A 57671-nucleotide genomic window follows, 5' to 3' on the forward strand; every position below is an offset into this window, starting at 1 on the left:
TCTAACTCCATTTTGTTCTATAATAAAGATAAGTTTCAAGCGGCAGGTTTGGATCCGGAGAAGCCGCCGACAACGTACGTCGAGATTCGCGAGGCGGCCAAAAAGTTGACTAACAGCAACGATAAAGGATTTTCCCTTGTGATTTACGGCTGGTTTATCGAGCAGCTGTTGGCTAATCAGGGCGCAGATATGGTAGACCACGGCAACGGTCGCGATGCGATGGCTACCAAGTCGCTGCTGGATTCCAAGCAAACCCTGGACATTTTCAAATGGCTCGATGATATGAACAAGGACGGTTCCATCGGCAACTACGGCCGTAAGTTCGACGATGTTCGAGCAGCGTTCAGAGCAGGGAAAGTGGCGATGTTCCTGGACTCTACAGCAGGCACGCCGGGGAACGTGAAGGACGTTCCATTCCAAGTTGGGACGGCGTTCATGCCAAGCCCGGACGGTAATAACAATGGCGTAATCGTCGGCGGCGCTTCGCTATGGATGATGAACAGCGTGGCGGAGGAGGAAAAGGAAGGCGCCTGGGATTTCATGAAGTTTATGACGCAGCCGGAGACGCAAGCGGAATGGGCCGCCGGCACCGGTTACTTCCCGATCACAAAAGCCGCCTACGACCAACAAGTGCTGAAAGATACGTATGCCAAGTATCCGCAGTTTACTACGGCCGTTAACCAGCTGCAGCAAACGAAATTATCTTCTGCAACCAAAGGTGCCCTGATCTCGGTATTCCCGGAGGCGAGGCTGGAAGTAGCGACAGCGATCGAACGCGTCTATAAAGGTGAGGACCCGCAAAAAGTCGTAGAGGAGCTGAATAAGAAAGTAACGGGCTTGATTGAGGAAAACAACAAGGTATCGCAAAAATAATAAAATGTGCTGAGACAGACATCGTCTCAGCACATTTTTAAAACAGAGGTGTCAGGAATGCTTATTATTGCGCATCGGGGCGCTTCCGGATATGCTCCGGAAAATACGATTGCTGCCTTTGAGCTGGCGATAGAACAAAAGGCAGACGGCATGGAGCTGGATGTTCATCTCACGAAGGACGGTGAGGTGGTCATTTGTCATGACGATGATGTCAATAGGACAACGAACGGTCAAGGCCTGATCAAGGATATGACGCTTGAGGAGCTGCGGCGTTTGGATGCGGGCTCATGGTATGGCGAAGCGTTCAAAGGGACAACGGTTCCGACGCTGCAGGAATTTATGGCGCTTGCGGCCGACACCCCAATGCTCATCAACCTGGAGATCAAAAATCTGCCCTATTACCACAAAGGGATTGAGCAAAAGCTGATTCGTTCCGTTCATGAGCACGACATGCTCGACCGGGTCATTATTTCCTCGTTTGATCATTACGCGCTTGCGGAAACGGCACGTCTTGAGCCAGCGATGAAGCTCGGGGTGCTGTTCTCCACCAGAGTGATCGAGCCTTGGGATTATGTGCGCAAGCTGCCGTTTGCCTCATACAGCCTGCATCCGCATTATTCGTTTGTGGACGCGGAATATATTCGTCAATGTCACGCTCATGGCTACAAAGTGTACCCCTATACCGTTAACGAGGCGGAATGGGCAGGGCCTTTAGCCCAAGCGGGGCTGGACGGAGTGATCACTAATTATCCGGATCTTTTCCGGTGAGAGCGGGTAATTCGATATGTCGTATGTGTTTCTTGGGAAACTGGGCTTTTCCCTCTTGCTTGGGCTGTTGATCGGCATCGATCGGCAGCTCAAGCATAAGCCGCTCGGCATGAAAACGAGCATGGTGATCTCCGTCGCCAGCTGCCTGATCACGATTGTCTCCATCGAATCGGTGCATCAGTATTCCGTTACGGGGCATACGAATATGGATCCCCTGCGGCTGGCTGCGCAAATTGTCAGCGGCGTCGGCTTCATCGGTGCAGGTGTCATTCTTCGGAGAAACAACGATGTGATTTCGGGTCTCACGACAGCCGCCATGGTATGGGCGGCGTCAGCTTTGGGGATTGCAGCAGGGGCCGGGTTTTATATGGAGGCGGTTACAGCCGTGATTCTCATTATTATGGCCATCAATCTGTTCCCCTTGTTTATTAAGCTGTTTGGTCCTCAAAGGCTGAAGGAAAGGGACATATCCGTCAACATTATCGTGGAGAATAACAATGAAATGACGGCGTTAATTGATGAACTCCAGTGTGAGCAGATGCGGGTGAAGCATATTAAGGTGAAGGATCTCGACGAAGAAAAGCAGCAGATCCAAATGATCTTGTCCGCACCTAACAAACAGCGTACCACCTCGATTTATTACCGCATTAAGCAGTTAAGGCATGTTGTGGCGGTCGAAGTGGAAAATGTCAGTTCGTAGCTTGAATAGTAGGCGGTACCCGTATAGTGCCGGATCATAGCCAGACCTTCCGGCGGCGAGTCAATAAATAGTACAGCTAGTTCTTTGTGAAGCGTCGGTCTGCTTAGCTCGGCGCTTTTTTGGCATGCTGCAAAGAAAACGAAAACCATCGCTTAACCTGGTACATTTGGTCGAACGAATCTCTTAAGTTTGCCATATCTTATTACTATCTCACAAGAAAGGGTGGTAGATTTGGCAAACAGGGATGTAAGGCTTACTTTGTTCTCAGGCCTTAATTTTACAGGACGTCGCCTCATCTTTAGACGCGGAGGGATTGCGGTCCGAAATCTGGGCGTGTTTCGTTTCAACAATATACTCTCCAGCTTCCGGCTCAGAAACATTGTCAGTCGGAATGAAGTTACACTGGTATTGTTTTCAGGTACGAACTTTCGAGGAGCCTTCCGCGTTTTTCGGGGGAGTCAGGATGTCGCGGATTTGCGGCGGTTTAATTTTAACAATGTTACCTCTTCTTTTATATTGGTAGGCCGTCGTCTTACGAGCACCCAAATTAGAGAAATTCAACGTACAGGCCATCCTCCCGGAGATATTATAACGTTCTAACGGTCAGACCGTATTCCTATGAATCGGCAATAGACTTGAACCTTAGCTGTGGAATCTGTTCCGCAGGCTAAGGTTTTTTCTTTTTCAGCAAACGCTCAGGAAATGCTCAACGATTCTTCAGTTGCCCCTCAGATGCAATTCAGGTAAGGGGTCTATACTTCAACTTGTAAGAGAAAATAAAAAGAAAAAGGTGGAAAAAGGCTATGAAAATGATCGGTAAAAAAATAATTGCAGGTACGATGATCGCATCCTTTGTTCTTGGAGTCGGCTACGTTGGGACGGTACATAATCTGGCTTTCGCGAATGAGTCGACCAGCACGACGACGCAGAAATCGGACCTCGGATCCGGATGGGCAGACAAGGGACGCGGCAAAATGAATCATGGTGAGCGCGGCGGCTTCCGCGGCGGCAACAATGCCGTACAAGAGACGGCAGCCATACTGGGCGTAGAGCAGAGCGTAATAACAGATGCGCTGAAGGAAGGGAAAACCTTGCTGCAAATCGCACAGGAAAAAGGCCTGAGTGAAGAGGACTACCTGCAAAAGCTGGTTGAAGCTCAAACGGCAGCCATCGACGCTAAAGTGACCGCCGGAACGCTGACTCAGGAGCAGGCGGATCAAATGAAGTCCGGCTTATCCGACCGTTTGAAGCAGCAAATTGAAAACAAGGGCTTTGGTCATCCGGGTGAAGGCCGCGGTAAAATGCCATTTGGTGCTATGGGCAATCCGGAGGCATTGACACAGATTCTTGGAGTGACTCAAGAGGAGCTGGCAGCAGAAATGCAGGCCGGAAAGTCTCTGGCAGAAATTGCAGAAGCAAAAGGGATCTCAAAAGATCAGTTGGTCAGTAAAATAAAAGATAGCATGACCGAGCAGTTAAACCAATTTGTTGATCAAAAGGGAGGCTGGCATGGAAAAGCAAAGTCCGCTTCCGATGCGGCTGCTTCGAGTGCTGAAGCCGTGAACTGATTCATACGAATCGTGCGGTCCGTTTCCGACGGATCGCACGATTTTTTTGCCCTATGGCATTCAGCGAATTTTCAGCATTCCTTCAATTAACTTTCAGCTTGCGTTCAGATTGGATTCAGCAATCGATACTAGACTGATGTGGTAGGAAGCCGATGGAGAGGGGAAAGAGGAATGGAGTTACGCCGCAGCAAAAAATGGATTATTGTGGTTTTAGCCGCGCTGTTATGCGGCGCGGGCACTTACTATTATGTACATAAGTCGGCAGCGAAGCCTGCAGCGTCTGCGGCAACGCAGCAAACAACGATGAAAGTAACCAAAGGCAATATTACTTCCACGGTATCAGGCACTACCCAGTTCAAGGCTCAGGATATGCAGAATATTGTTGTGCCGGTGGACGGGGTGATCAAAACGATGAATTTGAACCAAAATCGGGCCGTAAAGAAGGGGGATGTGCTTGTAGAGTTGTCCGTCCCTTCAACGGAAACCAATTTGAAGGAAGCGCAGGTTTCTCTGCAGCAGATGGAAAAGGAGCTGGTCAAGCTTCAGGAAGAGCAGAATCACATGAGTTTTTCCGCACCGATCGGCGGAAAGCTGACATTCGTCTCCAACCTTGATGTGGGAAGCCAAATCAATAAGCTGGGCAAAGTGGCGACGATTTCCGATCCGTCCCAATTGAAGGTCAAGCTGCCGTTCTATTTGCAGGATGCCGTTCAGCTAAAGAAGGGCGATGCGGTGGAATTGACGGTGGACGGCTTTATGCTGACGAAAATGGGAACGGTGGAAACGGTCAGCAGGGATATCAGGGCCGATGCGAACGGGAATAAGCTGGTAGACGTTGAAGTGGTCGTAAACAATGACGGGACGCTCTCTGATGGAACGATGGTCAAGGGAAGCATGGCTTCGTCCGATCCAAAAAAGGAAGCTGCGACGCAGGGTGCACTTGAGTACATACATACCGCAGCGGTTTATGCCGGGACGAGCGGAAATATCCAAAAGCTGAACTTTAAAAATGGCGAGACGGTAAACCGGGGAGATGTGATCGGGATGATCTATAACGACTCGCTTCAGGATGAAATGATTAGTAAGGAAGCGGCTATCGAAAGCCAAAAGATCAAGGTGTTCGATGCGGAGCAGAAGGTGAAGCAGCTGACCATTACAGCACCGTTCGACGGCGTATTCTCATCCGATTTCGCCAACAGTCAGACCAATGTGCTGAACAGCTACCCCGTAGGCGCGCAAATCGAGGCTAACACCACACTCGGAGCGGTGGCCAGCTTAAGCGCCATGCAGCTGCCCATTGCGGTCGATGAGCTCGATTTGACCAGCATTCAGGTCGGCCAGAAGGCGCAGGTGAAGGTCGACGCTTTGTCCGGACGGACATTTGAAGGTGAAGTGACCTCCGTATCCAATGTGGGCACGACCAGCAACGGCGTTACCACTTATGTGGTTGTGGTTTCGGTGCAGAACACTGAGCAGAACGATTTGAAGTATGCCATGACCGCAACAGCCGAGATTTATATCCAGGACAAGAAGGATGTTCTGATCATGCCGATCGAGGCCGTACAGACCCAAAGAGGGAAGACCTACGTTTCGCTCCAAAAAGCCGATGGAACGGTCGAAGAGCAGCATGAAATCCAGACCGGCATTCGCAGCGCAACGCATATTGAAATTGTAAGCGGTCTGAACGAAGGAGATACGGTTGTGATGCCGACAAGGAGGGCGACGACCAATCAGCAGCAATTCCCAGGCGGCGGATTCCCGGGCGGTGGCGGCGGAATTTCCGGCGGCGGAAACAGGTTCCAGGGCGGCGGCGGCACGGGAGGAGGAGCTTCCGGCGGCGGGGTACGAAACTAATGGTTTGCTTGGGCGGAAGGAGTCGTTTCTATTGAATATTATCGAATTGAATCAGATTACCAAAAGCTATACCCGCGGAGCAGAGCAGCTTCAAATTTTAAAAGGGATCTCTCTGAATATTGCTCAAGGTGATTTTGTAGCCATTATCGGACCCAGCGGATCGGGGAAATCGACATTGATGAATACGATCGGGCTTCTCGATTCACCCACGTCGGGGTCCTATACCTTGGATGGGGTAGCGACGGAGCATCTGTCGGATAACGGGCTAGCCGAGCTGAGAAATCGCAAGATCGGGTTTATTTTCCAGCAGTTCAATTTGCTTCCCCGGCTGACGGCCCTTGAAAATGTAGAGCTGCCGATGATCTATGCAGGTATCGGGGGCAAAGCGCGGAAGGAAAGAGCCCAGATGATGCTGGAGGCGCTCGGGATGGGGCAGCGCGGTCACCATAAGCCCAGCGAGCTGTCGGGAGGACAGCAGCAGCGGGTAGCCATTGCCCGGGCCCTGGCGATCTCTCCTTCATTGATCCTGGCCGACGAGCCTACGGGAGCGCTGGACTCGAAAACGGGCATTGAGGTGCTGGAGCTGATCACGAAGCTTAACGAGGAAGGCAACACCATCGTTCTCATCACCCATGACAATCATATCGCCGATAATGCCAAACGGGTGGTCACCCTCCGGGACGGGGAAATCATCAAGGATGTACGGAATGCTCCGTTACCTGCAGCATCACAGGAGGCGGCGGGATGAAGCTTTGGGAATTGGTACGCATGGCGATGGCAACGGTGCGGGCTAATCCGCTCCGGACCATCCTGACCATGCTCGGGGTCATTATTGGAGTCGCCTCTGTTCTCACGCTGGTCTCGATCGGCCGGGGATCGTCCGAAGCGATCGCCAAGCAGTATGAAAGTCTGGGGACGAATCTGCTCGTGGTCAATCTGATGGGCAATGGGCGGGCTACCCAGCTGAACTATCAAGAGATTATGCAGATGGAGAGCCTGCCCGGATTTAAGGCGATCGCTCCGACCATGACGAAAAACAGCTCGAATGTCAAATATGACCGGGATACGCAAACCTATAATGTGATCGGTACGAATGACCGGTATTTGGATATGCAAAAGGGAGAAGTTGCGAGCGGACGATTCCTCGCTCAGGCCGACAGCGACTTTCGGAATCATGTGGCTGTGATCGGCAGCGAGGTCGCTTCGAAATTTTTTGGCACCGGCGATCCGCTCGGAGAGAGGCTGAATATTGACGGCTTCGTGTATACCATCATCGGAACCCTGAAAAGCAAAGGCTCCAATACGAGCGGAACCTCATTGGACAGCTCCATATTTGTGCCGCTGAATACACTGAGCAGAGATTTCAAGCTCGGCAATATCCGGACGACGTACGTCGAAGCAACCACGAGCGACAATGTGGCCAGAGTTCAGTCCATTGTAGAACGGTATCTGCAAAATAAATTTAATAGTACAACGGGCTACAACATTTTTAACTCATCCCAGCTGATCAGCGCCAGGCAGTCGGCTTCCGATACGATGACTAGTCAGCTAGTAAGCGTTGCGGCCATCTCTCTATTGGTTGGCGGGATTGGCATTATGAATATTATGCTGGTCACGGTCAGCGAACGAACGAGGGAAATCGGCATCCGTAAATCGATTGGGGCGAAGCGGCGGAACATTTTGCTGCAGTTTCTGGTTGAGGCTGTCATCATCAGTGGAATGGGCGGATTGATCGGCTTCCTATTAGGGGTTGTGCTTTCCTTGGTTTGGCCGTATATCAATCCGAATCAAGCCACGAGTCTTTCCCTGGATATCGGATTGTATGCATTTTTGTTCTCCGTGCTGGTGGGGGTTGTATTCGGACTTTATCCTGCGAACAAGGCTTCCAAGCTCAAACCGATCGATGCGCTTCGTACAGATTAACATTTATACTACCCGGGGAGGTTGTTGGAATTGAAACGTAAATTACCGTCATTTTCATGGAAGCATACAAGCATGGCCCTTTTATTATCAGGCTCTCTAACCCTCATGTCGCCGTTGGCTCCGGTATCTCATGCCGCATCGGAAGGGGTATATATTGCGGGTCAATCCTACTTCACGCTGGATCAGGCCGCTCTTTCCTCTTCGAACCTGCAGTTTTCGGTTGTACTTCACAATCGGGACAGCCGGGCCATCGATTTCAATGAATACGGGGTTCGCGTAACGGATGATGCCGGACGCAGTTACACCGCCCGCCTAAGCGAAAAGAAGAGCGCCGTCGTTCTTCCGGGACAGGACCAGCGTTTTCGTTTTTATTCGGATATCGTTACGGGTACGAGCGCTGCGCAGCTTAAGGTGGAGGTCTTCCGTTGGGACAGCAGTGAAGCTGATTTTATGAAGCATTTGGGGATGCTGTCCGTAGCCTCGGTGATCCGGGAGAACCAGGCGGCCGTTCCGGAGGAAATCATGAACCTGCATACCGTGGACAGCTCCTTGGAAAACGACGCCTCGATTTCCTATCGCTTGGGACAGAGTGTTCGCGTTGTGGAGGACGGCAAATGGTATTTGTACACACAGTTGTCCATGAAAAATATGGGCTCCGGCAGTGTGAAGCTGCCTTCGGCGCTTCAAGTACGGCTTAAAGGGGCTGACGGGCTGAAATACGCAGCTTCGATCGCCGATGGAAAGGATCTGACTTTTCTTCCGAACCAATCGGGGGTCATTACACTAAAAACGGCCATTTCAAAGGATTTGTCAGAGCAGGGTCTTCGTCTCGAATTTTATTACATGAACCAAAGCGAGGAAGTTTCGCTTAGTACCATGACTATCGGTTCCTCTCTACGAATGGCCCGGTTGGGCGATACGCTGGAATATGTCAGGCAGCTGGAGGGGGAGCATTTGACCGTCAAAGCGGAGAAATCGACCTATTCCAATCAGCCGGACGGTATCCATTTTCAAACGGTAGTTACTTTAAGCAACGAAGGGGATTCGGCTGCTGCCCTGCCTTCATTACTGGCTGCTTATCAGTTTGGGGGATCTGGAGCTTCCATTACGTCTACCGACAATACGTCCCGTATTTCTTATCTGTCTCCCAAAGAAACCGCGTCCTTTTATTTTAATGCGGTTCTGCCCGGGGGCATGGATCCGGAGGCCGTGCAGTTAGTGCTGTGGGAGAAGACAAAAGCAACCGGTTCATCCGCCAATACGAGTACGGCAAGCTCTTCGTCGGGCGGCACATCGAGCGCTCCGTCGAACAATACGTCCGGCAATACGTCGAGCAATACATCAAATAACACCTCCAACAGCTCATCAGGCACGTCAGCGTCCAATGAAGCGGCAAGCGCCTCATCCCAAGCCGCATCCGCTTCGACATCGCAAGTTCCGGTTGCGGTCTACCTATTGAATGGAGCCAGTCAGGCAAGAAGCTTAAGCTCATCGGCTTCAGCCTACAAGCTGGGAGAGCCATTGGCTCTTAGCGATAACGGCGTTGTAGATAAAAATCTGGAGATTTCTTTGGTTGAGCTTCACGTTCATGAAAACGATGATTTTGGTTACAAGACTGCGATCGGCAAATACAAAATTACGAACAAGGGTACGAGCTCCATTGCGCTTCCGAAGCTTCAGAACGAGCTGATCGACAGACAAGGAAAATCGTACACTGGCAGCAGACAAAGCTCGGTTCCGGAGCTTATCATGCCGGGCACTTCCTATGTGATCAGCTATTCCTATCTGCTGCCCAACACGGTGGAGGATAAGACGTTTGCTTTACATGTGTACGATGATCAATCCGTTTCGCAAGGGAAGGTTTCACTTGGCGCCTATCGGGTCGGAATTCAGGAAGAATCGGACACGGATACGATTTCTTTCTATCCGTTCCGGGTTCAGTTCCAAAATTACACACTGGGCTGGAGCTACAGCAGCGGGTCTTATACGTATACTTTGAATCTCACCATGGCTATCGAGCATCCGGATCCGGTCATTGTGGACCCGAATTTCTCCAAAATGCAGTTTGATTTGGTCGATGGGCTGGATCGGGTCGTAGGCACGCAGACCATGACCTTTACGGGAGCCAATAAGCTTATTAACGGCAAGCAGAAAATTACATTCTCCGGCTTAAAGGATGAGCAGGGCTCAAACGGCGTTCGAGTCAAAATCTATGAAGTCATCGAGACGGCCAATGGAACGGCCAAGCGATTGGTGAAGGAATTGAAATATTAGCACGCCGAATAATCCATTATAGAATGGGGACCTTGCCTTAGCTAGAAACAACAGGGCTCCATTATTTTCAACAACAGCCGGCTTCATCCGATGCTTGAACGAAACCAGGACGATATGGACTGGAACGATCCGTATAATCTGATCCTTTGGAAAGAGTCTTATCTGTATGCTGATTAACGGTCAGAGCGGGTTTGCTTATGACGTAAGAGAGCCACACGAAATCAACGTGTGGCTTTTTTGCAATCTCGCAGTACTTTTTAACACATATTACTTTGAAGTGGCCGTATGGAATAGGAAGTCGGCCTTACCGTATACCCAATGGGCTTGGATCCTTTGGGGATTGTTTATTACGGTGATGACTTTGATGACCACAGCAATAAAATTTGGAAGCACTATTTGGTACTTCCGGCCATCCCAAGGAGCGATCTTAGCAGGATTAGGCAACCGCGTATCGCGGGTGATATACTCAGATTATAATGACTGAGCCCAAAGGAGCTGGAGGAACGGTGGCGCAGACGGAAACGATGATCCAAGCAAACGGCTTGGTCAAGAGATACGGCGATTTTACAGCGGTGAAGGGCGTGAATTTCGAAGTTTATAAAGGCGAGGTGTTCGGGCTGCTGGGCCCCAACGGCGCAGGCAAGACGACGACGATGGAGATGATTGAAGGGCTCCGCCGTCCGGATGACGGCCATGCCATCGTTGCAGGCTATGATACCCGAACGGATTTGAAGAAAGTCAAAGAGGTGATCGGCGTTCAGCTGCAGTCCACCTCTTTGTTTGATTTGCTCGAGGTGCATGAGATTGTAAAAATGTACGCGAGCTTTTACCCCGAATCTGTACCGATCGATCCGCTGCTGGAGGATATGATCCTTCAGGAGAAACGAAACGACCGCGTTAAACATTTGTCCGGAGGACAAAAGCAAAGGCTGGCGATTGCCCTGGCGTTAGTGAACGATCCTCAGGTGGTGTTTTTGGACGAACCGACAACCGGGCTGGATCCGCAAGCGCGCCGGACCCTGTGGGACATTGTGCTCCGGCTCAAGGAGCGGGGGAAGACCATTGTCCTGTCCACGCATTATATGGAAGAGGCGCATGTGCTCTGCGATCGCATCTGCCTGATGGACAGCGGTCAGGTCATTGCGCTTGATACGCCAAGGAACCTGGTGCGAAGCCTGCAGTCGGACAGTGCCGTCGAGTTCCGGCTGGAAGGCTCGGAGGAATGGGACCGGGAGAGCCTGGATCAAGTCCTTGAGGGATTAGGCAAGGTCAGCGAAGTGAAGCAGGCGGATTACCGCAATGAGCTGTTCGTGCTGTATACGGACGATTTGCAGGCTTCGTTGGTCGAATTGATCGGATTGGCTTCCCGGGAGAAATGGAGGGTGCAGGATTTGCAAACGCGTACGGCTACCTTGGAGGATGTCTTCATTCACATGACGGGAAGGAGCTTGAGAGAGCAGTGAAGGCCTATATTCAATTAACGCTGGCCCAGCTTAGGCTGTTCGGGCGCAACCGTCAGGTGTTGTTTTGGACGTTGTTTTTCCCGGTCTTTTTCATGGTCATGCTGGGCTCATTCCTAGGTAAAGATACGCCGGTCACCGTGTCGGGAGCGGTCATCGACTTGGATCGAACCGCAGCATCGCAGGCATTAATCTCGTCCTTAGAGGAAAATCCGGTCCTGCAGCTCAAGGCCGCCCAGGACTTGGACGCGGAAGTGGAGGTGCTTAAGCGCGGGGATCATCAGCTGGTGATCGTCATCCCCCAAGGCTTTGCCAAGGAATTGGAGGCGAGGTCGAGAAAGGCTGCGGGAGCGCCTAACGCGGACAGCCAAGCTTCCGCCGCCCTGAAGGTATATTATGACGAAACGAACGCCGCCGCATCGCAGATCGGGCTGCAGCTGCTTATGCCTATCGTCGACGGCATCGACAAGAAGCTGTCGGGCTACGCGCCGGCCATTAAGATCGAGCCTGAGGGCGTTCAGTCACTGAAGCTCCGCTATATTGACTTTCTCGTGCCGGGCATTCTGGCGATGATGATCATGTCCAACAATTTGAACGGCGTAGCCGCACAAATCTCGTCTTGGAGAGAGCGGGGGATTTTGCGCCGTATGCAGAGTACGACACTGCACGCTTCCACCTTTATCGCGGCACAAATAACGGCAAGGCTGACATTGAACGGGCTTCAAGCTATCATTGTTCTGCTTGTGGGCTACTTGTTCTTTGGAACGCAGGTGAACGGATCTTGGCTGACCCTGCTGTTCTTCATCATCCTCGGCACGCTTGCGTTCATGGCGACGGGCTTTATCGTGGCCGGTCTGGCCAAGACGCCGGAAAGCGCAGGGCCGATTGCCGGCTTCCTTTCGTTTCCGATGCTGTTTGTGGGCGGGGTCTTTTTTCCGATCAAAAATATGCCCGAGTTTCTTCAGCCGCTGGTGAAGCTCATCCCGATCAGCCATCTGACCACCGCATTGCGGCAGGTGATGAATGTAGGCGCAACGATGGGAACGCTGTGGGTGGAGGCGGTATTTCTGGGCGTATGGCTGGTTCTTGCGTTTATCCTCGCCAGCCTGACTTTCAAATGGGAATGATACGAATACATCTTTTTGGCCAAAATGGGAAATACTAAATTCGTAAAGACGCATAGAATATAGGGGAGCATTTTTAACAGTACGTTGATGTTCCCTTAATCTTGTCTTCATGCAGGCAGGGTAACATGAAAGCAAGAACTCAAAAGCGAAGGGACGATGGTTTAGGATGATCCTGTATCAAATGGCCAAAAGACTGGAAGAGAGAAACCGGCTGCAGCAGACGATCGACAATCTGGCGGAAGGCGATGCCGCGGAGCTGATGACGCAAAAGGAGCAGGTCGAAGCCCAGCTGATGTCGCAAGCCAGCGTATGGTCGGAAGACGGGCAAGATGAATTCAGACTGACCGCGTTAATTCCGGAGACGGAATGGATGCAGTCCAACTCCTATATGCAATAACCGACAAAATGGACCTTAACGGTTCCATTTTTTTTGTTTTGTGGGTAGAATGGAGTCTACAAAAGATGTTATGTCCATTTATGGGTCGCTGCAAAACATTTGTGCGTCTTAGGGGTAGGAGAATCATGCATACCAACACGTCGGCTTTAGAAGCAAAAGAGGATTTTATACAAGGGATCAAAGATTGTATTCCTACGCTGCTGGGATATTTAAGCATTGGATTTGCGGCAGGGATCATTGGCAAGACGGCGGGCTTGAGCACAGCCGAAATCGCATTGATGTCTTTGCTGCTTTACGCCGGTTCGGCTCAATTCATTCTGGCGGGGATGGTCGCCGCGGGCCATTCGGCGGCAGCCATTATTTTTACCGTTTTCTTTGTCAATCTTCGCCATTTTTTGCTTAGTGCAGCCATATCGCCTTATTTTCGCCACCTTACTCCGTTTAAAAATATGCTGATCGGCTCTCTGCTCACCGATGAAACCTTTGGAGTGGCGATAGGGCAAACGGCCCATCGCAAGGCCCTCAGCGAAAAGTGGATGCACGGTCTTAATTTGGCGGCTTACAGCAACTGGATTGCAGCCAATGTCGCCGGAGCGATCCTGGGTCAATGGGTTGCGAAGCCGGAGCAGCTCGGGTTGGATTTTGCCCTGCCCGCTATGTTTATAGGTCTTCTGGTGTTGCAAATCGTAAGCCGCGGCACCATGGCGGTAGACATCTTCGTCGCGGTGTTTGCCGTTATTGCGGTGGTCGGCATCGGTTGGGTATGGTCGGGAAGTATCGCGATTATCTTGGCTACGGTGGCCGGAGCTACCTTGGGGATGGTGGTCGAACGATGGAAGTAAGATGGACTATTTTATGGATCATTATCGGCGCTTCGCTGGTCACGTTCATTCCCCGGGTCATTCCTCTCATGCTGTTAAGCCGCATCTCCTTGCCGGAATGGGCCTTGCAATGGTTAAGGCATGTCCCGATCGCCGTTATGGCCGCTTTGGTCGGACAAGAGCTTTTCGTGTCGGACGGAAAGCTTGTGCTGCTGAAGAATGTCGATTTGCTTGCCGGCCTGCTCACGTTTATCGTTGCCGTAAAGACCCGCAGTCTGCTATGGACGGTCATTGCGGGAAGCGCTTGTGCCATGGTGCTGCGCATGGTATTTCATTAATCAAGAACTCGCGGTCCGAGGCGGCCGATTCTTTTGTGTTCCCCCCGGTTTCCGTGTAAAATAGGGTACAAATCAAGCAAGGCCAATCGGAAGCAAAGAAGGTTTAAACCCAATGAAAAGCATCGTATTATCTACACTGAATGCCAAATACATTCATACCTCCCTGGCTCTGAGGTACTTGAAGTCCTACAGTCAGAAGGATTTTCCCGGCATCCAAATTGCCGAATATACCATTAAGGATCCGGCGATGAATATCGTATCGGATTTGTACCAGCGAAAGCCGGATGTGGTGGGATTCTCCTGTTATATATGGAATATCGAAGAAACGATCGTCGTGATCGGCATGCTCAAAAAGATAATGCCCGATTTAGTCGTGGTGCTCGGCGGACCGGAAGTGTCTTACGATACGGACTATTGGATGAACCGTCTTCCCGAGGTGGATTTCATCGTGATGGGCGAAGGGGAAGAGACGTTTCATCACCTGCTGTCGGAGCTGCAAAGCGACCGTGCCTTCTACAGCGTGTTCGGAGTCGCTTACCGCAAAGATAACCGTGTTATGATCAACCCGCCTCGTCCGAAGCTGGCGCTGGATGATATTCCGTCGCCGCACCGTTTTGCCGAGGACGTGTCGAGTCTGGCCAACCGGGTCGTTTATTTTGAAACAAGCCGGGGCTGTCCGTTCAGCTGTCAATTCTGTCTTTCTTCTATAGAAGTGGGCGTCAGATATTTTGATATGGAGCGGACAAAAAGCGATCTGCTGTATTTGATCGATTCCGGCGCCAAGCTGATCAAGTTCGTGGATCGAACCTTCAACATCAAGCGCGATTATGCCATGGAGATTTTTGAGTTTCTCATTCAGAATCACCGCGGCTGCGTGTTCCAGTTCGAAATTACCGCGGATATCATGCGTCCGGAGGTGCTGGATTACTTGGCAGAGCAGGCGCCCCCGGGGATTTTCCGGTTTGAGATCGGCGTACAGTCGACCAATGATTTGACCAACACGCTGGTGAAACGGCGGCAAAACTTTGCCAAGCTGACACGCACGGTGACGAAGGTCAAAGAGAGCGGCAAGATTGATCAGCATCTCGATTTGATCGCCGGACTGCCCGAGGAGGATTACAGCTCCTTCCGCCGTACGTTCAACGATGTGTTCGAGCTGGGCCCCGAAGAGCTGCAGCTCGGCTTCCTGAAAATGCTGCGCGGTACCGGGATGCGTCAGGATGCGGAGAAATACGGCTACGTTTATATGGATCATGCCCCTTATGAAATTCTAGGCAATAATATTCTTCCGTTCAGCGATTTGGTCAGAATCAAGAGGGTGGAGGATGTGCTCGAAAAATATTGGAACGCCCATCGGATGGACCATACCGTTACGTATTTGATCAAGCATGAGTTTCCGTCGGCGTTTGATTTCTTCCAAGAGTTCGGGGATTACTGGGAGGAGCGGGGCTGGCAGAAGATCGGCCACCAGCTGGAGGATTTGTTTACGCGGCTGAGCGCTTTCTTAAAGCATCGCGGGACGGCCGAGCTTGAGGTGATCGAGGGCTTCATGAAGCTCGATTATTTCCTGGGCCATAAGTACAGGCCCCGCAAGATTTGGTGGGACTTTACGCTGGATAAGCCACGGCAATCGGAATATTTGCGGCTGCTCGCAGAACGTCCGCATGCGGTATCGGACGCTTTCGCTGCGCTTTCGATCGGAGAGAAAGAATTGCATAAGCATACGATGATCGAGGTGCTTCCGTTCCGGCTTGACCATTACCTGGCAACAGGCGAGCTTGACCGTTCGGCAGAACAGCTGCTGATTGTCCATTATCCGCCGGATGCGGCCGCCCGCGCGCAGTATTTCACCATGAACGTAGAGAAGCTTGCTGTACATTGATTTATAGTAAAAACAGCACCACCTCTTAAGGCTTAGACAATAGCCTTGGAGGTGGTGCTGTTTTTTACGGCAAGTAGCTGCGGAGTACGGTCATGCTGCCGGTAAGCGAGTAGCTGCCGAGATTGGCCGGAAGCAGATAGCATTCGCCCGGCTTCACGGGCAGCTCACCTTCTGTCCAGCGGATGGAGCCGGATCCGTCGCAGATAATATGGATAATAAAGCTTTCCGGTGAAGTCTGCAGGCTCCAAATGCCTTCGACCTGGCCTTTTTCCGTTACGAAGAAAGGAGATCGCGCTAACGTCAACCATTCATTACAGGTGGAAATATCGGTCTTCATATAAGTAGCGCCAGAGCCTTCAAAGGCGATGACGTTCAGGGAATCTTCAATGTGCAGCTCTCTGGGCTTCCCGTCCAAGCCTAGTCGGTCGTAATCGTACAGTCGGTATGTGCTGTCGGAATTTTGCTGAATTTCCGCGACCAGAACGCCCGATCCCAATGCATGCACCGTACCGGCTGGAATATAGAAGGAGTCGCCGGCCTCAACCATAATTTCATTCAGGCATTCCAGGATGCGGTTTTCATCGATGGCGGCCGCAAGCTGCTCACGGTTTACGCCTTCCTTGAGTCCATAAATAATTTTGGCGCCGGGCTTGGCATCAAGAATATACCACATCTCGGTCTTTCCGAGCTCGCCTTGCGGAAGACGATCGTAATGATCGTTCGGGTGCACCTGAACGGAAAGATCGTCCTGGCAATCCAGCAGCTTGATCAGCAGCGGAAAGCGTCCGTTTTTCTCGGAAAAGCCTTTGCCGCCGAATAGAACCTTACCGTACTGCTCCCGGATTTGATCCAGTCCCATTCCGGCCAGCTCTCCGTTCACCACGGTCGTTGTTCCATTCGGGTGATCTCCGATCATCCAGCCTTCTCCGATGTGTCCCTCCGGGAGGTCAAGTCCGAACTGCTCGAGAGCACGTCCACCCCATACTCTCTCTTTAAATTCAGGTTTGCATTGCAGCGGATAAGGTTTCATCGTCTACGCTCCTAATTTTCTATTCAACTAAAATTATATCAATCCGGCTTTCCATTGGCTATAGGCCAGGGTAGAGGAAAAAGGATCTAGCGAAAGAGCCGGGAGCGCAATAAAATCAGTCATTTGGGGGACTCCATCAGCGTTTCTCGATTGCAATCAAATAAGGAGGACGGTTGATTTGATTCATGAAACGATATTGCAGCACTTGAAACTGCCCTTGAGGCAGCCCGCAGGCCCACTGCTCTACGGCATCCGCTTCTTCGCCGCCCCCGGAATGGCCGGTGTACAGGACTGCGGTGATAATGCCGCCGCGGCGGAGCAGCTTGGCTGACGCTTCCAAGGCGGCAACGGTTGAAACGGGCTTTGTTATCGTGTCGTGATCCGCTCCGGGCAGATAGCCCAGGTTGAACATAACCGCCGAGACAAGCCCATGCTGATCCTGTGGAATGACGTGCAGCAGCTCGGCGTGGCTGCAATGGTGCAGCTTCACAGTCGTACCCGGCAGCTCCTTGGCTAAACGCTCTGCCGTATGCTCCAACGCCTGCCGCTGGATATCGAAGGCATGCACCGTACCTTCTTGTCCGACCAGACGGGCAAGAAAGGCGGTATCGACTCCATTGCCTGCCGTGGCGTCAATGACGGTTTCCCCGGATTTTACGCGTTCTTCAATTAATTTGTGGGTAAAGCTAAGTATGGAAATAAACCCCACGAAGGTCCATCCTCCCCATCCTATTCTTATATATAAAGATAGAAGGCAGACATCCGAATGCCCGCCTTCGTTATTGTTGAACCTGTTTATTTTTGAATCTGAACCGGCTCGCTCAGGGTTGGCGGAGCCCATAAGCCGCTTTCCATCCTTTTCTCGGAAACGGCGGGAGACTGGGTCTTTTCTGCCGGGTCGGCGCTTATCGTTGGCGGTTCAATGGGCTCCGGCAGCATAGGGGCAGCCGGTTTTCCATCCGATTTGGCCTGACCGGATCCCACCGTAGGCGGATCCACCATCTGCGTCCCCGGCTCCTTCGACGGAGCGGAGGTTTTTCCGCTCTCCTGCAGCACGGAGGAAGCAGGAAGCTCAGGGGCTGCAGGCACTTTAGGCGCTTTGGGTGCCGCAGGAGCAGACCTCGGCGCTTTGGGCGCAGGCTCTGTCCGGTTGCTGCCGCTTCCCGCAGCAGAATCTACAATTTTTGAAGAATCCGTCTCTGCTTTCGAAATATTCGGCTCCGCCTGCGGAGTGCCCGTTTCCGCAGCGGGCGTCGTGGGTATGATTTCGGTCGAAGATGTTCCGGCCGGCGTCGGAGGTGCAGGCGGCTCGTTCGCACAGCCGGCCGCGAGCAGCATCACAGCGCCTAACGTGGAGTATAGGAATCCCTTTGTGCCCCGCAGCATATGCGAACCACTCCTTTCCATGACCTCTTACCTATTATAACGTAATCTAGGCATGAACTGTTGCAGTTTTCAGGCTTTCCAGCCATTTTTTGCCCTGCCAGGTGTTGCGGCGCCTAAGCTCCTCGTCAAAAGCATTGAGAACCTCCCATTTTTTGAGGCTCCACATCGGACCGATGAGCAGATCGCGCGGCGCATCGCCGGTCAGGCGGTGAACAATCATCTCCGGCGGCAGCATTTCAAGCGTATCGACAACCAAGCTCACATACTCCTCTTTTTCCAAAAATTTCAGGAGTCCGGCTTCATACTGCTTGACCATCGGTGTTTTGCGCATCAGGTGAAGCAGGTGGATTTTGATGCCCTGCACATCCATGTCGGCCACCGCGCGCCCTGTTTCCAGCATCATCTCATGCGTTTCCTGAGGGAGGCCGTAAATAATGTGCGCACAAACGCGGATGCCCCTTGCCCGAAGTTTGGAAACCGCATCAAGGTAGCACTGCGTATCGTGAGCGCGGTTAATCAGCTTCGATGTCGATTCATGGACCGTTTGCAATCCCATCTCGACCCATAAGTAAGTGCGTTCGTTCAGCTCCGCCAAATAATCGATCACATCATCAGGCAAGCAATCCGGACGGGTGGCGATAGACAAGCCGACAACGCCGGGCTGCTGCAGGATCGCTTCATAATATTCTCTCAGCTCCTCCACGGGAGCATACGTGTTGGTATAGGCTTGAAAATAACCGATATACTGCGCCTCCGGCCATTTTTGATGCTGGAGATCGCGGATTTTGCCGAATTGGGTCACCAGATCATCGCGGCGGCTGCCGGCAAAATCTCCCGATCCCCGTGCGCTGCAGAAGGTGCAGCCGCCTGTAGCGATCGTACCGTCGCGGTTCGGACAAGTGAAGCCGGCGTCGAGCATGACTTTAAATACCTTGGTTCCGAATTGCTCCCGCATCTCATAGTTCCATGTATGAAAACGTTTATCTCCCCATATCAGGGGCCCGGTCGTTGAAGATAGATGCATGAGGTGTACTTCCTTTCCAGTAAAGCTTATCTTTATATTCTATCAAAACTGGGCACAAAAGCGAACCGTTTCATTTTGTTTCCTTTACAAAACACTCCTGACCTGCCGCAGGATAAAAAAAGTCCGTCCGACCCATGCTATATTTGCAAGGCGTCAAAACAATTCAGCTTCAGAAGGGAGAACTCCTAAACCATGAACAAGCTTGTGAAAACAGTTCTTGCTCTCACGTTGACTGCTTCCTTGGGATTTGGCGGCCAAGCTTTTGCTGAGACGGCCGCGACCGGAACGGGAACATCCTCCACTTACGGAACGGGTGCAGCCACAGCGCCCGGCGGGATGACGACGACAGGAACAAGCACGACGACCCCGGGAACCACAGGGCTGCCGGCAACGGGACAGACCGGTACCACAGGTGCCCCCGCTACGACCGGCACAGGCACTTATACGAATCCTATCACCGGAACAACCGGCACTACAGGTACCACGGGCAGGGTCGGTGCAGGCACTTATAACAATCCCGTTACCGGAACCCGTACGTATAATTACAACGATAATATGCTGGACAGAATGAACACCTACACGAATGCCAATGACCGTACGGGCTACGGCTATGGAGGCAATTACCATACGGCTTCCTACCGGACTGCTGCGACAACGACAGGAAGAGGAACGAACTGGGGCTGGTTAGGTTTATTAGGTCTTTTAGGCTTGGCCGGGATGCGCGGACGCAACCGCGAAGAAGGCAGGGAGTAGAGGCCGATCGTCATCGGTGGGGTCTTATAAAACAGTTTCAAGACCGGTCCAGATTGCTTTAGTGCTGGCTAACCGGTCTTTTCATTCCCTTCGTTTCAGAGTATAATCGTTCAAAGACATTGAGGCAGGCTTGCGGCAAGCTGCCGAAACGAAAATGCAAGCAGTTGGAGGACGGTAAACAATGCGTTTAAGAGGACGAAAGGGAATCAGGGAAGCGATCGAGGCACAGCCGGAGCTGGTAGTGCTCGAACCGGAGCCGTTTAAAGGGAAGTGGGCTGAAGTGTTCGGCAATGACCGGCCGATCCATGTGGAGCTTGGAATGGGCAAGGGCCGATTTATCAGCCAGCTCAGCGCCTTAAATCCGCACATCAACTACATAGGTGTCGATATGTACGACGAGTTGATTCGCCGTGGAACCGAGAAGGCGCGGGAATCACGTGAAGAGCATGGAGGGGACCTATCCAACCTCCGGCTTGTACGGATGAACATAGAATATATCGAAAACATGTTTGAAGCTGGCGAGATTGAACGCATTTATTTGAATTTTAGCGATCCATGGCCCAAAAAAAAGCATGCCCGCCGCCGGCTAACCCATGCGAATTTTGTAAATAAATATAGCATCCTGTTAAATGAACGGGGAGAAATTCATTTTAAAACCGATTCCCGGTCTCTATTCGAGTTTTCGTTGAATTCGTTCGCCGATTTGGGGCTTCGGATGCGCAATATCTCGCTTGATCTGCATGCGGAGGGTCCGCGTACGGACCTTGTTATGACAGAGTACGAAACCAAATTTTACGAAAAGGGCATGCCCATTCACCGGCTTGAGGTCGTCATAGGGGAAAAGGCTCTTTCCGAGCACCTTAAACAGCTTGAAGCTGATCAGAACGGCTAGAGATCGTCTGTTTACGCAAACAACCTGACGGGGAAGTCCCGTCAGGTTGTTTTTTTCGTTCGTTGTGCGATACGGGTAAGCTTACCCCTGCAAAATCTTCATGATCGCACGAGAACAATCCGCCGGATGATAGGCATCCGTTCTGCGCGACATGCCTTGGCGGCGCTTCTCAAGCTCTGGGTAATGCTCGATCAGCAGCCGGAACCAGTGGGCCACCGTTTCCGACGATGTGATGGGCTCTCCGAACCCATGCTCCGTAAAATATTGCAGATTCTCTTCTTCTTGCCCCGGAATCGGCTTATAGAACAGCATCGGAATCCCCTTGGCCAGTCCCTCCGTACAAGTCATTCCTCCGGGCTTGGTAATCAGCAGATCGGAAACGTCCATCCATTTATCGATTTCTTTAGTAAAGCCCAGCAGCTTAATATGGGGATGCCGGAACCGCTCGTCTTTTTTTAACTCGGCGAGAGCTCTCTCATTATTTCCAAGACAGACGATAAGCTGAAGCCGGTCCCGCCAACGGATCAAATCCGTTAAGAAATGTTCATTTTTGACAAGACCCCAGCCCCCGCCCATGATGAGTACGGTCGGCAGCGGCTTCAGTTCGAAGTGAGACCGAAGCTCCTCTCGGTTATGCTGTTCCCAAAAGTTCGGATGGATCGGAATCCCCGTGACCTGAACGCGATCGGAAGGTATGCCGCGGCTAAGAAGCTTCTGTTTGACATCAGGGGTAGATACCAAATAGGTGCTTACTTCTTTGCTGACCCAGGTTCCGTGCGCATCATAATCGGTGATCACGGTACACAGCGGAACATTCAGCCCGGACCGCTTCAGCCTGGAAATTACCGCATTGGGAAACGGATGAGTGCATACGATCGTATCCGGCTGCAGCCGGGCAATCACCTCGGCTGCCTGCGCGTAAAAAATGCGGTGAAGTGCCAGCTGGGAGAGACGGTTCAACGATTTTTTATATTGTGACCGGTAGACGAGCCCGTAAAGCTTTGGCTGATTCGATACGGTTTTGCGGTAGGCGCTCAAAATCAATGGAGCTAATGTCGGATGCAAGAACGTGCCAAGCTCAAGTACATGCGTTCGGATGTCGGGCGAGAGCATGCGCAGACTGTCGGAAAGCGCGTAGGCCGCTTGCGTGTGGCCCGCTCCGAAGCCTTCGGATAATAATAAGACCCTCTTCTTACGCATAGCGCTTCACCATACCCTTGTGCCTGTTGGATGTATAACGAATTAACATTACTGCTTTTACCCTAAAAAAGCAACGGTTGTCAGGGCTGTCATCGTTCCGATCAACGAGCCGGCCAGTACGTCGGACGGGTAATGCTGTCCCAAATAGATACGCGACATGCCGACCAATGAAGCCACAGGGAGCAAAATCGCGGCGATCCAAGGGGTGATGAGCATCAGGGGCACGGTCACCGAGAAAATGGCTGTCGTATGTCCGGAAGGAAATGAATGGTCTTTAAGCGGTTTTTTGCATGTATTGGTGCCTTCAAGTACAAGATAAGGACGCAGCCGCGGATACATCTTTTTTATGATGGCCACAGGCACATGACTGAGGCCTAACGCGATGCAGCTCACCATTCCGGCCGATTTCCATACTCCCTCGGCAAACAAAGCGACGCAAAGTGCAGTGGCGATCGATGCCGTAGCGCCTCCCAGGTGGGTGATGGCGTTAAAAAAGAAATCCAGCGCTTGATGCTGAATCCGTTGATTGACAAAGCAGAACATCCGGTTCTCATGATGCTGCAGCCATGCGACAAATCGGTTCATAACAGGCTATACCTCCCTGCAGTGGGATAAGCTTTTGTTTCGTTCTATTTGTATTGTAAGACAGAATTGTTAATGGAGTATCAACAGCATATTAAAGAAGATGATTTTGAGCGGGGTCATGATTCCTACATTATATTTGGCGATGGTGCACCAAGGTTCCTTTGCCATAAATTATGAACGATGTGTGAAGCTTTGTCCAACTTGCAGGGGGATTCGTTTATGGATCGCAAGCCGGCGGTGTTTCACAAAAATTTCAGGGGGGTAATAGGAGAATAGTTTGGAAGCGGCAACTTTTTGGCAGACAGGTTCGTCAGTAGAATCGTCAGCGGAAAAATGTGAATTGACGGATGAAAGGTGCCTGCCGGGAGAAAGCTCGGAGTTTGTCAGGCGGTGTTCTAACCAATCCTCGCATCGCCTCCAGCATGGAGAAAAGAAAGTTTTTCCAGACGGCGCTTATAAAATAATTGAAAAACGATGAAAATAAGACGTAAAAAGATGGATAGCAAAGAGTCTGACCGATACTGCTGATGTTTTTCCCAAAAATGATAAAGAACTGACTTAATCAAGCGATGTGAAGCTTTTGACAAATGACAGTAAAGAGAGGAAAATCATATTCGGTTACCCTCGCAATCGGAGAGGCCTTATCGAATCTGTTTTTAAACTGCTAAAGAGAAAAAGAAATAGGGGTACATACAAAAAAAGGGGGATGTATCATGCTGGACAGTATTTTGTTAGGCCTTCAGTTTACGCTAATTATCGTCGGGGCCTATCAACTGGGGCTGACGTTTTTTGGCTGGTATCGCCGTAAAAACAAGGCCCAGCACGCGCCGCAAAAAACATTTGCCGTCTTGGTGGCGGCTCACAATGAGGAGCAGGTCGTCGGAGCGTTGATTGAAAACCTGAAAAATCTCGATTATCCAAAAGAGCTGTACGATGTTTTCGTGATCGCTGACAACTGCACGGACAAAACGGCGCAAATCGCCCGCGATATGGGCGTATACGCCTGCGAACGCCATAATCCGAACCTGAGAGGTAAAGGCTTCGCGATTGAATGGATGCTCAAGGAGCTGTGGAAGATGCCCCGCCAATATGACGCCGTCGTCATGTTCGATGCGGATAACCTGGCAAGCTCCGATTATTTAAAACACATGAATAACGATTTATGTGAAGGCGCAAAAGTCATTCAGGCTTATTTGGATACCAAAAATCCTAACGATTCCTGGATTACAGCTTCTTATGCCATATCTTATTTCTTCAGCAACAGATTTTGGCAGCTGCCGCGTACCAATCTGAAGCTGGCAAACTTCCTTGGCGGTACAGGCATGTGCTTTGAAACCGGATTGCTCAAGCAGATCGGCTGGGGGGCGACAAGTCTTGTCGAGGACCTGGAATTCTCCATGCGCTGCGTCAAATTAGGCGTGAAACCGACGTTTAATCCGGATGCGAAAGTGTATGATGAAAAGCCTCTTACGTTTAGAGCGTCGGCAAGGCAAAGGCTTCGCTGGATGCAGGGTCATTTTGATGTTTGCCGCCGTTATTTCTTCGTGCTGCTGTGGCAGGGGATTAAAGAACGCAGCTGGACGAAGATTGATGCCGCGGTCTATTCGGCGAATGTATATAACTTTTTTCTCGGTTCGCTTGTCACGATGGCGGTCTGGTTCGACAATATAGCGCTGGGCGGCTCGCATCTGACCAAGCTGTATGAAATATCTCCTACGCTGTTTAACGTGGTGACGATCTCGATTTACGTCCTGCTGCCGATCTCCATGATCATGGATAAGGCTCCTTTGAAAACCTACAAGTATTTGATTTTGTATCCTGTCTTCATGTTTTCCTGGTGGCCGATTACGATTTATGCCTTCTTCACTCAAAACAACAAGCAGTGGAGCCATACGGAGCATACCCGCGTGATTCGTCTTGAAGACATGCATAGTAAACAGGCTAGTTAAAATTGTCATACTGACCAAAATATCCGTTGACTTCAATGAACGGACTGTGGTATAGTATTTGAGTGCGAAAGAAGAAGCGCCCGCTTCTCACCTGTCCGACGTAGGTTGGCTGGTTATGAATGATAGTGACCTAACTTGAATATCTGATGACCAATCGGATAGATCAATCACTTGAAACAACTGCGTGGGCGTTCTTAACGCCCGCGTATTTTTTTTTAATAACCCTTTGGAGGTGGCAGGTTATCAGTACAGAGCACATGATTAATGATGAAATTCGAGCAAGAGAAGTTCGTTTGATTGGTGCAGATGGAGAGCAGCTGGGCATCAAGCCGATTCGCGAGGCGCTGCAGATTGCGGTAGATCAGAATCTGGACTTGGTCAATGTAGCTCCGACGGCGAAGCCGCCGGTCTGCCGGATCATGGATTACGGGAAGTATCGCTATGAGATGCAGAAGAAAGAGAAGGAAGCCCGTAAGAACCAGAAGATCGTTGAGCTGAAGGAAATTCGCCTGAGCGCTACGATTGACGAGCACGACTTTCAAACGAAGCTTCGCAACGTTTCGAAATTTCTCAACGACGGCGATAAAGTGAAGTTGTCGGTTCGTTTCCGCGGCCGGGAGATCGCACATGCCGAAATCGGACAGCGCGTTCTGGAGCGGATGGCCTCCGAGGTGGAGGAGCTGTGCGTTGTGGAACGCAAGCCGAAGCTGGAAGGCCGGAGCATGATCATGATCTTGTCGCCAAAGCAACAGCAATAATTTTACTCTTTAAGGAGGAACACCCCATGCCAAAAATGAAAACACACAGCAGCCTGAAAGGCCGTTTCAAAATTACAGGTACAGGTAAAGTAAAACGCTACAAAGCCTATAAGAACCACCTGCTGTCCGGCAAATCAGCCCGTCAGAAACGCGTTCTTGGTACAAACCCGGTTATGGCTCCTGGCGACGTAAGACGCCTGAAGCAGCAGCTTGCTAACATCAAGTAATTTCGTGAATATACTTAACAATCCTTGGAGGTAGATCATCATGGCAAGAGTGAAAGGCGGATTTGTCCGCGCTCGTCGTCGCAAGAAAATTTTGAAGCTTGCTAAAGGTTACTTCGGTTCGAAACATAGATTATTTAAAACAGCTAAAGAGCAGGTTATGAAATCCCTGCTGTACGCATACCGTGACCGCCGTCAGAAAAAACGCGATTTCCGCAAATTGTGGATCGTGCGTATTAATGCGGCTGCCCGTCAAAACGGTTTGTCCTACAGCAAGCTGATGCATGGTCTGAAGCTGGCTGGCGTAGAAGTCAACCGCAAAATGCTGGCTGATCTCGCCGTTAACGACATCAACGCGTTTAACTCCTTGGCTGAAGCGGCAAAGCAGAAAGTCAACGCGTAAATCATTGGAATGAAGTTCAAAGCGCCTGCTGTAAAAGATGCGTTACCGCGTATCTTGTGCAGCAGGCGCTTTTTGGCAAAGTAGCATGGTGGCCGTGCCGGCTTTGGGTTGCTTTTATCACAGCTGTAAAGCAATGATTAGCTGAAAACCGCCCCTCATAGCGCATGCCACCGGGGTAGAGCGGCGCCTGTTTTTCCGCTTGACTAAAGATAAGGTTCGGCATATAATAAACAAAAGTACAACAGAGTATCGGCTATGAAGAGGACGAAGTTATAAGGGCTCTTATGTTCAGAGAGCGGCGGAGATGCTGAGACCAATGCCATTAATCCCTTATGTACGAGCTCACCTCGGAGCTGTTTTCCTGAAAGCGCGGCGCCTTTAAAGCATCGTGGTTACTAGGGGGAATCGGAGTGGCACACGTTACCGTGCCGAGGGTAAGCGACGCGCCTGCTAGCGGCGTGCATTACCTGCTAAGGTTATTTGTCGTGAGGCATTTAACAAATCTGGGTGGTACCACGGAAGATCAACCCCTTTCGTCCCGTCAGACGCAACCGTTGCGTTTGGGGCGAGAGGGGTTTTTTAGTTGTTATCGGACTTTTTGAGAGGAGGGCTACACACATGATCGTTCAAACCAAACAAAAGTCGAAGGAGCAGCTGCATGAAGAGCTGCTGAAGCCGGATGTGATTACAGGATCGGAAATGCTGCTGCGCAGCTTGCTGCTGGAGGATGTGGATTGCGTCTTCGGTTATCCAGGCGGAGCGGTCTTATATATTTACGATGCCATGCACGGCAACCCGGATTTCAACCATTTGCTGACAAGGCACGAACAAGGAGCCATTCATGCGGCGGACGGTTACGCCCGTTCAACCGGTAAGGTCGGCGTATGTATCGCCACTTCCGGACCGGGAGCGACGAACCTTGTTACCGGTATTGCTACAGCTTATATGGATTCGGTGCCTCTGGTGGTCATCACGGGTAACGTAGCGACGACGGTGATCGGTACGGACGCGTTCCAAGAGGCGGATATTACCGGCATTACGATGCCGATTACCAAGCACAGCTACTTGGTGCGGGATGTAAAGGATCTGCCTCGCATTATTAAAGAAGCGTTCCATATTGCGTCGACCGGACGCAAAGGACCGGTGCTGATCGACATTCCGAAGGACGTATCGAACGCCGCGGCGCCGTTCTACTATCCGGAGAAGGTGGACATCCGCGGTTATCACCCGACGGTACAGCCGCATAAGCTTCAAGTGGATCGTATGCTGGAGGCGATTGCAGAAAGCGAACGTCCGGTTATTCTCGCAGGAGGCGGTGTCGTCTATGCGGATGCATCCAAAGAGCTGATCGAGTTCGTGGAGAAAACCCGTATTCCTGTTACCACCACTTTGCTTGGCTTGGGAGGTTTTCCAAGCGCGCATGAGCTGTGGCTCGGGATGCCGGGGATGCACGGAACGTACGCAGCCAACCATGCACTGCAAAATTGCGATCTGCTGATCGGTATTGGCGCACGTTTTGACGACCGCGTAACGATGAAGGTAAACGGCTTTGCTCCCAAAGCGAAGAAAATCGTCCACATTGATGTGGATCCAGCGGAAATCGGCAAAATCGTTGAAACGGCGATTCCGGTGGTCGGAGACGTAAAAAAGGTGCTGCAGCTGGCTAACCTTAAAGCGAAGCCGTCCCAATCGCAGGAATGGATCGCTTGGAATCAGGAAAACAAGAAAAACTTCCCGCTGAGGTATCAGGATTCGGATACGGAGCTGAAGCCGCAGTATGTCATCGAGATGATCAATGAAACGACCAAGGGTGAAGCGATCATTACAACGGACGTAGGCCAGCACCAAATGTGGACGGCGCAGTACTACAAGTTCAACCATCCGCGTTCATGGATTACCTCCGGGGGTCTTGGCACCATGGGCTTCGGCTTCCCATCTGCGATTGGTGCGCAGGTAGCTCATCCGGATCGGCTGGTCGTATCGATCAACGGCGACGGCGGCATGCAGATGTGCTCGCAGGAGCTGGCGATTTGCGCCATTAACAAGATCCCCGTCAAGATTGTCGTGATTAACAATCAGGTGCTGGGCATGGTTCGCCAGTGGCAGGAGATTATTTACGATAATCGCTACAGCCACATCGATCTTGCCGGCAGCCCGGATTTTGTGAAATTGGCCGAAGCTTACGGCGTGAAGGGCTTGAGAGCAGCCAATAAAGAAGACGCCCGCCGCGTATGGCAGGAAGCGCTGGATACCCCGGGCCCGGTGCTCGTCGAATTCGTCGTTCCTAAAGGGGAGAACGTACTCCCGATGGTAACGCAAGGCTCGACGATAGACCAAATGATAATGGGGGATTAATCAATGACTCGCAAACACACCATATCCGTTCTAGTGAACAACCAGCCCGGTGTGCTGCAGCGCGTATCCGGCCTGTTCGGCCGCCGGGGCTTCAATATCGATAGCATTACCGTCGGCGAATCCGAGGAAAACGGCTTGTCCCGGATGGTCATCGTTACCACAGGCGATGACCATACCTTGGAGCAAGTATCGAAGCAGCTCTACAAGCTGGTCGATGTCATCAAAGTGGTCGACTTGAGCTCGAATCCGATGGTGGCGCGCGAGCTCGCGCTGATCAAGGTCAATGCGGAGCCGGGCACCCGTCCCGAGATTCTCGGCGTGGTGGAGACATTCCGCGCGGCGGTTGTTGACATCGGCCCGAACACACTGGTCGTGCAGGTGGTCGGCGATTCGGAAAAAATCGACGCCATGACCGAGCTGCTCAAGCCTTACGGCATTAAGGAACTGTCCCGCACGGGCGTAACAGCGATGATTCGCGGTATGGCAAAATAAGCGTTTGTAGATATACTGGAAATCGTAGTACAATGTTCTGTGAGCGGGGGCTCAAGCGGATGACGAAAGGCCCAGGAGGCAGGCATGATCCGTTTGAGCACCCGCTCACGGGGTTCATATCAAAGGAGGAGCTATTATACCATGGCAGTAACTATGTATTATGAAAAAGATGCTGATTTGAACGTATTGAAGGGTAAGACCATCGCCATCATCGGGTACGGCAGCCAAGGCCACGCTCAAGCGCAAAATCTGCGTGATAGCGGTCTTAAAGTGATTATCGGTCTTCGTCAAGGTCGTTCCTTCGACCAAGCGAAAAACGATGGTTTCGAAGTATACTCCGTTGCTGAAGCGACAAAGCTTGCCGATGTAGTGCAAATCCTGATGCCGGATGAAACTCAAGCAAGCGTATACCACAATGAAATCGAGCCGAACCTGAAGCACGGTGCAACGATCCTGTTCTCCCACGGCTTTAACGTTCACTTCGGTCAAATCAATCCATCTGCGGACAAAGACGTTCTTCTTGTCGCGCCAAAATCCCCGGGTCACATGGTACGTCGTGTATTCGTGGAAGGCTTTGGTGTGCCTGGTCTGATCGCAGTTCATCAAAATGCCACTGGTCAAGCTCAAGCGATCGGTTTGGCTTATGCCAAAGGTATCGGCTGCACCCGTGCAGGGGTTATTGAAACCTCTTTCCGTGAAGAAACCGAAACCGACCTGTTCGGTGAGCAGGCCGTTCTTTGCGGCGGCGCATCCGCGCTGGTAAAAGCCGGATTTGAAACGCTGGTAGAGGCTGGATATGCTCCGGAAATGGCTTATTTCGAGTGCTTGCACGAATTGAAGCTGATCGTCGATTTGATGTATGAAGGCGGTCTTGCAGGAATGAGACATTCCATCTCCAACACGGCAGAGTACGGCGACTATGTAACCGGTCCTCGCATCATCACAGACGAAACGAAGCAAGAAATGAAGCGTGTTCTTTCCGATATCCAACAAGGCAAGTTTGCTCGCGACTTTATTCTCGAGAACCAATCCGGTCGCGCGTTCCTCACGGCTACTCGCCGTATGGAATCCGAGCATCCGCTGGAGCAAGTCGGTACCCAGCTGCGTGAACTGATGCACTGGATCAAGAAGTAATCGAACTGACAATGAACGATTAGCGGTATAAGGTCGGCTTGGGAACAGCGTGGGGAACGGACGGCAGAGCAGGTTCGTTCCCGGACGTTTCCCGGGCCGTACCTTTTTCTGCTTTAATAAAGTAATTAAATTTCGATAAAGCGCAGGTGAGACGGCATGAGAAAAATTTATATTTTCGACACGACGCTGCGCGACGGCGAGCAATCGCCGGGCGTGAATCTGAACATGCAAGAAAAGGTGGAAATCGCCCTTCAGCTGGAGAAGCTGGGCGTAGACCGGATCGAAGCCGGGTTTCCGGCGGCCTCCCCGGGCGATTTGGCCGGCGTGAACGCCGTAGCCAGAGCCGTGAAGAATGCGAGCATCGTAGGGCTTTCGCGTTCCCGTATGCAGGATATCGATGCGGCGCGCGAAGCGCTAAAGGATGCGCAGGATCCGTGCCTGCATTTGTTCCTTGCCAGCTCCCCGATTCACCGGCAGCATAAGCTGAAGATGGAGAAGCACCAGGTACTGGAGACGGCGGAAGCAGCCATCCGGTATGCTAAAAAATATTTCGATAAAATCGAGTTTTCCCCTGAGGATGCAGGCCGTACGGAGCTGGACTTCCTGTGCGAAGTGACGGAGATGGCCATACGGGCAGGGGCGACCGTTGTGAATATTCCGGATACCGTAGGGTATATGACGCCTTACGAATTCGGAAATATTTTCAAGACGCTGAAGGAAAACGTGCCGGGTATCGAAAAAATTCAGCTCAGTGCGCACTGTCACGATGATTTGGGCATGGCAACGGCCAATGCGCTCGCGGCGATCCTGAATGGTGCCGACCAAATCGAAGGAACGATTAACGGGATCGGCGAACGTGCAGGTAACACGGCGATCGAGGAAGTGGCCATGGCTCTGGAAACGCGTCAGGAGTTCTACCAGGCGAAGACATCGCTTACACTGTCCGAGATCGCCCGTACGAGCCGATTAGTGAGCAAGCTGACAGGCATGGTCGTACCGGGCAATAAAGCCATTGTCGGCGCTAACGCCTTTGCGCATGAATCAGGCATTCACCAGGACGGCATGCTTAAGGAAAAGACGACTTACGAAATCATGTCTCCGGAGACGATCGGTCTGAAGGAAAGCAAGCTGACGCTCGGCAAGCTGTCCGGACGTCACGCGTTCCGTGAAAAGCTGGTCGATCTCGGATATGACCTGAGCGATGAGCAGCTTAACGCGGCCTTCTCCAAGTTCAAGGACTTGGCCGACAAGAAGAAAAACGTAACGGATGAGGATATTCTGGCCTTGATCGAGGAGAAGCTGATCGAAACGCCGGAAGTGTTTGCGCTTGAGACGATTCAAGTTTCTTATGGCAACCAATCGACACCGACAGCTACCATCCGCTTGAGGACGATCGAAGGCGAAACGCTCGAAGAAGTTGCGCTTGGCAACGGTTCGGTCGATGCGATCCTCAATGCGATCGATAAAGCGACGAAAGAAGAAGTCGAACTCGAGGACTACTCGATTCAATCGGTTACGCAGGGCAAGGATGCGCTCGGCGAGGTTCATGTCGTGCTGAATCAGGGCGATTATTCGGTGCAGGGCCGCGGCGTAAGCACCGATATTCTTGAAGCCAGCGCACGCGCATATGTCGATGCGATTAACCGGCTGATTGAAAAACGGAAGTCTCCTGCGCGCAGCCGTGATAATGTATCGTTGATCTAGTTTGGCATATGAATAAACCTTCATTCTCTTCCGGCCGAGCCTGAAGAGGATGAAGGTTTTTGGCTTTGGATGGAAATGCATATCCGCCGTGGGAATGGAAAAAAAGCCCATCCGGGCTGCGTGGATTCCGGAAGGGCTTTTAGGCTTTGGTTTATCCGTGAGCGGCGGTCTTCATTCGCTGCAGCGCCCGATCCAGCCGGTCAAAAGCAAGGGTCATAGCCTCGCTGTCGGTATGCGTAAAGTTCAGGCGCATCGTGTTGGTTTGAGGCTCGTCTGCAAAGAAGCTGGCTCCCGGCACGAAGGCGACGCCTTCCTCAACGGCGAGCTTAAGCAGCTCCTGCGTGTCGATCCCTTGAGGCATCTCCACCCAAATGAACATGCCGCCTTTTGGCTCGTTCCACCGGACGCCTTCCCAATTTTTAGCCTGCAGCAAGCTGACCATTTGGCGCATCCGGGATTCATATTGCGTCCGGATGAGATCGATGTGCGCGTAAAGATCAAACTGCTGGAACAGCTCGTGCAGCGCCTGCTGGTCCATCGTGCTGGAGTGCAGATCCGCAGCTTGCTTTGCACGGGTCATATGCAGGATCACATTCTCGTCGCCGACAACCCAACCGGTACGAAGTGCAGGAGCGACGATCTTGGAGAAGGTGCTTGTGTATATGACAGCCCCTCCGTTCGGGCCGTCGTCCAACGAGTAAATGGACGGGAACGCTTCGCCATCACCGAAGCGAAGCTCTCCATAAGGGTCGTCCTCCAGAATGAGAACGCCATTGGATTTGCAAAGATTCAAGGTGCCCTGACGGCGCTCCAGGCTCCAAGCTTTGCCTGTCGGATTCGCGAACGTAGGAATCACATATATCATTTTCGGTTGGTGTTCTTTAATTTTGCGCTCCAAATCTTCCAAATTCATGCCGTTTTCATCGCAATCTACGGAAACGAGCTTGGCTTTGTGGGATTGAAACACTTGAATGGCTGCGAGATACGTCGGTTTTTCGACCAGAATAACATCGCCCGGATCGATATAAATGCGAGTCAGCAAGTCAATGGCCTGCTGGGAGCCGGTAGTCAGCAGCATGTTTTCTATGCCCGCTTTGATGCCCTTGCGAGCCAGATGCTTCGAGATGCTCTCCCGAAGCGGAGTGTAGCCTTCGGTAAGTCCGTACTGCAAAACGGATTTGCCGCCCTGCTCGAACACGCGCGAGAATGCGTCGCGCACCGCCTCAAGCGGAAAATACTGCTCGTTAGGGAGCCCCCCGGCAAGTGAAATGATAGAGCGTCCCTGTGTCAGCTTGAGAATTTCACGTACGGCGGAAGATTTGAAGCTGTTAATCGTATCTGAAAATTGATAGTTCATAAGCGCAAGGCTCCTTTTATTAAAAAGAAGTAAAGTCATTATATAAGCTTCATTTTAATCCTTTCCAAGCCATGTGACAACTGTGAAAATGAACAAATCACCTGACGGTCTATCTTTTACATTGACCATATATAGCTAAAACCTATTAAGATGATAGATTTTATATCTTTGTAAAACAGAGGAAAATATGCTACAAAAGAAATAATGAACTAGATATAGGAGTGAATGTATCCGATGGCAGACGTGAAAAAAATTGCCGTAATCGCCGGAGATGGGATCGGTCCCGAGGTGGTTGCGGAAGCAATTAAGGTAATGAAGAAAACAGAGGAAGTGTTCGGCTACCGTTTTGAGTTTGAGCATGGCCTGTTTGGCGGAATCGCTATTGACGAGAAAGGAACTCCGCTGCCGGAAGATACGCTGGAGATGTGCAAAAAGTCCGATGCCGTCCTCTTGGGCGCTGTCGGCGGTCCGAAATGGGACAACAACCCCAAAGAGCTGCGTCCGGAAACGGGATTGCTCGGCATCCGTAAGGCGCTCGGCTTATTCTCCAACATTCGTCCTGCGGTCATTTTCGACTGCCTGAAGGATGCGTCCACACTGAAGCCTGAGGTTCTGGAAGGGACGGACCTGATCGTTGTCCGCGAGCTGACAGGAGGGATCTACTTCGGCGAGAAGTTCCGCCGCGAAGGACAGAACGGTCAAGAAGCCGTGGATACTTGCGTATACAATGTAGCGGAAGTGGAGCGCATCGTTCGCCAAGCCTTCGATATTGCCCGGACACGCAGCAAGAGACTGGCGTCCGTCGACAAAGCGAATGTACTCGAAACCTCCCGCCTGTGGAGAGAAACGGTAAACCGTATTGCTCCGGACTACCCGGATGTAGAGCTTGAGCATGTGCTTGTAGACAACTGCGCGATGCAGCTTTTGCGTCGTCCGTCGAGCTTTGACGTCATCGTGACAGAGAACATGTTCGGAGATATTCTGAGCGATGAAGCGGCTATGCTGACCGGTTCGATCGGAATGCTGTCCTCCGCATCTTTGGGTGAGGGAGCGTTCGGTCTGTATGAGCCAGTGCACGGTTCCGCGCCGGATATTGCGGGTCAAGGCATTGCCAACCCGATCGCTACGATCCTCTCCGTTGCTCTGATGTTCAGATTGACGTTTGGATATCACGATGCTGCGGAAGCGATCGAGCGCGCCGTGAAGGAAGTGCTGGACGCCGGCCACCGAACAGGCGACATTGCTGTGGATAAGAGCCAAGCGATCGGAACGACCGCGATGGGTGAATTGATTGTAAACGCGGTCCGAAAGTAAGATATAAAGCCGTCAGAAAAACTCTTGAGAAATTGGATTTCTCAAGAGTTTTTCTGTTTATAAAGAAAGGTATGTCACATGTGTGATAGTTTATAGTTATTATCATGAAACAATTGCTTCAATGTTGACTTTCTGCAGGTCAAAATGTTACGATTTATTACGTGATAACTATTGTCAATAAATTCAGCATAAGGAGGATTTTGCAGATATGACAGAAAGATTAGTAGGCAAACCGGCACCGGATTTCACGATGGCAACCGCATCGGGCGACGGCCAGGGTTTTGGTAAAGTTTCTTTGTCCGACTACAAAGGCAAATGGCTTGTTCTGTTCTTCTACCCGCTGGACTTCACCTTCGTTTGCCCGACTGAGATTACTGCAATGAGTGAGGCAGCCGCTCAATTCAAAGCTGTTAATGCTGAAATCCTCGGCGTATCGACAGATAGCATTCACTCCCACCGTGCATGGATCAACACGCCGGTTGACCAAAACGGTCTTGGCAAGCTGAACTTCCCATTGGCTTCCGACCTTACGAAGAAAGCGGCTCGCGACTATGGCGTATTGATCGAAGAAGAAGGCATCGCTCTGCGCGGCCTGTTCATCATCAGCCCAGAAGGTGAATTGATGTATCAAGTCGTACACCACAACAATGTTGGCCGCAGCGTTGAAGAAACTTACCGTGTGCTTGAAGCGCTGCAATCCGGCGGTTTATGCCCGATAGGTTGGAAAAAAGGCGACAAGCACCTGACTGCGAAGTAATCGTCTTTCAGATGAAAATATACCCCTCAGCCCGCCTCCCCGGCGGGTCTGATGGTTTTTCTACTACTTATGCGAAAAGGGGACAGGTAATGGAAGTTTTGCAAGGACTCAAATATAGCGAGAACCATGAATGGGTACGGATAGAAGGCAACCGCGCGGTCATCGGAATGACCGATTTTGCCCAAGAGGAATTCGGCATGATCGTGTTCGTGGAGCTGCCCGAGGCAGGGGATGAGCTGCAGGCGGGGGAGCCGTTTGGCAGCATGGAATCGGTAAAGACGGTAACGGAGCTTTATGCGCCGGTATCGGGCAAGGTTCTCGAGGTGAACCGTAAGCTGGCTGATAACCCGGGAACGATCAATCTGTCGCCATACGGAGAGGGATGGATGATGGTGGTCGAGCTGAGCGATCCGTCTGAGCTCGACCAGTTATGGGATGCGGACAAGTATGAAGTAACCTATGTCCATGAATAAGAAAGCAGCCTGACCAATACTAGAACAAAGCCGGATTCAACGGGATGTCCCTTGAATCCGGCTTTGTTGTCTTCAAGCCTTGGACGAGGCTTTCAGCTTATTGTACTTTTCAATATATTTCACCACGGCCAGCACGTAGGTCGCATGAGACCACGTGAGCGGAGCGACGGATACCGGTCCTCCGTCGAAAGGATCCAGCTGCTCAGGCAGGACGCCGCTTTCCATCGCATGTCGGACGACCCATTCGAGCGTGCGCTTCGGCGCTTCCAAATCGTCGATCGTTTTCGCGCACTCGATCTCCCACTCCGCGATCCACAAAGTACAGATGATCCAGGGATTGCCCGGGACGTTATGAATGTCCGCCGAGCGCTGAAAGTAATAATCATGGTGGTAACGGGCAACGCCGCCGACATCGGTTTTGATCGTGAGTCCGGCGCGGTTGGCTTTCATCGTCTTGACGACGCGGGGGTCGTCGGCCGGTAGAACGCCGAACTCGAAGATGCCGTAGACGCTGCTTTCCAGCGTTTTGTCCTTGACCCATACGCCGTTGTCCAGAACCAGCCCGCGTACGAACCGGCCTTCTTCTTCATCGTATAAGTGCTTCAGAATACCGGACTTGATCTTCTCCGCCGTATGGCGGTAACGGCTTGCCCGTTCTTCGTCACCGAACAGGCTGCAGAAGTTGGCTGCGGCGATGAGTCCGCCGTATACTGCCGAAGAGGTAAATGTGAAGATGCCGTACCTTTCCTCCCATAAGTCGTAGCTGGGTTTCGGAAGGTTCAGCTCGTGCTCGATGTAGCTCGACATGAACCGGGCGGAGCGGCGAATCAATGTGCGGTACAGCGATTGCGGAAGCTCGATATCGCCGTGCCTAACATAGTCCTGCCACAGCGCAAACAGCACGAGCGCCGTTTCATCCTCTTGAATCGGCAGCTGCATTTTACCGCCATTCAGATAAGGGTGCCAGCTGGAACCGACCGTTCCGTCCGGGTTGTATTTATGATGCAGATAACCGTCCGGCGATAGGCCGTTCGCACAAAAATGAAAGAAAGGTGTAATCATTCCTTGATAGCCCGCCATCGTCATCGCATAGGCAATCAGAGCTCCGTCGCGGGGCCACATGTAGCTGTAATGGTCCCGGTTGGACTGCATGATATCGGAATCGTTGGCAGCGATGATGGCTCCGTTCACATCCGTCTGTGTACGAACGATCAGCAAGCTTTGCTTGTAGAGACGAATACAGGCCTCACTCAGATTGCCGAAGTTAAGCTCCGCTTTATTCACCCAGCGCTGCCAGTAAATTTTGGTCCGGTCCAGAAGCTTGCCGGGATGGCTTTCCTTGATATAGGCGTCGAGCTTCTTGACCTCTTCGAGGTTTTTGCCCGCCGTCATCCAATAATAAAGCGATTCCTCCGAGTTGGGCGGTACATGAAGCCGGAAACTGATTGTGCTGTCGACGGAGCCCTGGGCGATCGCGTTGCCCATCAGGTGGCCGTCCTCTGCATCGCGCCAGGTGCCTTCGGCGTTGTAGAAACGTTTGACCCCGGTAGTATATTGGAACAGCCCCTCGCTGCCGGTCAGCCCGTTGAACATAAAGTAGCGGTCTTTCTTATAATGAAATACCGTATTGTTCTGCGGATAGTAAGCCGCCGTATCTCCGACTTCGGTCTCATTGATGACCAGATCCTGATTGAAGAACATGCGCACTTCGCGCACTTTGTCCCAGTGATTATGAATCCTCACCCGTTTCAAATAAATATCTTCACGCTGGTGAACGCCGTCGTTGATCAGCAGGGTAATTCCAAGATGATAGTGGGAGGCTTTGACCTCGGTGACCAATGAATCCTCAGCATAGGAAATCTCAATATTCCAAGCCGGATCGGCAAGCCAACTGAACGCGCCGTCCACCCACAAGCCTACTCTGCACTGATAGCCTCCGACATGGTTTAATTGTCCTACATAAGGATAATACAAATCGCGCACGTACGTATGACGATCCAAATTGATCAAAAATTTGCCGTTTCCGATGACTAAGTGCCTTGGCAATCCACCCACATCCTTTGCTATCCAGAATGCAACCTATCTTTTTAGAGTACCTTTTTATGACAATTCGGTCAATCCGTGAAAATGAATGAAAACGGATACCGGCGCACTTTTTGCAATCGTTCATGGAGGAAACCGGACAGCGATCCTATGAAGCTATTATTTCCGGTTATCAAAAACATATACAGAAATCACAAAATCTCCAACCCGAAGCCGCGGCCTGGGTACATCTTCTTCGATGTCCGCCGTCAGCCAAGTGGAGATTGGGGGAAGCTGGATTCAATATCCCGTGCCGTGTACGTTTGTCAGGTGCGAGGGGGCAAAAAGTTATTCTCGTCGGTCAATTTCATGATCATATCGTACTGATTGGGAGATTGCAGCAGCGACTGATATAGATCCGGTTTAATGCCGTTGCAGATGAGCGTTTGACCCGTATGATACTGAATATGCATTTGTGAGGATTGATCATCGTAGCTCACAAATGCGATCTGCTTCGAACCGATCGGAAGAAACTTCATAAGCGCACCTATCCTTTCAGGGCCAAATGAAAAATCCGTCTGCTTGCAGCGATGCGGCAGCGGATTTTCATAGTGGAATCGATATCTTACTTTATGTCGAAGGCAGAACGTTTAGAATATGTTCTCTTTAGAATAATGTGCATTTGAAGTTTGAAGGCTGCTGAAGCGGACAGCCAACCTGTCTGCATAAGATATCATAAAGAGACGACCCCGTATCATACAGTTGGAATAAAGCGCTTCGTTTTATTTCAAGTCTATCCAGATTATAGGAAACAAAGGCTTGTTGAACGGGGACAGGAAAGATTTAACTGGCCTTCATAGGATAAAAAAAGAGGATTTTTGTATCCTTTGGTCGAATACAAATTAGGATGTCGGCATGTGTTTTATGGCTTGGAACGAATATAAATCGAATTGATATAGGTTGAGAAGCGTTAAACAGAGATCAGGAGGGGAACACGATGAGCTTTTGCTGCGGTGCCAGCATGTTGGGAACGAAAGGGACGTTAAAACATATTAGAACGCATATACACAATGTGCCTCTGCTATTCTGCCCCGTTTGCCACCGAGTGGAAGTGCATCATCTGGTAGAGAATGAATACGAAATCTTAGCCGAATATGCGCACGGCGACGGCGCTCCTGAAGTCGATTTTGGAGATTATGTAGACAGTCACGATTCGCTAAGCCTGTTTGAGAATTGCGTAAACAATGAGGAAGAGGAGCCGCTGGAGGTTGTGCGCAGCCAGATCGATATGGCGCTGGACCTGCTCATGGTGGCCAAAGAAATCGGGGACGCCGAATGGGAGCGGCAGTTGAAGAAGCGGCTGAATGTACTGAGCCAGCGGCGGCATAAATTAAAGAATAAAAAAACCATGCGAGGCCTATCCTAGGCCGTCCCAACCATAACGTCCCTTCATTACCCGCTTCCTCCCGTCCGGGGCATCAGTCTGCTTGTCGGCTTATGCCTTCAGTCGGGAACGGCGCTTTCGGCAGCATAGGATTATGCAGCCCAAGCAAGCGGGACCGATCCGTAGAAGGCTGCGGCTCGGGAAGGGATGTTTTTTTGTTTTCGAACGGGTTGGAAGGTGTAGCCTTAGCATCCAAATTATTGTGAAAATAGTGAAGGGAAGCTCGGAGCTTACCCCCGTAATCGCTTTGAAATCAGCGAAAAATTTGTAGTGTGAGGTGGAACGATTGCTGCTCGTTTTATTTAAGAAGTTTTTAGGAAAACGCCAGTCTCCCCACCCGGATAACGCGGATTCGCAATCGCCGGAACAAATCGTAATTCGCATTCAAGAGGGTGATTTGCGCCTGCGCAACCAATTTATTACGGATTACCAGCCGTATGTTGCCAAGGTGACGAGCAGATTTTGTAAAAGATATGTCGATCCGTCACGGGATGATGAATTCAGCATCGCACTCGGCGCTTTCAATGAGGCGATCAATCAATTCTCACCCCAAGCAGGACGTTCATTTCTTGGTTTTGCAGAACAGGTGATCCGCCGTCGGCTTATCGACTATGTCCGCAAGGAGCAGCGGTTTTCACAGCAGATTCCATACAGTACGTTCGAGGTGGAGGACGAGGAAGATAATATCGTCAATCCAATTGAGATCCATCAGGCCATCGAACAGTATGAGAAGCAAAAAGGCAGCCTCGAGCGGCGAAGTGAAATCATGGAGCTGAACCGCTCGCTGAACGCATTCGGAATTAGTTTTGCCGATTTGGTGGACGCTTCGCCAAAACACGACGATTCACGTCAGGCGCTATTTGGCATTGCAAAAAAGCTGTCTGAGGATGCCGGGATGATGCAGACGATGATGTCGAAGAAAATGCTGCCCATTAAGGAGCTGCTGGATCAGGTGGAGGTGTCGCGTAAGACGCTGGAACGCAACCGCAAGTTTATTATCGCTGTCGCTCTGATATATAACGGACTCTATCCATATCTGCGGGATTATCTGCATATCAGAAGCGATTCGGAAGAAGGGGGGGACGCCAATTGAACAAAGGAATCGTGATGGAGATCACGGAGAAAAACATCATCGTCATGCGGCCGGACGGACGTTTTCAGCGGTTGGCCCGCAAGAAAAGAAATTGCGAGATCGGTGATGAAATCAGCTATGCCGATGAAGGCATTAACTGGAGGAGCCCATCTATCGCCGGACGTTCAGCTATCGCAGCTGCGGTGGTGTTCTGTCTGGTTCTGTTCGCAAGCTTTCAAGGCAAGCTCGGGAGCCAAGAGGTCGTTGCTTATGTCTCGATCGACATTAACCCCAGTGTAGAGCTGGGCATCGACATCCGGGAGCGGGTGCTTGAGCTTCGCGCTCTGAATGAAGATGGAGAGGCGCTAATCCAAGAGGTCGATTATAAGGAAAAGCCTCTGGAGGCAGTGACGGCGGGCCTATTGAACAGGGCCGAACAAACGGCGTTCTCCAAAGGGGAGGCTGAAATCGTCATTGCCAGCACGGTTATTCAGCCGGACAGTAAGATCATTGACACACAAATTGCGGAAAAGCTGCGCCTGCAGGTGAAGGAATACATACAAACAACGCACCCGACACAAGTACAATCATATCAGATAGCCTCCTTCGTAGCCCCGCAGGAAGTGCGTGATGCCGCCAGCGAATATGGTGTTTCTATGGGAAAGTACACCGTGTATCTGAATGCCAAAAGCAGCGGAGCGGCGGTCACGCTTGATGATTTGAAGGCAAGATCAGTATTAAGCATTTCCAAAGAAATCCCGGAAGTCGCTCAAGTGATGGCACCGGACAAGATTCCGACGAAGACCGATATTCGGAAGCTCGTTGAAGAGGAAAAATCAGGCGAATTGGATAAGATGCTTCAGGAGCGTATGAAAAATCGGGAAAAGGCCAATACGAACAAGCACAATGCGATAAGCCGGCCGGACAACCGAACAGGCGGTCAAGATCCTAAAACCGATCAGAATCCATCGACCATCCCGCCCGTCAACGATAAAAATAACAAGAATGACGACGCTTCAACGAATTCCAGAACCGTCAATGTCAGACCGGGAGCATCATCTCCGTCCGCAACAAATCCGGATACGGCCCGCAGGGACGATAAAAAGGATGATCGGGATGACAAGAACGACCGGAATCGAAACAACAATCGTGACGGCGAAGACAAGCGAAGCTCGGGAAATAGTGAAGAGGAGCGCCGCCGCGATGAGGCGGCAAAGCGCCTGGAGGAGCAGAAGAAAAAAGAGGAAGAGGCGCGCAAGAAGCAAGAGGAGCTTCGCGAAAAGGCCCAAGAGCAAAGGGAGAAGCAGGCCGAAGAAAATCGCAAACGGCTGGAAGAGGAGAAGAAAAAGGCCGAGGAAAAGTGGAATAAGGACGAGGAGAAGCGTAAAGAGCAAGGGAACAAAGAGGATGACCGTCGTAAGAACAAGGACGACGAAAAATCCGACTCGAAGGAAGAGGCAAATGCCAGAAGCCATAGCCTGCAGAACGATAACGGGGAATCAACGAAAGTTTGGAGCCGGACGTTCACTTTTCCGATCTTTCATTAGTGTCGAAAAAAGAATCGCACGGACACTTTTGCTGGATGATCGTCCCCGCAACAGCCGACACCATCTGTGTCGGCTGTTCTTTTTTTACGGCAGATCCGTAAAAGAATGGCGAAGGCGTAGGAAGGTTCGAAAGAAAGAGCGCTTTGAGATCGAAGGAGTGGGTCTTCTGACAGACTGTTTTTTTGCCGGAGATCGTAATATAATGGCATAAAGGTTGGGTTCATAAGCCTCGGCGCAGGATAAGATTGACTTAATGGAGAGGGGAATCTTCGATGCGTTATTCCATGTTCGGCCTAACGGGCCACCGTGTATCCTCGCTCGGGTTTGGGGCGATGAATCTGCCGGAAGTCCCTTTTGAGCAGGCTAAGGCGGCACTGAATTATGCGCTGGATCAAGGCATTAATTATGTCGATACCGCGGCGGGCTACCGCAATAGTGAGGAGATCATCGGAGAGAGTATATCCCGCCGCCGCTCGGAATATTTTTTGGCGACGAAGACGAAAAATCGGGATTATGCCGGTGCGATGGCAGATATGGAACGCAGCTTGAATCGAATGAAGACGGATGTCATTGATCTGGTGCAGATTCATTATGTCAATGCGGTTCAGGAGTTTAAAGCGGTGATGAATGAAGGCGGCTCTTATGAGGCCGCGCTGGAGATGAAAAGAAAGGGGTACATACGCTTTATCGGTATTACCGGACATCGGCCGGATCTGCTCGCGAAGTGGATTGCCAAAAAACAATTCGATCAAGTACTGTTCCATTTGAATTTGGCGCAGCCTTTTTCATTGGATGAGCTGATCCCTGAGGCCACACGGCTGCAGTTGGGGAAAACTGCAATGAAACCGCTGTCAGGCGGATTTATTCAGCCCATATCCAAGGCCATGCGTTATCCCCACAGCCAGGACGTGCATGTTGTGCTTTCGGGTATGGTGAGCGTGGAGGAGGTCAAGGAGAACCTGGCGGCTATCCGTGAGCAAGCAGGAGAAGACGAACGACGGGAGCTCGAAGCCTTGGCGGTGGAGCTGGGAAGTCATAACTGCCGGCGCTGCAACTACTGTACCTGTCCGCTGGAATTTAAAATTCCGGATGTCATGATCTCAAGCCAGATCCGCAAGACATTGGGATTACTGCCGAAGGGCGACGCATTTTACCAAATCCATAAGGATAAGATATTATCCTGTGCGGATTATGAACCCTGTAAGGACAAGCCGCTTTGCGAGCAGCAGTGCCCGTACCATTTGCCGATTCGGCAGATGGTTATGGAGGCGGCGGATTATTACGCTTGAAAGCTTACGATATAGATAAACCCCAGTATGCGGGAATCTGTGCCCGCCGGGATGGAGGAATGAACGAAGTGCAACGGCTTGACCGGTTGGTAACGCAAGAAATCAGCATGAAGATTCGTCCGGTTTGGGATGAACCGCAAGAAGGCAACGGTGCGGGATTCGCTGCGGGCGCTGCAGAGGCGCTCGCGGTATTTATTACGCGGGAAGCGCTGGAGTCGGACGCGTGGACGGCTGCTGCCGGCGTGCAGGTGCCGGCGGCGATCGTCGGCGCCGTCCGCGAGCTCGCGGCGCGCGGACGGTTCTCGGGCCGCCTCGGGGAAACCGAGGCGCTGCCCGCGCTTGGCCTGATGCCGGGCTATCAGGCCCTGCTTTTGTGCGGGCTGGGCGAGGCCGCCCGCGCCCAAAGCACAGACGCCTGGCGGGACGCCGGCGTCTATGCGGCGCGCGCTGCGCTCGGCCATGGGCTCGAGCGCCTGGCGGCGCCGCTGCCGCGCGCCGGGCGCGCGGCCGTTCGCGAGCTCGCGTACGCGCTCGCGGAAGGGCTTTGGCTCGGCTGCTACCGCATGCCGAGCTTCGCCGCCACGCGCGGTGCGCAGCAGCCGCCCGCACTCAAGGAGGTCGCCCTGCTGTGCGGCAGGGCGACAGCGGACGAGCGCGCTGCGCTTACGCGCTCGCTGGAAGCCGCGTACGCCATGGCCCTGGCGACGCATTACGCGCGCGATCTCACGAATCTGCCCGGCAACTATCTGGTGCCGGATACGCTCGCTCGCGAGGCGCAAAACCTGGCCGCCCGTTACGGATTGGAATGCACGGTGCTCGATGAGCACGGCATTGCCGAGCAGGGTATGGGCGGCCTGGCCGCCGTCGGCGGGGGAAGCGTCAACCCGCCGCGAATGATCGCCATCCGTTACCGCGGGACGGATGAGGAGAACGCCGAGGTGATCGGCCTCGTCGGCAAAGGAATTACGTTTGATACGGGCGGGATTTCCCTGAAGAAGCCCGAAGGAATGGAAGAGATGATCAGCGATATGGGCGGCGCCGCGGTGCTGCTCGGTCTCATTCACGTCTTGGGGCGGCTGAAGCCCTCGGTCCATGCGGTCATCGTGATCCCTGCCGCGGAGAACATGCCGTCCGGCTCCGCCTTCAAGCCGGGAGATGTCATCACCGTGATGAACGGACAGACGGTGGAAATACTGAACACCGATGCGGAGGGGCGCGTCGTGCTTGCCGACGGGGTGCTGTACGCCAAAGCGCTGGGAGCCGCCCGTCTTATTGATGTGGCTACGCTGACCGGGGCGGTGCTTGTTAGCTTTGCCGATGTAGCGACCGGCGCCGTATCCAACGACGAGCCGTTCCTGCAGGAGCTGCTGTCGTATGCGCGGCAGGCCGGAGAGAAGGTATGGCCCTTTCCCAATTATCCCGAGTATCACGACATGCTGAAAAGCCGGGTGGCCGATATTAAAAATTCCACGTCACGGGATCGCTGGGCGGGAAGCATCACCGCAGGGCTTTTCATCGGCTTTTTCGCGGGGACTGCTCCCTGGGTGCATCTGGATACCGGCGGCACGGCATGGCTTTGGAGCGAACGGGGGACGGAGCCGCAGGGAGGTACGGGAGCCTTGGTGCGGACATTGGGGCATTACCTGTGCCGATCCTTAACGGCTGAAGGGATATTGGACTTATAGGAAGGGCTCAAACAGACAGTGAAAAAATAGCGGATACAATAAGCGCCTCATCGGCCGTTATCTCCTCATGAAGGGGCCCGACATCGGGATGAAGTCTTCTTCCCATCCGCTATTTCTGAATGTAAAGCGCGGCGCCTTAAGCCTGCAGCTGTTTTCCGGTTCCGGAGGGTACCTCGTTTGGGGGCATATATGCCATGATCACAGCCTCCAGATCGCTCATGCGAATCAGCAGCCGCGTCACTTCGTCAGTCGTATATGACAAGCTTGCGGTGCGCTGAGCGAGCTGGCTGAGATCGATGCCGACCCATCCCTGCATGCGGGGATGGACGGACAAATCAAAGGGGAGTACTGTTAGAGAAGCTTCCCTGTTGGCCTCACCGGGTGTTTCGGCAAGCTCAGGCTTCTGGCTGATTTGCTTCCAATGGAAATACAGCTTGCGGGTTTCCCGTTTCCAACGGATATACCCGGGGGTAAACGATATGGCAAGCATGGTATGGCTGCCGATCGTAAGCTTGGCAAATCGGATATTTTTGTTGTTGGCCGCATTGACATACTGATGCTTGACCATATCGGGCAGCAGCGGCACAATCACAACCGGAAGGGCACTTGCTGCGTATAAATAATTAGCGGATTCATAATAAATGGCAATGCCCAACAAAGTGATGAATGTGATAACGGAGAGACTGAGCCATAAAGCTTTGGACTTCCATTTCAATGTGAATTCCCCCAGATGTTTAGCCTTGTGAGTTTAGATATGCCTATTTATCTTATCATAATGCCTTTGGCCTTTGTAGTCGTTGGTTGGTCGGAAACTTGTGAATTAATTGTAATTTTTATCACCTTCATCCATGATACACTATAATTGAAAACTGGATTTTTTGATCTTTAGCTAAGGCTAGGGGGGATGATCGTTATCGTTTTGCGACCGATAAGAAACAGCTTGCAAGGCAAGGGCCATGCGTTCTCATCCCATTCGAAAACGGGCCCGTCTGAAAAGTACGATCCTGCTGCTTAAAGCAGGCTGATCCGGCGGGTGAGGGAGGATGCCGATGCTTCACAAACGGCTGCTGCAGTTCGATAGCAACGGTTCGCCTTTGGTGGCGGAGCCCGTTCTTTTCTCGTTTGCCTTTGGGAAGTCTAACGGTCCGTCTCACAAAAGGTTCTCAGTATATCGTTCTGCAGAGCGGCTGTACCCGTTACTTAGGGCTTGATATCGTATTCGCGGGTTGATTTGCGGAGGAGGTAACGATGATCTATGGAGCAGAACGCATGGTTTGAACACAGTTTTACATTTGCGCCTGCCGGAATGGCGTTGATCTCAATAGACGGAAGCTTTGTTAAAGTGAACCAAGCTTTTTCCCGATTGTTAGGCTACACGGAGGATGAGCTGCTTAAGATGAAGGAAGCCGACATCACGTTTCACGGCGATCCGTACGCAGCGTCTGTCCTCTCCAGATTATCGGCTGCGGCATTTGCTCATCCGATGGAAAAACGGTACATTCATAAACAGGGTCATGCTCTCCGCGTATCGCTCCAGCTATCGATGATACCAGATGATCCGGATGGACCGCGATATGTACATCTATTTGTATGCGGGCCTCCGGTCGAAAACGGGGTCAAAGCCCTCATTCCGGAAGCTTGCGAGCTGCATGAGCTGATTTCGGAGCATTGCCAGGATATCATCAGCTATAGTGTGGACAGAATCTTCCAATATGTTTCTCCCTATGCGATCTGGAAGCATCTAGGCTACAAGCCGCAGGACATGCTGGGCAGGCATGTGAAGGAATTCCTGCATCCTGAGGATGTATGGCTGCTTTCCCGACAAAAAATATTGGACGAGGAAAGCTGCAACTGCCGTTTACGCAGAAAAGACGGAAGCTATGTCTGGTTTGAAGTGACGGTAAAGCGGATTCGGGATACGGACGGAACGGGTCAAAAAGCGATCTACGTTGCCCGGGATATCTCAGATCGTGAACATGTGCTGGCGGCACTGCGTGACAGCCAGCGCAGCTTGGCGGAGGCGCAGCGGATTGCAGGCCTTGGCAGCTGGGAATGGGATATTTCAACAAACAGGGTCACCCTCTCGGATGAGTCGTATCGTATTTTTGAATCGGATGCTCATGCGTTTGAAGGAACGTTCGAGAAGTTTTTGGAGCAGATCCATCCTGAAGACAGGGAGACGGTTTATACAGCGGTTCAAGGAGCCTCGGCCGGAAACCCGATTCATTTGGACTGCAGTACCTTGTTGAAGAATAACAAGATAAAGCACATTCGGATCCAAGGCGTCGCTTCCATGAATTCAAAGGGCCGGGCGGTTAAGCTTCATGGGACGGTTCAGGATATTACAAGCCAAAAGCTGATGCTTCAAATGCTGGAAGAAAGCGTGGACAGATACACCTCGCTTAAAAAATATAATCTGGATGCGATCGTTTCACTGAACATGAACGGGGTGTTTACTTCCGCCAATCCGGCCGCTGAGCATATAACCGGTTATTCGGCGATGGATCTGATGGGTATGCATTTTACAGATTTGGTGCACAAGGATGAAGCGGAATGGGCAAAACACTTGTTTCATCGCATCATGAACGAGGGCTATTTTGCCAGCACCGAGATCCGGATTTACCACAGGAAGGGGAATATCATCCATCTTCTGGTGACACCTGCGCCAATTTATGTAGGACGAAGACAGGCTGGCTGTTATATCATCGCCAAAGACATTACGGAGCAAAAGCGTAAAGATGAACTGCTGCTTAAATCGGAGAAGCTGACCATCGCCGGACAGCTCGCTGCCGGTGTCGCTCACGAAATACGCAATCCGTTGACGGCCTTGAAGGGCTTTGTTCAGCTCATGAGCCGTTCAGCGGAATACTACAGCAAATATTTGCCGATCATGTTAGAAGAGCTCGAACGTATTGAACTGATTATCAGCGAGCTGCTGATGTTGGCCAAGCCGCAGGCGAACCAGATGAAAGCGGCGGATTTGTCCGTCATATTACATGATGTGGTGCTTCTTCTAGGGGCGCAAGCGGCTCTCCAAAACATTGAAATCAGCATGAAACCGCCTGCCGGAAAGCTTATGATTCTTTGCGATCGGGGACAAATTAAACAGGTTTTCATTAATTTTTTGAAAAATGCAATGGAATCGATGGCAGATGGCGGTAACATAGACATCATGGTGAAATCGGCAGGCGGCAGTTATGCGGTTGTTCGTATTAAAGATCAAGGGTGCGGAATATCCAAGGAACAGCTTCGGGTGATCGGCGAGCCATTCTATTCCACCAAGGAAGCCGGTACCGGTCTCGGACTTTTGGTCAGTCACAAGATTATCGAGCATCATGGAGGAAGAATTGATATTCAGAGCGAAATCAATGTGGGAACGACGATTGAAGTGACTTTTCCTGTTGCATCACATGAGGATGGAACCATTCACGATAAGGAGTGAAAAACATGAGCATGGAACAATCATCGCAAGGCAGATCTTTGGCGGATCGGATCCCTCCCGGTCAGACGTTGACCAACGGCTTTCCGGTGCTGCATTACGGAGACGTGCCTTATTATAGGGATATGAGCAAGTGGAATTTGCGGATTTTTGGTTTGGTGGAGGAAGAGCTGACCCTTAGCTATAACGAATTTATGGGACTGCCGCGGGAAGAATTCAAAAACGACATCCACTGTGTGACCACTTGGTCGAAGCTGGATAATGTTTGGGAAGGCGTTGCCGTGTCTACGATCATGGAGCGCGTAAAGCTGAAGCCGGAAGCGCATTATGTGATGCTGCACGCGGAGCAGGGCTGGACGACGAACCTGCCGATCGCAGATTTTCTCCGCGGGACCAGCTTCTTCGGCATCAAGCATGGCGGGGAATTGTTGACACCTGAGCACGGATATCCGGTCCGCATGGTCGTTCCGCACCTGTACTTCTGGAAGAGCGCCAAATGGCTCCGCGGCATTGAGTTTATGGAGAAGGATAAGCCCGGCTTCTGGGAGCGTAACGGTTATCACATGTACGGCGATCCCTTCAAGGAACAAAGATACGATTTTGATTGAAGGGTGCTTAAGAAGAGCTCACTTGGTTTAGAGACCTGACTGAGCTCTTTTTTGTGCTGATTTGCGGTTGGATGGATCTATAAATTGAACAGGCTTTATATCAGGTATATAATAGATAAAAAACAATAACAAGAAAGCGGGAAGAGCATGGGCCGTAAATGGAATAATATTAAAGAGAAAAAAGCGTCAAAGGATGCCAATACGAGTCGTATTTATGCAAAATTTGGTCTCGAAATCTATGTGGCTGCAAAGAAGGGCGAACCGGATCCGGAATCGAATCAAGCCTTGAGATTCGTACTTGAGCGGGCGAAAACATACAATGTACCGAAAGCGATCATAGACCGCGCGATTGAAAAAGCAAAAGGCAGCTCTGATGAAAACTATGAAGAGCTTCGATATGAAGGCTTTGGACCGAATGGATCCATGGTCATTGTGGATGCTTTGACGAATAACGTCAACCGCACCGCTTCGTCTGTACGTGCTGCATTTACCAAAAACGGCGGGAATATGGGAGTTAGCGGCTCGGTAAGCTATATGTTTGATAATACGGCTGTTATTGGTGTAGAGGGTAAAACCGCTGATGAAGTGATGGAGCTATTAGTGGAAGCCGATGTAGACGTACGTGATATTCTTGAGGAAGAGGAGAATGTGGTCGTTTATGCCGAGCCTGACGCATTCCATGAAGTACAAGAAGCATTCAAAAAGGCCGGTATCCATGATTTTACCGTTGCAGAGCTAACCATGCTCGCACAAAATTACGTAACACTTCCGGAAGGTACTCAGGCGCAATTTGAAAAATTGATCGATGCATTAGAGGATCTCGAAGACGTTCAACAAGTATATCACAATGTGGAGTTCGAGGAGTAGCCTTTCACAATAGCGAGAAAGTCCTGGTCATTTAGGGGCTTTCTTTTTTTTGTGGAAAAAGCCATTTTGGCAGAGAGAATTGGAAATGGTTTACACAGGATTTTCACCCCCGAAACTCGAATTATGTAGTAACCGAAGGGATCATTTGAGGAGATTTGTTGTGAAAAAGCATTGGATTAAGCTGGTTGTCAGTTTATTGCTCGTCACCATTGTCCCCGTCTTGTGGTATCTCCAGAACATGAACTCCCTGCACGACAGTCCGCGGGCAGCCGCAGGAACCATGGATTTATCGAATTGGGATTTTACAGCAAACGGTACCGTGCCTTTGCGCGGAGAGTGGGAGTTTTATCCGAAGCAATGGATTGCTCCGGGGCAGCTTGAACCATCCCTCAAGCCTTCAGGCTTTATATCTGTTCCGGGAAAATGGGATGAAAAGATATCGGAAGATGGGAAGCGTCATCCGTTCGGCTTTGGAACTTATCGGCTGCTCATCCATCTGGATAACGCTCATGAGAAAATTTACGGAATCCATACTACCAATATTCGGATGGCAAACCGTGTGTTTCTTAACGGGCAGGAGGTCGGAGCCAGCGGTAGTCCCGGCTCCTCGCCGAACGGGGAAAAGGCCAATAACGTCCCTTATACAGGGTTTCAAACCATTAAAGGCAATACGGTGGAAGTTGTGGTGCATGTCTCGAATTTTACCTATTCATCGAGCGGGGGGATGGTTTTACCGATTGAATTTGGGGACCAGCCATCGGTCATGAGAAGCCGGGAGTCCGCGTTGTTTTATGATGTGCTGACCTCCGCGGGCTTTTTGCTCCCCGCCATTTATTTTTTCCTCCTGAATCGGCTGCGAAGGCAGGACCGCGCCTTGTTTCATCTTGCTTTCTTTTGTATTTGCACATTGATTTACGTGCTTACTCACGGGGAAAAACTGGGTGTGGCTATATGGCACGGGCTGCCGTATGAGATCGTGCTGCGGGTTCAGCTGATTTCGTCGACATTGGGCTATTTTTTTCTTCTCCGCTATGTGGCTGCCACGGTTCCGAAGGCCACGAATCCAATCGTGCTCCATCTGTTTACAGTTGCCGCATCGTTCTTGGTGCTGTCAAGTCTGGCTCTTCCGACAGGGGTTTTCACACAGTGGGAGCTGCCGATCATCGGTTTTGGATTTGCGAGTGTAACGTACGTGCTGTATATCATATTGATCGTAGGCCGGCGCCTGAAGGGGGGAAGCGATTTTTGGGTGCTGGTCAGCTTGCAGAGCATTTTGGTCTTTATTCTTGTAAATATCCTGTATTTGCTGGGTGTGGATTTTGGTCCCGTGGTGATGATGTACGAATTACTCCTCTTTGTTCTGGCACAGGCGCTGATACAGGCGAAGCGGTTCGCCCGATCCTTCAATGAGGTCGAGCAGTTGTCTCAGAAGCTGCTTACGCTCGACGGACTCAAGGATGAATTTATGGCTAACACCTCTCATGAACTGCGTACGCCGCTGCATGGGATCGTCAATATGGCACAATCGATGGTTGAAGGCGCGGCAGGACAGCTCAATGCCGAACAAAAAAAACATCTATCCGTAATTATTTCGACGGGGAAACGATTGTCCTCGCTGATTAACGATATTATCGATTTTGCCAAGCTGAAAAACGGAGAAATTATCTTGAAACGCGACGCGGTTGAGTTCCGGGCGGTCGCCCACTCCGTGCTGGAAATCATCCGGCATTTGGCCGGGAAGAAGGACATTCGCTTCGTGATGGAATGGCCGGACGATTTGCCGCGGATGGATACCGACGAGGAGCGGCTGCAGCAAATTTTGTATAATTTGCTGGGGAATGCTGTGAAATTTACCCGAGAAGGGGAAATACGGATGAAAGCGGAAGCGTTCGGGGGACAAGTCAAGGTTTCCGTTATGGATACGGGAATCGGGATTGCGAAGGAGCGGTTTGACGATATATTCAAATCGTTCGATCAAGGCGGCTCGGCCATTCACCGTGAGTATAGCGGAACGGGCCTGGGATTGAGCATCACGAAGAAGCTGGTTGAGCTTAACGGAGGCAGGCTGTGGGTGGATTCGGAGCTTGGGCGCGGCTCCACGTTTTATTTTATGCTGCCGGCTGCAGATGACCATAGGTTAGAGCGGAGGCAAAAGCCCGTTCCGGTCATGGAAGAAGCTCTCGTTGAGGTTTCTGCAGCCGTGAGGGTGGAATCTCCTCGGATAGGAAGGAGGGGAACATACGCAGGCTGTGTGTTGATCGTAGACGACGATCCTGTCAACCTGCAAGTGCTGGACAGCTTATTGTCTGTGGAAAATTATAAGATTATGGCGTTCGATAATGGGGTTGATGCACTTGAGGCGCTCAACCGGGGCTTGGACACCGATGTTGTTATTGCCGACTGGATGATGCCGGGAATGACAGGACTAGAGCTCTGCAAAGGAATCCGCGATCGGTTTTCGTTATCCGACCTGCCGATCCTTATGCTGACGGCGAGAAGCCGTCCGGTGGATATCGAGCTGGGTTTCCAAGCCGGGGTAAACGATTTTTTAAGCAAGCCGGTGGATGCCGGAGAGCTGCGGGCCCGCGTTCGGACTCTGCTGGAGCTGCGCAGGTCGGTGCAGTCTTCGATCCGGACAGAGATGGCCTTCTTGCAGGCGCAAATTAGACCTCATTTCTTATACAACGCATTAAATACGATCATTGCGACTTGTCCGACGGACCCCGACCAAGCGGTAAATCTGCTGCTCGAGTTGAGCCAATACTTGCGAAGCAGCTTTGATTTTCAGAATCAGGAGCAGCTGACGCCGCTGCAGAGGGAACTGGAGCTGGTAAAATCGTATTTGCATCTGGAGAAGGCCCGCTTCGATGATCGGCTTCAGATCCAATTTGAAGTCGATGAATCGCTCCAGGTCCTCATTCCTCCGCTCAGCATTCAGCCGATCGTGGAAAATGCGGTAAGGCATGGCGTGATGAAAAGGGCGGAGGGCGGTACAATTCAAGTAAAGGTCCAATCAGAGGAGAACGGGTTTACGGTGCTTGTCGAAGACGATGGCATCGGGATTCCGCAGCATAAGCTGGATTCGATGTTGTCAGATCACAAGAAAAGCGGCTCCGTCGGATTGATGAATATTCATAAACGGCTGTTGACATTATACGGGAAAGGCTTAGTGATTGAGAGTGAGTGGAAGCGCGGTACCAGGGTAAGCTTCAGTGTCCCCCATACGGTCTCATGGCGCGAAAAATAAACACGAATGGAGGTGAACTATGGTGAGGGCCATTCTGATAGACGATGAAAAACCGGCGCTGCTCCAGCTCGAACGGCTGCTGGAAGCAGACGGCCGCTTTCAAATCGAAGGAAAATTCACTTCCGCACAAGCCGGTTTGGAGCATCTGCGGCGGCAGGGAACGGACGTCGTCTTTCTTGACATCGATATGCCTGAAATGAACGGTCTGGAGGCGGCGGAACGGATTCAGCAGATCAACGCCGACACCCGCATTGTGTATGTGACGGCTTATGCCAATTACGCCGTTGAAGCTTTTGAGCTGTACGCGTTGGATTATTTGCTGAAGCCGGTTAATCCGAGCCGCTTGGACAAAACGCTGGACCGGACCGCCGCCGTACTTCGTCAGCGAAATGTGTTGGCCATAACGGCACCTGTAAAGGAAAAGCGGGTGAGCTGCTTTAAGCGGCTGACGCTTTACGATGGAGTGGATACGGCCAAAGATATTAGATGGAGAACGACAAAAGCAAAGGAGCTGTTTGCCTTCTTACTCCATCACAAAGGGCAGTGGATATCCAAGGATCGGCTTCTCGAAGCGTTATGGCCCGACACCCTTCAGGATAAGGCGATGACTCATTTGCACACCTCCATTTATCAAATCCGCAAATTGATGAAGGAGTGGGGAGTTCGTGCAAAGATAGAATATGCGCTTGATAGCTATCGTTTATCGGCCGATGAGATTGTGACAGACGTGCAGCTGCTTGAGGAAATTCCGGAGGAAGAAGCAATAACGGAACATAACAGGGAGCACCGCGATAACATTTTGAATTTGTACAGCGGTGATTACTTGGAGGAGCATGATTTTTCGTGGGCCGTTACGAAAAGGCAGGAGCTCTTGAATCGATATCTCCGTCAGTCGCTTACTATGGCGCAGTATGAGCTGGATACAGGGCGGGAGAGGCTGGCGGTACAAAGGCTGCGGCGGCTGCAGGATAAAGAGCCTTATTCGGAAGACATATGCGAAATGCTGCTAACCGCTTACGCGCAGAACAATGATTACAAAGCTATGCGAAGCCATTATGAGTCTTTTGTCCGCCTCATACGAATGGATTTAGACAAAAATCCGGAAAAACTAACAAAAGATTGGCTGGAGCAGCTGATCGATTTTAAATCAATTCAGAAATAATCGAAAGAGAAGCCTTTCCTTACGGGGAAAGCTTCTCTTTTTTCATTACCTGACATGATGTTCAGAATTGGTTCAGAGAAGGCAGGTATAGTACACATATAGACATAAATACCTAAATTGAGACTAAAGGAAGGTAGATTCATGACGAACGGTGTAGAACCGTATGAAAAAAGGGATCTATGATTGGTGAGACGGGTTGGTTTATTTGGTTTTTCGATTTCATGCTGCAGTAAATGAGAATGGAAAGAAGACGGAGGGAAATGCTTTGGAGCGAAAACGATGGAAAACCGTATTGGCGAAGCTGTTGATTGTTACGCTTTTGATGCAGCTTGTGCCTTTCCTGCAGGGAGGGGCAGGCACTGCTTATGCGGAGGAGCAAAACGGCGGTACGGTGATGGAAGAGGTTTATGGCGGTGAACCGGTACAGCCGGTAGAACCTGCCGCCGGAGCGGCTGCGGCCCCGCAGGCAATGCAATTCACTGCGGCAAGCATGCCCAGTGATAAAATAACAGACTATACCTGGGAGAGAATGTCGCTTAATTTATCTCCCGACGCCAGACAAGCGGCGGCGATGGCCTACGATGAGAACGCAGGTAATGTGGTCATGTTCGGGGGTCAGGGCGATACCGGCCTGTTGGATGATACATGGATTTGGGACGGAGGACAGAAAACCTGGCACGAAGAATTGCTGAGTACTGTTCCCAAGCCCTCTAAACGTAAAGGGGCGGTCATGGCTTATGACACTGTCAGCCAAAAAGTGCTTCTTTTTGGAGGCGAAGGTGCCTCCGGTGTGCTTAACGATACGTGGCTGTGGAACGGCACGGCTGCCCAATGGGAGCAAGTAACCGGGCTTTCAGCCTCTCCTCCTGCCCGCGCCGGAGCGCAGCTTGCCTTTGATGGCCGGCAGCTTGTATTGTTCGGCGGTTATACGGGAAGTGGAAGTTCGAAGACGCCGCTCGGCGATACGTGGCTGTGGGATGGATCGGCTTGGACACAGGTACAGCCGGCCCAGTCCCCTCCGGCTGCCTATGACGGCAAGATGTCTTTTGACGGGAAGACTGCAGTGCTGTACGGCGGTAACACGGGATCGGTGACGAATACCTACCAAAGCACGGGTACCAACGAAACCAAAACGCTGAGCCATGATGACAGTTCTGCGCTTCTGTGGAAGTGGGACCCTGCTGCCCAAACATGGAGCTCGGTGAATGGACCTGAAGGTTACGGCCGTTGGGGCCAGGTTATGGCTTATGACGGACGCCGCGTTGTAATTTTTAGCGGGGAACGTGACTATGTCCATATGAACAACGCGGTGTTGGTGGAGGGTTTGAAATTACCCTCGACCATGTATCCCCTAATGTCTGGAAGTTTGGCCTATGGTTGGAACGGGAGTTCCTGGCAGTCTTATCCTCGTACGGTGTCCATGGAAGCCGTATATCAAAGCAATAAGGACAAAGACGGGAAGGAATATGTGGTCCAAACCGTTCCCAATCAGCTGCCTTTTCCAATTAGCTATGCCAGTATGGCATTTGACGGCAAAAATTTCGTCGTGTTCGGAGGAAACCGGAACCAAATCAGCATTTTGGATAAGGTTTTCGGTTCCGTAGTCGGTGCTATGCCCGCGGGCAATGTGAACGAAACGTGGGTGTTCGGGTATACACCGCCGACAGCGCCAGGCGTAAAGTTTGATGTGGATCCCGTGATCCATTTTGATCCGCAGCACATCCATGATACCGTCAGCGTCATCACGAATGTTTATTCTGACGGAACCAGAGCCATCACTTCACGAGGTGTGGAATACCGTCCGTATACAGAAGCGGGAGACGGCACTTGGACACAAGTCCCTTATACGGATTCAGCTTCAACGGGAACGGGTACCTTTACCGTCACGCTATCAGGTCTGACATGGCACCAGGAGTATGAGACTCGGGGCTATGCCGCTAATGAACTCGGTATAAGCTATACCGAAACGAAACGTTTTGTGATGAAGGACGATCCGAATATGACACCACCGGATGTCCATTATGACAGAGTTGGTGCTTCGGTTCTGCACGTCAAGGATAAGAAGCGGCTGGTTGCAGTCGGTACAGGCATCACCAATTTGCTGCGTAAGCCTTTGACCGATATCCATTATTACTTGCAGAGCCAGAATGGCACACGATATGAATTGAAATACAATCTTTTAAATGATCGCCAATTGGAGCTGACATGGACGGATGAATTGCCGCCAGGTAAATATAATGTTCAGCTGGAGCATGATTTCTACAACGATCGTGTATTCACGGAAGGGCTGCTGGTAACGGCGCTTGACTTCTATAAGCCGCGCAACTTTGCCAGAGTCGAAGTGCCGAGCACGTCCGCAGGCAACGAAGTGAACAGCGTGGTGCTGCAAGGGCCGTTTACGGAAGACCCGTCGGCACCGAATGTCTATGTCCTTAATGACACGTCCGAAACCGTGACGATCAATGGGTCGTTGTTGTTTAAAGGCAGCCGTCTTGTCGTGGACAAGAACGGTCCGAACGGTAAAGCTGCGATTAGCGGTGAGGGACGCCTGTACGTTAACGGGGGCGGAACGCTCGGGGCGAATGTATCCTACACGATTCAGGATGGACCATTCACCATCTCATCGGACAACTTTTCAATTACCCTAAACAGCAGCGAGGCAACCGATTATTTGAATAGTGGTATGCCTGTCAAGGCGAGCTCGCTTGTTTTTGCCAAGGATGGCTTGCGCCTGACGGGAGATTTGCAGATCGGTGTGCAGGTAGGAAGTCAGAAGGTTACGGATACCGTGCCGGTTCAAGATATGACATTCCGCAATAACCGCTTTGATCTGTTTGGTACCTTTACCATGAACAACAGCATTAAGGTTGGGCCGTTTAACGCAAGCGACACCAAATTTGTTCTGGACACCCGTATTCCTTATATGGCTGTTAGCGGTAAAGGCAATTTGCCTGATACGAATCTGAGCTTCGATATGTATATGAAGACCAAGCAGGGACGTCTGGATGGCGTAAGCTTCGGGATGTACCGCAAAACGAAACTGGCCTCGACAGGTCTTCAGGTCAATTATTTGTTCGGCAGCGTCGACAAGCTGGCGGAAAAAACGCAAATTCCGCAAAAGTTCAGCGTCACAGGCTCGGTGAATGATGTGATTGTGCCTGAGCTGAAGCATCCTCAGGTCGATTACAGGTTTAATCTGATCGGAACCGATTCGGTGAACATGGATGTATCCTCCTACGGCTTTAATGCCAGTGGAACCGAGTATTATTACTGGCTGCCTGTGAATAACATGAGCATGCAGTCCGTGGTTAACCCGGCAGCGGCCGGAATAAAAGGCTTTTCCACCCCTGGCTTTGCTACGAAGGGCGAGGTCAATGTATTCGAAGTGGTAAAGGGAGCCATCGGGACTTATTCCTTCAATAAAAAAGGCTTTAACGGGGCGATTAAGGGAACTGTCTATGTTCCAAAAGGAATCCCGCGTATCGGCGGTGCGGTAGTTCGCGATGTTGCGTTC

General features: G+C 51.3%; 49 protein-coding genes and 1 other annotated feature (2 of these 50 running past the window's edge). Of the genes, 39 read left to right on the forward strand and 10 right to left on the reverse strand.

Features of this window, described 5'->3' with window-relative positions:
- The 14 genes from ACZYR9_RS05700 to ACZYR9_RS05765 all read left to right on the forward strand — a co-directional run.
- Window positions 1-873 carry the 3' portion of an ABC transporter substrate-binding protein gene (locus ACZYR9_RS05700; protein ID WP_488977501.1) on the forward strand. Its footprint begins 459 nt before the window's first position, so 873 of the gene's 1332 nt are visible here — the last part of the coding sequence; its start codon lies beyond the left edge, outside the window; it ends in the stop codon at window positions 871-873.
- Between the two features lie 57 nt (window positions 874-930).
- Window positions 931-1641, forward strand: coding sequence for a glycerophosphodiester phosphodiesterase (locus tag ACZYR9_RS05705; RefSeq protein ID WP_488977502.1), 711 nt, complete (start codon window positions 931-933; stop codon window positions 1639-1641).
- 16 nt (window positions 1642-1657) lie between these two features.
- Window positions 1658-2341: an MgtC/SapB family protein gene (locus ACZYR9_RS05710; protein WP_488977503.1), complete on the forward strand. Its 684-nt coding sequence runs from the start codon at window positions 1658-1660 to the stop codon at window positions 2339-2341.
- 803 nt (window positions 2342-3144) lie between these two features.
- Window positions 3145-3909 (forward strand): DUF2680 domain-containing protein, encoded by a 765-nt coding sequence (locus ACZYR9_RS05715; RefSeq protein WP_488977504.1) that lies wholly within the window; start codon window positions 3145-3147, stop codon window positions 3907-3909.
- A gap of 171 nt (window positions 3910-4080) precedes the next feature.
- Window positions 4081-5763, forward strand: a complete 1683-nt coding sequence (locus ACZYR9_RS05720; RefSeq protein ID WP_488977505.1) for a permuted SH3 domain-containing protein — start codon at window positions 4081-4083, stop codon at window positions 5761-5763.
- A 31-nt stretch (window positions 5764-5794) separates the two neighbouring features.
- Entirely contained in the window at window positions 5795-6511 is a 717-nt protein-coding gene (locus ACZYR9_RS05725) for an ABC transporter ATP-binding protein (protein WP_488977506.1), read from the forward strand.
- Window positions 6508-7686 (forward strand): ABC transporter permease, encoded by a 1179-nt coding sequence (locus tag ACZYR9_RS05730; RefSeq protein WP_488977507.1) that lies wholly within the window; start codon window positions 6508-6510, stop codon window positions 7684-7686. Before ACZYR9_RS05725 ends, ACZYR9_RS05730 begins: the two co-directional genes overlap by 4 nt.
- A 30-nt stretch (window positions 7687-7716) precedes the next feature.
- Window positions 7717-9960 (forward strand): hypothetical protein, encoded by a 2244-nt coding sequence (locus ACZYR9_RS05735; RefSeq protein ID WP_488977508.1) that lies wholly within the window; start codon window positions 7717-7719, stop codon window positions 9958-9960.
- Window positions 9961-10436: 476 nt separating this feature from the next.
- Entirely contained in the window at window positions 10437-11423 is a 987-nt protein-coding gene (locus ACZYR9_RS05740; RefSeq protein WP_488977509.1) for an ABC transporter ATP-binding protein, read from the forward strand.
- Window positions 11420-12547 carry an ABC transporter permease gene (locus ACZYR9_RS05745; protein ID WP_488977510.1) on the forward strand — a complete coding sequence of 376 codons (1128 nt, stop codon included), beginning with the start codon at window positions 11420-11422 and terminating at the stop codon, window positions 12545-12547. The genes ACZYR9_RS05740 and ACZYR9_RS05745 overlap by 4 nt, the downstream gene beginning before the upstream one ends.
- Before the next feature lie 181 nt (window positions 12548-12728).
- Entirely contained in the window at window positions 12729-12944 is a 216-nt protein-coding gene (locus ACZYR9_RS05750; protein ID WP_488977511.1) for a hypothetical protein, read from the forward strand.
- A gap of 125 nt (window positions 12945-13069) precedes the next feature.
- On the forward strand, window positions 13070-13786 hold the full coding sequence (locus tag ACZYR9_RS05755; RefSeq protein ID WP_488977512.1) for an AzlC family ABC transporter permease: 717 nt from the start codon (window positions 13070-13072) through the stop codon (window positions 13784-13786).
- On the forward strand, window positions 13777-14103 hold the full coding sequence (locus tag ACZYR9_RS05760; protein WP_488977513.1) for an AzlD domain-containing protein: 327 nt from the start codon (window positions 13777-13779) through the stop codon (window positions 14101-14103). Before ACZYR9_RS05755 ends, ACZYR9_RS05760 begins: the two co-directional genes overlap by 10 nt.
- A gap of 112 nt (window positions 14104-14215) precedes the next feature.
- On the forward strand, window positions 14216-15985 hold the full coding sequence (locus tag ACZYR9_RS05765; RefSeq protein ID WP_488977514.1) for a B12-binding domain-containing radical SAM protein: 1770 nt from the start codon (window positions 14216-14218) through the stop codon (window positions 15983-15985).
- Between the two features lie 64 nt (window positions 15986-16049).
- Here ACZYR9_RS05765 and ACZYR9_RS05770 read toward each other — a convergent pair whose 3' ends face one another.
- From ACZYR9_RS05770 to mnmL, 4 genes are all read right to left on the reverse strand, one after another.
- Window positions 16050-17015, reverse strand: coding sequence for a type I phosphomannose isomerase catalytic subunit (locus ACZYR9_RS05770; protein WP_488977515.1), 966 nt, complete (start codon window positions 17013-17015; stop codon window positions 16050-16052).
- 136 nt (window positions 17016-17151) lie between these two features.
- Complete coding sequence (gene mnmM, locus ACZYR9_RS05775; RefSeq protein ID WP_488977516.1) at window positions 17152-17724, reverse strand: tRNA 5-(aminomethyl)-2-thiouridylate-methyltransferase MnmM; 573 nt, start codon at window positions 17722-17724, stop codon at window positions 17152-17154.
- Window positions 17725-17810: 86 nt separating this feature from the next.
- Entirely contained in the window at window positions 17811-18401 is a 591-nt protein-coding gene (locus ACZYR9_RS05780) for a hypothetical protein (RefSeq protein WP_488977517.1), read from the reverse strand.
- 46 nt (window positions 18402-18447) lie between these two features.
- Complete coding sequence (gene mnmL / locus ACZYR9_RS05785; RefSeq protein WP_488977518.1) at window positions 18448-19425, reverse strand: tRNA modification radical SAM protein MnmL/YtqA; 978 nt, start codon at window positions 19423-19425, stop codon at window positions 18448-18450.
- A 192-nt stretch (window positions 19426-19617) separates the two neighbouring features.
- On the opposite strand from mnmL, the gene ACZYR9_RS05790 reads away from it, so the two are divergent.
- Both ACZYR9_RS05790 and trmB read left to right on the forward strand, forming a co-directional pair.
- On the forward strand, window positions 19618-20178 hold the full coding sequence (locus tag ACZYR9_RS05790; RefSeq protein ID WP_488977519.1) for a WGxxGxxG-CTERM domain-containing protein: 561 nt from the start codon (window positions 19618-19620) through the stop codon (window positions 20176-20178).
- 181 nt (window positions 20179-20359) lie between these two features.
- Window positions 20360-21070: a tRNA (guanosine(46)-N7)-methyltransferase TrmB gene (trmB, locus tag ACZYR9_RS05795; RefSeq protein WP_488977520.1), complete on the forward strand. Its 711-nt coding sequence runs from the start codon at window positions 20360-20362 to the stop codon at window positions 21068-21070.
- 81 nt (window positions 21071-21151) lie between these two features.
- Here the strand turns inward: trmB and ACZYR9_RS05800 are convergent, their stop codons facing one another.
- Both ACZYR9_RS05800 and ACZYR9_RS05805 read right to left on the reverse strand, forming a co-directional pair.
- A complete protein-coding gene (locus tag ACZYR9_RS05800; protein ID WP_488977521.1) occupies window positions 21152-22270 on the reverse strand; it encodes an MGDG synthase family glycosyltransferase in 1119 nt (372 codons plus the stop codon).
- 57 nt (window positions 22271-22327) lie between these two features.
- Complete coding sequence (locus ACZYR9_RS05805; protein ID WP_488977522.1) at window positions 22328-22855, reverse strand: phosphatase PAP2 family protein; 528 nt, start codon at window positions 22853-22855, stop codon at window positions 22328-22330.
- A 713-nt stretch (window positions 22856-23568) separates the two neighbouring features.
- Here ACZYR9_RS05805 and ACZYR9_RS05810 point away from each other — a divergent pair.
- From ACZYR9_RS05810 to ACZYR9_RS05845, 8 genes are all read left to right on the forward strand, one after another.
- On the forward strand, window positions 23569-24804 hold the full coding sequence (locus tag ACZYR9_RS05810; protein WP_488977523.1) for a glycosyltransferase family 2 protein: 1236 nt from the start codon (window positions 23569-23571) through the stop codon (window positions 24802-24804).
- A gap of 62 nt (window positions 24805-24866) precedes the next feature.
- Window positions 24867-25023, forward strand: a sequence feature (ribosomal protein L20 leader region).
- 38 nt (window positions 25024-25061) lie between these two features.
- Window positions 25062-25562 carry a translation initiation factor IF-3 gene (infC, locus tag ACZYR9_RS05815; RefSeq protein ID WP_488977524.1) on the forward strand — a complete coding sequence of 167 codons (501 nt, stop codon included), beginning with the start codon at window positions 25062-25064 and terminating at the stop codon, window positions 25560-25562.
- A 26-nt stretch (window positions 25563-25588) separates the two neighbouring features.
- On the forward strand, window positions 25589-25789 hold the full coding sequence (gene rpmI, locus ACZYR9_RS05820; protein ID WP_488977525.1) for a 50S ribosomal protein L35: 201 nt from the start codon (window positions 25589-25591) through the stop codon (window positions 25787-25789).
- A 40-nt stretch (window positions 25790-25829) separates the two neighbouring features.
- On the forward strand, window positions 25830-26189 hold the full coding sequence (gene rplT, locus ACZYR9_RS05825; protein WP_488977526.1) for a 50S ribosomal protein L20: 360 nt from the start codon (window positions 25830-25832) through the stop codon (window positions 26187-26189).
- A gap of 618 nt (window positions 26190-26807) precedes the next feature.
- Window positions 26808-28544: a biosynthetic-type acetolactate synthase large subunit gene (gene ilvB / locus ACZYR9_RS05830; RefSeq protein WP_488977527.1), complete on the forward strand. Its 1737-nt coding sequence runs from the start codon at window positions 26808-26810 to the stop codon at window positions 28542-28544.
- Between the two features lie 3 nt (window positions 28545-28547).
- Window positions 28548-29036, forward strand: coding sequence for an acetolactate synthase small subunit (gene ilvN, locus ACZYR9_RS05835; RefSeq protein ID WP_488977528.1), 489 nt, complete (start codon window positions 28548-28550; stop codon window positions 29034-29036).
- Window positions 29037-29177: 141 nt separating this feature from the next.
- Window positions 29178-30170 (forward strand): ketol-acid reductoisomerase, encoded by a 993-nt coding sequence (ilvC, locus tag ACZYR9_RS05840; RefSeq protein WP_488977529.1) that lies wholly within the window; start codon window positions 29178-29180, stop codon window positions 30168-30170.
- A 156-nt stretch (window positions 30171-30326) separates the two neighbouring features.
- Complete coding sequence (locus ACZYR9_RS05845) at window positions 30327-31874, forward strand: 2-isopropylmalate synthase (protein ID WP_488977530.1); 1548 nt, start codon at window positions 30327-30329, stop codon at window positions 31872-31874.
- A gap of 151 nt (window positions 31875-32025) precedes the next feature.
- Here ACZYR9_RS05845 and ACZYR9_RS05850 read toward each other — a convergent pair whose 3' ends face one another.
- Window positions 32026-33231 (reverse strand): aminotransferase-like domain-containing protein, encoded by a 1206-nt coding sequence (locus ACZYR9_RS05850; protein WP_488977531.1) that lies wholly within the window; start codon window positions 33229-33231, stop codon window positions 32026-32028.
- A gap of 234 nt (window positions 33232-33465) precedes the next feature.
- On the opposite strand from ACZYR9_RS05850, the gene leuB reads away from it, so the two are divergent.
- From leuB to gcvH, 3 genes are all read left to right on the forward strand, one after another.
- The gene (gene leuB / locus ACZYR9_RS05855) at window positions 33466-34545 is read left to right on the forward strand and encodes a 3-isopropylmalate dehydrogenase (protein ID WP_488977532.1); all 1080 of its coding nucleotides are present in this window, start codon (window positions 33466-33468) and stop codon (window positions 34543-34545) included.
- 208 nt (window positions 34546-34753) lie between these two features.
- Window positions 34754-35302 carry a peroxiredoxin gene (locus tag ACZYR9_RS05860; RefSeq protein ID WP_488977533.1) on the forward strand — a complete coding sequence of 183 codons (549 nt, stop codon included), beginning with the start codon at window positions 34754-34756 and terminating at the stop codon, window positions 35300-35302.
- 89 nt (window positions 35303-35391) lie between these two features.
- A complete protein-coding gene (gene gcvH / locus ACZYR9_RS05865) occupies window positions 35392-35775 on the forward strand; it encodes a glycine cleavage system protein GcvH (protein ID WP_488977534.1) in 384 nt (127 codons plus the stop codon).
- A gap of 72 nt (window positions 35776-35847) precedes the next feature.
- On the opposite strand, the gene ACZYR9_RS05870 is transcribed toward gcvH, so the two are convergent.
- The gene (locus tag ACZYR9_RS05870; RefSeq protein ID WP_488977535.1) at window positions 35848-37821 is read right to left on the reverse strand and encodes a glycoside hydrolase family 15 protein; all 1974 of its coding nucleotides are present in this window, start codon (window positions 37819-37821) and stop codon (window positions 35848-35850) included.
- Between the two features lie 302 nt (window positions 37822-38123).
- A complete protein-coding gene (locus ACZYR9_RS05875; RefSeq protein ID WP_488977536.1) occupies window positions 38124-38336 on the reverse strand; it encodes a KTSC domain-containing protein in 213 nt (70 codons plus the stop codon).
- Window positions 38337-38794: 458 nt separating this feature from the next.
- Between ACZYR9_RS05875 and ACZYR9_RS05880 the strand changes: the two genes are divergently transcribed.
- The 5 genes from ACZYR9_RS05880 (at window position 38795) to ACZYR9_RS05900 (ending at window position 44834) form a co-directional block, all read left to right on the forward strand.
- Window positions 38795-39223, forward strand: a complete 429-nt coding sequence (locus ACZYR9_RS05880) for a hypothetical protein (RefSeq protein ID WP_488977537.1) — start codon at window positions 38795-38797, stop codon at window positions 39221-39223.
- Between the two features lie 304 nt (window positions 39224-39527).
- Window positions 39528-40334, forward strand: a complete 807-nt coding sequence (sigI, locus tag ACZYR9_RS05885; protein WP_488977538.1) for an RNA polymerase sigma factor SigI — start codon at window positions 39528-39530, stop codon at window positions 40332-40334.
- Window positions 40331-41860 carry an anti-sigma factor domain-containing protein gene (locus ACZYR9_RS05890; protein ID WP_488977539.1) on the forward strand — a complete coding sequence of 510 codons (1530 nt, stop codon included), beginning with the start codon at window positions 40331-40333 and terminating at the stop codon, window positions 41858-41860. Before sigI ends, ACZYR9_RS05890 begins: the two co-directional genes overlap by 4 nt.
- 272 nt (window positions 41861-42132) lie before the next feature.
- The gene (locus ACZYR9_RS05895) at window positions 42133-43149 is read left to right on the forward strand and encodes an aldo/keto reductase (protein WP_488977540.1); all 1017 of its coding nucleotides are present in this window, start codon (window positions 42133-42135) and stop codon (window positions 43147-43149) included.
- 59 nt (window positions 43150-43208) lie between these two features.
- Entirely contained in the window at window positions 43209-44834 is a 1626-nt protein-coding gene (locus ACZYR9_RS05900; RefSeq protein ID WP_488977541.1) for a leucyl aminopeptidase, read from the forward strand.
- Between the two features lie 136 nt (window positions 44835-44970).
- On the opposite strand, the gene ACZYR9_RS05905 is transcribed toward ACZYR9_RS05900, so the two are convergent.
- On the reverse strand, window positions 44971-45549 hold the full coding sequence (locus tag ACZYR9_RS05905; RefSeq protein ID WP_488977542.1) for a hypothetical protein: 579 nt from the start codon (window positions 45547-45549) through the stop codon (window positions 44971-44973).
- A gap of 334 nt (window positions 45550-45883) precedes the next feature.
- Between ACZYR9_RS05905 and ACZYR9_RS05910 the strand changes: the two genes are divergently transcribed.
- From ACZYR9_RS05910 to ACZYR9_RS05940, 7 genes are all read left to right on the forward strand, one after another.
- The gene (locus tag ACZYR9_RS05910; protein WP_488977543.1) at window positions 45884-46045 is read left to right on the forward strand and encodes a hypothetical protein; all 162 of its coding nucleotides are present in this window, start codon (window positions 45884-45886) and stop codon (window positions 46043-46045) included.
- 44 nt (window positions 46046-46089) lie between these two features.
- Complete coding sequence (locus ACZYR9_RS05915) at window positions 46090-48276, forward strand: PAS domain-containing protein (protein ID WP_488977544.1); 2187 nt, start codon at window positions 46090-46092, stop codon at window positions 48274-48276.
- A gap of 11 nt (window positions 48277-48287) precedes the next feature.
- Window positions 48288-48881: a sulfite oxidase-like oxidoreductase gene (locus tag ACZYR9_RS05920; protein ID WP_488977598.1), complete on the forward strand. Its 594-nt coding sequence runs from the start codon at window positions 48288-48290 to the stop codon at window positions 48879-48881.
- Between the two features lie 147 nt (window positions 48882-49028).
- A complete protein-coding gene (locus ACZYR9_RS05925; RefSeq protein WP_488977545.1) occupies window positions 49029-49748 on the forward strand; it encodes a YebC/PmpR family DNA-binding transcriptional regulator in 720 nt (239 codons plus the stop codon).
- A 160-nt stretch (window positions 49749-49908) separates the two neighbouring features.
- On the forward strand, window positions 49909-52995 hold the full coding sequence (locus tag ACZYR9_RS05930) for a hybrid sensor histidine kinase/response regulator (RefSeq protein WP_488977546.1): 3087 nt from the start codon (window positions 49909-49911) through the stop codon (window positions 52993-52995).
- Window positions 52996-53014: 19 nt separating this feature from the next.
- The gene (locus tag ACZYR9_RS05935; RefSeq protein WP_488977547.1) at window positions 53015-54157 is read left to right on the forward strand and encodes a response regulator; all 1143 of its coding nucleotides are present in this window, start codon (window positions 53015-53017) and stop codon (window positions 54155-54157) included.
- A gap of 265 nt (window positions 54158-54422) precedes the next feature.
- A protein-coding gene (locus tag ACZYR9_RS05940; RefSeq protein ID WP_488977548.1) for a cadherin-like beta sandwich domain-containing protein crosses the window boundary here: on the forward strand, window positions 54423-57671 show its 5' portion. The gene runs 5502 nt beyond the window's last position; only the first 3249 of its 8751 coding nucleotides appear in the window; the start codon lies at window positions 54423-54425; its stop codon lies off the right edge, out of view.

The organism is Paenibacillus sp. F024, assembly GCF_057814255.1.

Excerpts from the sequence above, each read along its gene's own strand:
- ACZYR9_RS05715 (WP_488977504.1), top strand. The coding sequence starts at position 3,145 with ATGAAAATGATCGGTAAAAAAATAATTGCAGGTACGATGATCGCATCC.
- ACZYR9_RS05750 (WP_488977511.1), top strand. The coding sequence starts at position 12,729 with ATGGCCAAAAGACTGGAAGAGAGAAACCGGCTGCAGCAGACGATCGAC.
- ACZYR9_RS05910 (WP_488977543.1), top strand. The coding sequence starts at position 45,884 with ATGCTTCACAAACGGCTGCTGCAGTTCGATAGCAACGGTTCGCCTTTG.
- trmB (WP_488977520.1), top strand. The coding sequence starts at position 20,360 with ATGCGTTTAAGAGGACGAAAGGGAATCAGGGAAGCGATCGAGGCACAG.
- ACZYR9_RS05800 (WP_488977521.1), bottom strand. The coding sequence starts at position 22,270 with ATGCGTAAGAAGAGGGTCTTATTATTATCCGAAGGCTTCGGAGCGGGC.
- ACZYR9_RS05845 (WP_488977530.1), top strand. The coding sequence starts at position 30,327 with ATGAGAAAAATTTATATTTTCGACACGACGCTGCGCGACGGCGAGCAA.
- ACZYR9_RS05915 (WP_488977544.1), top strand. The coding sequence starts at position 46,090 with ATGGAGCAGAACGCATGGTTTGAACACAGTTTTACATTTGCGCCTGCC.
- ACZYR9_RS05780 (WP_488977517.1), bottom strand. The coding sequence starts at position 18,401 with ATGCTGCGGGGCACAAAGGGATTCCTATACTCCACGTTAGGCGCTGTG.
- ACZYR9_RS05730 (WP_488977507.1), top strand. The coding sequence starts at position 6,508 with ATGAAGCTTTGGGAATTGGTACGCATGGCGATGGCAACGGTGCGGGCT.
- rpmI (WP_488977525.1), top strand. The coding sequence starts at position 25,589 with ATGCCAAAAATGAAAACACACAGCAGCCTGAAAGGCCGTTTCAAAATT.
- ilvN (WP_488977528.1), top strand. The coding sequence starts at position 28,548 with ATGACTCGCAAACACACCATATCCGTTCTAGTGAACAACCAGCCCGGT.
- ACZYR9_RS05920 (WP_488977598.1), top strand. The coding sequence starts at position 48,288 with ATGGAACAATCATCGCAAGGCAGATCTTTGGCGGATCGGATCCCTCCC.
- ACZYR9_RS05790 (WP_488977519.1), top strand. The coding sequence starts at position 19,618 with ATGAACAAGCTTGTGAAAACAGTTCTTGCTCTCACGTTGACTGCTTCC.
- ACZYR9_RS05935 (WP_488977547.1), top strand. The coding sequence starts at position 53,015 with ATGGTGAGGGCCATTCTGATAGACGATGAAAAACCGGCGCTGCTCCAG.
- infC (WP_488977524.1), top strand. The coding sequence starts at position 25,062 with ATGATTAATGATGAAATTCGAGCAAGAGAAGTTCGTTTGATTGGTGCA.
- ACZYR9_RS05770 (WP_488977515.1), bottom strand. The coding sequence starts at position 17,015 with ATGAAACCTTATCCGCTGCAATGCAAACCTGAATTTAAAGAGAGAGTA.
- ACZYR9_RS05860 (WP_488977533.1), top strand. The coding sequence starts at position 34,754 with ATGACAGAAAGATTAGTAGGCAAACCGGCACCGGATTTCACGATGGCA.
- gcvH (WP_488977534.1), top strand. The coding sequence starts at position 35,392 with ATGGAAGTTTTGCAAGGACTCAAATATAGCGAGAACCATGAATGGGTA.
- ACZYR9_RS05710 (WP_488977503.1), top strand. The coding sequence starts at position 1,658 with ATGTCGTATGTGTTTCTTGGGAAACTGGGCTTTTCCCTCTTGCTTGGG.
- ACZYR9_RS05895 (WP_488977540.1), top strand. The coding sequence starts at position 42,133 with ATGCGTTATTCCATGTTCGGCCTAACGGGCCACCGTGTATCCTCGCTC.
- leuB (WP_488977532.1), top strand. The coding sequence starts at position 33,466 with ATGGCAGACGTGAAAAAAATTGCCGTAATCGCCGGAGATGGGATCGGT.
- ACZYR9_RS05900 (WP_488977541.1), top strand. The coding sequence starts at position 43,209 with ATGAACGAAGTGCAACGGCTTGACCGGTTGGTAACGCAAGAAATCAGC.
- ilvB (WP_488977527.1), top strand. The coding sequence starts at position 26,808 with ATGATCGTTCAAACCAAACAAAAGTCGAAGGAGCAGCTGCATGAAGAG.
- ACZYR9_RS05740 (WP_488977509.1), top strand. The coding sequence starts at position 10,437 with ATGACTGAGCCCAAAGGAGCTGGAGGAACGGTGGCGCAGACGGAAACG.
- ACZYR9_RS05705 (WP_488977502.1), top strand. The coding sequence starts at position 931 with ATGCTTATTATTGCGCATCGGGGCGCTTCCGGATATGCTCCGGAAAAT.
- mnmL (WP_488977518.1), bottom strand. The coding sequence starts at position 19,425 with ATGCATCTATCTTCAACGACCGGGCCCCTGATATGGGGAGATAAACGT.
- ACZYR9_RS05805 (WP_488977522.1), bottom strand. The coding sequence starts at position 22,855 with ATGAACCGATTTGTCGCATGGCTGCAGCATCATGAGAACCGGATGTTC.
- ACZYR9_RS05880 (WP_488977537.1), top strand. The coding sequence starts at position 38,795 with ATGAGCTTTTGCTGCGGTGCCAGCATGTTGGGAACGAAAGGGACGTTA.
- ACZYR9_RS05720 (WP_488977505.1), top strand. The coding sequence starts at position 4,081 with ATGGAGTTACGCCGCAGCAAAAAATGGATTATTGTGGTTTTAGCCGCG.
- ACZYR9_RS05755 (WP_488977512.1), top strand. The coding sequence starts at position 13,070 with ATGCATACCAACACGTCGGCTTTAGAAGCAAAAGAGGATTTTATACAA.
- ACZYR9_RS05925 (WP_488977545.1), top strand. The coding sequence starts at position 49,029 with ATGGGCCGTAAATGGAATAATATTAAAGAGAAAAAAGCGTCAAAGGAT.
- rplT (WP_488977526.1), top strand. The coding sequence starts at position 25,830 with ATGGCAAGAGTGAAAGGCGGATTTGTCCGCGCTCGTCGTCGCAAGAAA.
- ACZYR9_RS05875 (WP_488977536.1), bottom strand. The coding sequence starts at position 38,336 with ATGAAGTTTCTTCCGATCGGTTCGAAGCAGATCGCATTTGTGAGCTAC.
- ilvC (WP_488977529.1), top strand. The coding sequence starts at position 29,178 with ATGGCAGTAACTATGTATTATGAAAAAGATGCTGATTTGAACGTATTG.
- ACZYR9_RS05765 (WP_488977514.1), top strand. The coding sequence starts at position 14,216 with ATGAAAAGCATCGTATTATCTACACTGAATGCCAAATACATTCATACC.
- ACZYR9_RS05810 (WP_488977523.1), top strand. The coding sequence starts at position 23,569 with ATGCTGGACAGTATTTTGTTAGGCCTTCAGTTTACGCTAATTATCGTC.
- ACZYR9_RS05850 (WP_488977531.1), bottom strand. The coding sequence starts at position 33,231 with ATGAACTATCAATTTTCAGATACGATTAACAGCTTCAAATCTTCCGCC.
- ACZYR9_RS05760 (WP_488977513.1), top strand. The coding sequence starts at position 13,777 with ATGGAAGTAAGATGGACTATTTTATGGATCATTATCGGCGCTTCGCTG.